At 60.6% G+C, this 57,671-nt stretch carries 41 protein-coding genes, 6 tRNA genes and 5 pseudogenes (1 of these 52 running past the window's edge); 16 read left to right on the forward strand and 36 right to left on the reverse strand.

What is annotated here, in order from left to right:
• Positions 1-97 (forward strand): annotated as a pseudogene (locus CAG46_RS24445) (GreA/GreB family elongation factor); the annotation flags it as partial.
• Positions 98-220: 123 nt separating this feature from the next.
• Here the strand turns inward: CAG46_RS24445 and gdhA are convergent.
• From gdhA to CAG46_RS24490, 11 genes and pseudogenes are all read right to left on the reverse strand, one after another.
• Positions 221-1,561 (reverse strand): NADP-specific glutamate dehydrogenase, encoded by a 1,341-nt coding sequence (gene gdhA / locus CAG46_RS24450; RefSeq protein WP_015268894.1) that lies wholly within the window; start codon positions 1,559-1,561, stop codon positions 221-223.
• 316 nt (positions 1,562-1,877) lie between these two features.
• A complete protein-coding gene (ettA, locus tag CAG46_RS24455) occupies positions 1,878-3,545 on the reverse strand; it encodes an energy-dependent translational throttle protein EttA (protein ID WP_015268893.1) in 1,668 nt (555 codons plus the stop codon).
• An 832-nt stretch (positions 3,546-4,377) separates the two neighbouring features.
• Positions 4,378-4,632: a MafI family immunity protein gene (locus tag CAG46_RS24460; protein WP_075043697.1), complete on the reverse strand. Its 255-nt coding sequence runs from the start codon at positions 4,630-4,632 to the stop codon at positions 4,378-4,380.
• A gap of 57 nt (positions 4,633-4,689) precedes the next feature.
• Entirely contained in the window at positions 4,690-5,241 is a 552-nt protein-coding gene (locus CAG46_RS24465) for a hypothetical protein (protein ID WP_085618659.1), read from the reverse strand.
• Entirely contained in the window at positions 5,241-5,408 is a 168-nt protein-coding gene (locus CAG46_RS28795) for a hypothetical protein (protein ID WP_158090807.1), read from the reverse strand. The genes CAG46_RS24465 and CAG46_RS28795 overlap by 1 nt, the downstream gene beginning before the upstream one ends.
• Positions 5,409-5,552: 144 nt before the next feature.
• Positions 5,553-5,765, reverse strand: coding sequence for a hypothetical protein (locus tag CAG46_RS28610; protein WP_143493505.1), 213 nt, complete (start codon positions 5,763-5,765; stop codon positions 5,553-5,555).
• 275 nt (positions 5,766-6,040) lie between these two features.
• Positions 6,041-6,370: a hypothetical protein gene (locus CAG46_RS24470; protein ID WP_085618661.1), complete on the reverse strand. Its 330-nt coding sequence runs from the start codon at positions 6,368-6,370 to the stop codon at positions 6,041-6,043.
• Positions 6,370-6,684 (reverse strand): DNA/RNA non-specific endonuclease, encoded by a 315-nt coding sequence (locus tag CAG46_RS24475; RefSeq protein ID WP_080958505.1) that lies wholly within the window; start codon positions 6,682-6,684, stop codon positions 6,370-6,372. Before CAG46_RS24475 ends, CAG46_RS24470 begins: the two co-directional genes overlap by 1 nt.
• Positions 6,617-7,233, reverse strand: a pseudogene (locus tag CAG46_RS24480) (IS5 family transposase); the annotation flags it as partial. The pseudogene CAG46_RS24480 and the gene CAG46_RS24475, both read right to left, overlap by 68 nt.
• A complete protein-coding gene (locus CAG46_RS24485) occupies positions 7,211-7,516 on the reverse strand; it encodes a phage integrase N-terminal SAM-like domain-containing protein (RefSeq protein WP_256575138.1) in 306 nt (101 codons plus the stop codon). The gene CAG46_RS24485 and the pseudogene CAG46_RS24480, both read right to left, overlap by 23 nt.
• A gap of 100 nt (positions 7,517-7,616) precedes the next feature.
• Positions 7,617-8,447 carry a hypothetical protein gene (locus CAG46_RS24490; protein WP_046616159.1) on the reverse strand — a complete coding sequence of 277 codons (831 nt, stop codon included), beginning with the start codon at positions 8,445-8,447 and terminating at the stop codon, positions 7,617-7,619.
• Between CAG46_RS24490 and CAG46_RS24495 the strand changes: the two genes are divergently transcribed.
• Positions 8,431-8,718: a helix-turn-helix domain-containing protein gene (locus tag CAG46_RS24495; RefSeq protein WP_200900017.1), complete on the forward strand. Its 288-nt coding sequence runs from the start codon at positions 8,431-8,433 to the stop codon at positions 8,716-8,718. The two genes, CAG46_RS24490 and CAG46_RS24495, sit on opposite strands and share 17 nt — an antisense overlap.
• A gap of 49 nt (positions 8,719-8,767) precedes the next feature.
• Here the strand turns inward: CAG46_RS24495 and CAG46_RS24500 are convergent, their stop codons facing one another.
• From CAG46_RS24500 to CAG46_RS24525, 6 genes are all read right to left on the reverse strand, one after another.
• A complete protein-coding gene (locus tag CAG46_RS24500; protein WP_046616161.1) occupies positions 8,768-9,229 on the reverse strand; it encodes an SMI1/KNR4 family protein in 462 nt (153 codons plus the stop codon).
• Positions 9,230-9,231: 2 nt separating this feature from the next.
• Positions 9,232-9,462 (reverse strand): HNH/ENDO VII family nuclease, encoded by a 231-nt coding sequence (locus tag CAG46_RS24505; RefSeq protein WP_256575139.1) that lies wholly within the window; start codon positions 9,460-9,462, stop codon positions 9,232-9,234.
• 196 nt (positions 9,463-9,658) lie between these two features.
• Positions 9,659-10,033, reverse strand: coding sequence for a barstar family protein (locus CAG46_RS24510; protein ID WP_025337627.1), 375 nt, complete (start codon positions 10,031-10,033; stop codon positions 9,659-9,661).
• Positions 10,034-10,047: 14 nt separating this feature from the next.
• Positions 10,048-23,118: a hemagglutinin repeat-containing protein gene (locus tag CAG46_RS24515; protein ID WP_085618664.1), complete on the reverse strand. Its 13,071-nt coding sequence runs from the start codon at positions 23,116-23,118 to the stop codon at positions 10,048-10,050.
• 23 nt (positions 23,119-23,141) lie between these two features.
• Positions 23,142-24,872, reverse strand: a complete 1,731-nt coding sequence (locus tag CAG46_RS24520; RefSeq protein ID WP_046616162.1) for a ShlB/FhaC/HecB family hemolysin secretion/activation protein — start codon at positions 24,870-24,872, stop codon at positions 23,142-23,144.
• A gap of 210 nt (positions 24,873-25,082) precedes the next feature.
• Positions 25,083-25,490, reverse strand: coding sequence for a hypothetical protein (locus CAG46_RS24525; RefSeq protein ID WP_085618666.1), 408 nt, complete (start codon positions 25,488-25,490; stop codon positions 25,083-25,085).
• Between the two features lie 248 nt (positions 25,491-25,738).
• Here CAG46_RS24525 and CAG46_RS24530 point away from each other — a divergent pair, with 248 nt between their 5' ends.
• From CAG46_RS24530 to CAG46_RS24540, 3 genes are all read left to right on the forward strand, one after another.
• Complete coding sequence (locus CAG46_RS24530; RefSeq protein WP_085618668.1) at positions 25,739-29,569, forward strand: bifunctional diguanylate cyclase/phosphodiesterase; 3,831 nt, start codon at positions 25,739-25,741, stop codon at positions 29,567-29,569.
• Positions 29,570-29,911: 342 nt separating this feature from the next.
• On the forward strand, positions 29,912-31,165 hold the full coding sequence (gene glyA, locus CAG46_RS24535; RefSeq protein ID WP_025337620.1) for a serine hydroxymethyltransferase: 1,254 nt from the start codon (positions 29,912-29,914) through the stop codon (positions 31,163-31,165).
• Positions 31,166-31,443: 278 nt separating this feature from the next.
• Entirely contained in the window at positions 31,444-32,397 is a 954-nt protein-coding gene (locus CAG46_RS24540) for an arsenic resistance protein (protein WP_085618670.1), read from the forward strand.
• Between the two features lie 261 nt (positions 32,398-32,658).
• On the opposite strand, the gene CAG46_RS24545 is transcribed toward CAG46_RS24540, so the two are convergent.
• Positions 32,659-33,588 carry a malate dehydrogenase gene (locus tag CAG46_RS24545; RefSeq protein ID WP_085618672.1) on the reverse strand — a complete coding sequence of 310 codons (930 nt, stop codon included), beginning with the start codon at positions 33,586-33,588 and terminating at the stop codon, positions 32,659-32,661.
• A 252-nt stretch (positions 33,589-33,840) separates the two neighbouring features.
• On the opposite strand from CAG46_RS24545, the gene CAG46_RS24550 reads away from it, so the two are divergent.
• Positions 33,841-34,350 (forward strand): ferritin-like domain-containing protein, encoded by a 510-nt coding sequence (locus CAG46_RS24550; protein WP_085618674.1) that lies wholly within the window; start codon positions 33,841-33,843, stop codon positions 34,348-34,350.
• Positions 34,351-34,391: 41 nt separating this feature from the next.
• Here CAG46_RS24550 and CAG46_RS24555 read toward each other — a convergent pair whose 3' ends face one another.
• The 4 genes and pseudogenes from CAG46_RS24555 to CAG46_RS29405 form a co-directional block, all read right to left on the reverse strand.
• Positions 34,392-35,267: a manganese catalase family protein gene (locus CAG46_RS24555; RefSeq protein WP_085618676.1), complete on the reverse strand. Its 876-nt coding sequence runs from the start codon at positions 35,265-35,267 to the stop codon at positions 34,392-34,394.
• 58 nt (positions 35,268-35,325) lie between these two features.
• A pseudogene (locus CAG46_RS29205) lies at positions 35,326-35,418 on the reverse strand (general stress protein); the annotation flags it as partial.
• Positions 35,419-35,565 (reverse strand): annotated as a pseudogene (locus CAG46_RS29400) (general stress protein); the annotation flags it as partial.
• A pseudogene (locus CAG46_RS29405) lies at positions 35,560-35,679 on the reverse strand (KGG domain-containing protein); the annotation flags it as partial. The pseudogenes CAG46_RS29400 and CAG46_RS29405, both read right to left, overlap by 6 nt.
• 302 nt (positions 35,680-35,981) lie before the next feature.
• Here CAG46_RS29405 and CAG46_RS28800 point away from each other — a divergent pair.
• Both CAG46_RS28800 and CAG46_RS24565 read left to right on the forward strand, forming a co-directional pair.
• Positions 35,982-36,143, forward strand: coding sequence for a hypothetical protein (locus CAG46_RS28800; protein WP_158090808.1), 162 nt, complete (start codon positions 35,982-35,984; stop codon positions 36,141-36,143).
• Positions 36,140-36,391 carry a hypothetical protein gene (locus CAG46_RS24565; RefSeq protein WP_085618681.1) on the forward strand — a complete coding sequence of 84 codons (252 nt, stop codon included), beginning with the start codon at positions 36,140-36,142 and terminating at the stop codon, positions 36,389-36,391. The genes CAG46_RS28800 and CAG46_RS24565 overlap by 4 nt, the downstream gene beginning before the upstream one ends.
• 235 nt (positions 36,392-36,626) lie before the next feature.
• Here the strand turns inward: CAG46_RS24565 and CAG46_RS24570 are convergent, their stop codons facing one another.
• The 5 genes from CAG46_RS24570 to CAG46_RS24590 form a co-directional block, all read right to left on the reverse strand.
• The gene (locus CAG46_RS24570) at positions 36,627-36,854 is read right to left on the reverse strand and encodes a hypothetical protein (protein ID WP_015268870.1); all 228 of its coding nucleotides are present in this window, start codon (positions 36,852-36,854) and stop codon (positions 36,627-36,629) included.
• 896 nt (positions 36,855-37,750) lie between these two features.
• Complete coding sequence (gene rdrB / locus CAG46_RS24575; protein WP_085618683.1) at positions 37,751-40,435, reverse strand: antiviral RADAR system adenosine deaminase RdrB; 2,685 nt, start codon at positions 40,433-40,435, stop codon at positions 37,751-37,753.
• Positions 40,435-43,065, reverse strand: a complete 2,631-nt coding sequence (gene rdrA / locus CAG46_RS24580; protein ID WP_143493507.1) for an antiviral RADAR system adenosine triphosphatase RdrA — start codon at positions 43,063-43,065, stop codon at positions 40,435-40,437. The genes rdrB and rdrA overlap by 1 nt, the downstream gene beginning before the upstream one ends.
• A gap of 968 nt (positions 43,066-44,033) precedes the next feature.
• Positions 44,034-44,109 (reverse strand) — tRNA-Thr (locus tag CAG46_RS24585).
• A gap of 71 nt (positions 44,110-44,180) precedes the next feature.
• Positions 44,181-44,591 carry a pilin gene (locus CAG46_RS24590; RefSeq protein ID WP_085618687.1) on the reverse strand — a complete coding sequence of 137 codons (411 nt, stop codon included), beginning with the start codon at positions 44,589-44,591 and terminating at the stop codon, positions 44,181-44,183.
• A 216-nt stretch (positions 44,592-44,807) separates the two neighbouring features.
• Between CAG46_RS24590 and CAG46_RS24595 the strand changes: the two genes are divergently transcribed.
• From CAG46_RS24595 to yacG, 4 genes are read left to right on the forward strand one after another with little or no spacing between them, the layout of a single operon-like run.
• Positions 44,808-46,016, forward strand: coding sequence for a type II secretion system F family protein (locus tag CAG46_RS24595; protein ID WP_085618689.1), 1,209 nt, complete (start codon positions 44,808-44,810; stop codon positions 46,014-46,016).
• 2 nt (positions 46,017-46,018) lie between these two features.
• Complete coding sequence (locus CAG46_RS24600; protein WP_085618691.1) at positions 46,019-46,885, forward strand: A24 family peptidase; 867 nt, start codon at positions 46,019-46,021, stop codon at positions 46,883-46,885.
• Complete coding sequence (gene coaE / locus CAG46_RS24605) at positions 46,885-47,508, forward strand: dephospho-CoA kinase (RefSeq protein WP_075043664.1); 624 nt, start codon at positions 46,885-46,887, stop codon at positions 47,506-47,508. Before CAG46_RS24600 ends, coaE begins: the two co-directional genes overlap by 1 nt.
• On the forward strand, positions 47,505-47,705 hold the full coding sequence (yacG, locus tag CAG46_RS24610) for a DNA gyrase inhibitor YacG (RefSeq protein WP_003260624.1): 201 nt from the start codon (positions 47,505-47,507) through the stop codon (positions 47,703-47,705). Before coaE ends, yacG begins: the two co-directional genes overlap by 4 nt.
• Positions 47,706-47,841: 136 nt before the next feature.
• Here yacG and CAG46_RS24615 read toward each other — a convergent pair whose 3' ends face one another.
• On the reverse strand, positions 47,842-48,549 hold the full coding sequence (locus CAG46_RS24615) for an energy-coupling factor ABC transporter permease (protein WP_085618693.1): 708 nt from the start codon (positions 48,547-48,549) through the stop codon (positions 47,842-47,844).
• 133 nt (positions 48,550-48,682) lie between these two features.
• On the opposite strand from CAG46_RS24615, the gene CAG46_RS24620 reads away from it, so the two are divergent.
• From CAG46_RS24620 to CAG46_RS24630, 3 genes are all read left to right on the forward strand, one after another.
• A complete protein-coding gene (locus tag CAG46_RS24620) occupies positions 48,683-49,312 on the forward strand; it encodes a DUF1780 domain-containing protein (protein WP_013970766.1) in 630 nt (209 codons plus the stop codon).
• A 133-nt stretch (positions 49,313-49,445) separates the two neighbouring features.
• Positions 49,446-49,619 carry a DUF3094 family protein gene (locus CAG46_RS24625; protein ID WP_013970765.1) on the forward strand — a complete coding sequence of 58 codons (174 nt, stop codon included), beginning with the start codon at positions 49,446-49,448 and terminating at the stop codon, positions 49,617-49,619.
• Between the two features lie 84 nt (positions 49,620-49,703).
• Complete coding sequence (locus tag CAG46_RS24630; protein WP_025337608.1) at positions 49,704-50,999, forward strand: NAD(P)/FAD-dependent oxidoreductase; 1,296 nt, start codon at positions 49,704-49,706, stop codon at positions 50,997-50,999.
• A 177-nt stretch (positions 51,000-51,176) separates the two neighbouring features.
• Here the strand turns inward: CAG46_RS24630 and CAG46_RS24635 are convergent.
• The 8 genes from CAG46_RS24635 to rluD all read right to left on the reverse strand — a co-directional run bounded on the left by CAG46_RS24635 (position 51,177) and on the right by rluD (position 56,532).
• Positions 51,177-51,252: transfer RNA gene (locus CAG46_RS24635), tRNA-Lys, on the reverse strand.
• Between the two features lie 5 nt (positions 51,253-51,257).
• Positions 51,258-51,334, reverse strand: a tRNA-Pro gene (locus tag CAG46_RS24640).
• Between the two features lie 47 nt (positions 51,335-51,381).
• Positions 51,382-51,457 (reverse strand) — tRNA-Lys (locus tag CAG46_RS24645).
• A gap of 6 nt (positions 51,458-51,463) precedes the next feature.
• A tRNA-Pro gene (locus tag CAG46_RS24650) sits at positions 51,464-51,540 on the reverse strand.
• A 4-nt stretch (positions 51,541-51,544) separates the two neighbouring features.
• Positions 51,545-51,620, reverse strand: a tRNA-Asn gene (locus tag CAG46_RS24655).
• 397 nt (positions 51,621-52,017) lie between these two features.
• Entirely contained in the window at positions 52,018-54,582 is a 2,565-nt protein-coding gene (gene clpB / locus CAG46_RS24660; RefSeq protein WP_025337607.1) for an ATP-dependent chaperone ClpB, read from the reverse strand.
• Between the two features lie 250 nt (positions 54,583-54,832).
• Positions 54,833-55,573, reverse strand: coding sequence for a peptidoglycan editing factor PgeF (gene pgeF / locus CAG46_RS24670; RefSeq protein ID WP_085618697.1), 741 nt, complete (start codon positions 55,571-55,573; stop codon positions 54,833-54,835).
• On the reverse strand, positions 55,570-56,532 hold the full coding sequence (rluD, locus tag CAG46_RS24675; RefSeq protein ID WP_025337605.1) for a 23S rRNA pseudouridine(1911/1915/1917) synthase RluD: 963 nt from the start codon (positions 56,530-56,532) through the stop codon (positions 55,570-55,572). The genes pgeF and rluD overlap by 4 nt, the downstream gene beginning before the upstream one ends.
• A gap of 147 nt (positions 56,533-56,679) precedes the next feature.
• Here rluD and CAG46_RS24680 point away from each other — a divergent pair, with 147 nt between their 5' ends.
• Positions 56,680-57,671 carry the 5' portion of an outer membrane protein assembly factor BamD gene (locus CAG46_RS24680; RefSeq protein ID WP_025337604.1) on the forward strand. Its footprint extends 28 nt past the window's final position, so only the first 992 of its 1,020 coding nucleotides appear in the window; it begins with the start codon at positions 56,680-56,682; the stop codon falls past the right edge of the window.

A 57,671-nucleotide genomic window follows, 5' to 3' on the forward strand; every position in this document is an offset into this window, starting at 1 on the left:
GGCTTTGCTCGGGGCGGGGCCTGGGGATGAGGTGGTCTGGCGGCGGCCGGTGGGGGAGCAGGTGATCGAAGTGGTTGAGATTTTGGGTGAAGGTTGAGGGACCTGGGGGCTGCTTTGCAGCCCATCGCGACACAAGGCCGCTCCCACAGGAGTACGCATTTCCCTGTGGGAGCGGCCTTGTGTCGCGAAAGGGCCGCAAAGCGGCCCCAACGGCCTCGAATCAAACCACGCCCTGCGCCAGCATCGCATCAGCCACTTTCACGAAGCCTGCGATGTTCGCACCTTTGACGTAGTTGATGCTGCCATCCGCCTCTTCACCGTAATGCACGCAAGCATGGTGAATCGACTGCATGATGTTGTGCAGCTTGCTGTCCACCTCACCGGCAGTCCACAGCAGGCGCATGGCGTTCTGCGACATCTCCAGGCCCGACACGGCCACGCCGCCGGCGTTGGAGGCCTTGCCCGGGGCGTACAGGATGCCCGCTTCCAGGAAGATATCCACAGCCTCCAGGGTGGTCGGCATGTTGGCGCCTTCGGCCACGCAGATGCAGCCATTGCGCAGCAAGGTGCGGGCGTCTTCGGCGTCCAGCTCGTTCTGCGTGGCACACGGCAGGGCGATGTCGCACGGCAGGCTCCACGGGGTCTGGCCCTTGCGGAACTCCAGGCCGAACTGCGCGGCCAGTTCGCTGATGCGGCCACGCTTGACGTTCTTCAGCTCCATCACCGCATCCCACTGGGCATCGGTCAGGCCGGCTTCGGCGTACAGCGTGCCTTCGGAGTCGGACAGCGAAATCACCTTGCCGCCCAGGTCCATGACCTTGCGCGCAGCATACTGGGCCACGTTACCCGAACCGGAAATCGCCACGCGGCAGCCATCGATACGCTTGTCCTGGCGCTTGAGCATTTCCTCGGCGAAGTACACGCAGCCGTAGCCGGTGGCTTCCGGGCGGATCAGGCTGCCGCCGTAAGTCATGCCCTTGCCGGTCAGCACCGAAGTGAACTGGTTGGCCAGGCGCTTGTACTGGCCGAACATGAAGCCGATTTCGCGGGCACCCACGCCGATGTCACCGGCCGGGACGTCCAGGTCAGCGCCAATGTGGCGGTACAGCTCGCTCATGAACGCCTGGCAGAAGCGCATGACTTCGGCATCGCTCTTGCCTTTGGGGTCGAAGTCCGAGCCGCCTTTGCCGCCGCCCATGGGCAGCGAAGTGAGGGAGTTCTTGAACACCTGCTCGAAGGCCAGGAACTTGAGCACGCCCAGGTTTACCGACGGGTGGAAGCGCAGGCCGCCCTTGTACGGGCCGATGGCGCTGCTCATCTGGATGCGGTAGCCGCGGTTGACCTGCACCTTGCCCTGGTCATCGACCCAGGACACGCGGAACAGCACGGCGCGCTCGGGCTCGACCATGCGCTCCAGAATGCCGGCCTGCAGGTAATGCGGGTTGGCCTCGAGGAATGGCCACAGGCTGCGCAGCACTTCTTCCACAGCCTGGTGGAATTCAGGTTGGGCCGGGTCGCGTTGCTTCAGGCGCGCGAGGAAATTGTCGACAGATTCGATCATGGTAGACATCTCACCAAGAGGATTGGACTTATTGGTTTTTTTCAGGAATGTACCAAGAAGCAATCGCACCGGAATAGGGCGGAATGTCGTTTTTTTGAAATTATTTGGTGCGTTTTCTATAACTGTATACAAATTCGCTATCAGTGTTGGCCTCTTCGCGGGTAAACCCGCTCCCACAAAGGAGCTGCGCAAGCCCGAGAGCTATGGGCATCCCTGTGGGAGCGGGCATGCCCGCGAATGAAGTCAGCACCACTTTCCAGTCAGGCACAAAAATGGGGCCTCAAAGGGCCCCATTCTTGTGCATCAAAACACCGGCTTACTGGGCCAGCTTCTTGTGCCGTACACGGTGCGGCTGGGCAGCAGCATCGCCCAGGCGCTTCTTGCGGTCAGCTTCGTACTCGGTGTAGTTGCCCTCGAAGAACACCACGTTCGAGTCGTCTTCGTACGCCAGGATGTGGGTAGCCACACGGTCCAGGAACCAACGGTCGTGGGAAATCACGATCGCCGCGCCCGGGAAGTCCAGCAGGGCTTCTTCCAGCGAACGCAGGGTTTCGACGTCGAGGTCGTTGGACGGTTCGTCGAGCAGCAGGACGTTACCGCCCTCTTTCAGGGTCAGGGCCAGGTGCAGACGGCCACGCTCACCACCGGACAGGTCCTTGACGAACTTCTGCTGGTCGCCACCCTTGAAGTTGAAGCGGCCCACATAGGTACGCGACGGGATCTCGTAGTTGCCGATGCGGATCATGTCGGAGCCGTCGGAAACCTGCTGGAACACGGTCTTGCCGCCGTCCAGGTCCTCGCGGCTCTGGTCGACGCAGGCCAGCTGCACGGTTTCACCGATCTCGATGCTGCCCGAGTCCGGCTGTTCCTTGCCCATCAGCATGCGGAACAGGGTCGACTTACCGGCACCGTTACCACCGATCACACCGACGATGGCGCCTTTAGGCATGGAGAACGACAGGTTGTCGATCAGCACGCGGTCGCCGTAGCCCTTGGTGACGTTCTTGAACTCGATGACCTTGTCGCCCAGGCGCGGGCCGGCCGGGATGTAGATCTCGTTGGTTTCGCTGCGCTTCTGGAATTCCTGCGACTGCATTTCTTCAAAGCGCTGCAGACGGGCCTTGGACTTGGACTGGCGGGCCTTGGCGCCTTTGCGCACCCATTCCAGTTCCTCTTTCATGGCCTTCTCGTGGGCGCTCTGCTGCTTGGATTCCTGCGCCAGGCGCTCGGACTTGGCTTCCAGCCAGCCCGAGTAGTTGCCTTCGTACGGGATGCCGGCGCCGCGGTCCAGTTCCAGGATCCAGCCAGCGACGTTGTCGAGGAAGTAACGGTCGTGGGTAATGGCTACCACGGTGCCCGGGAAGTCGTGCAGGAAGCGCTCCAGCCAGGCCACCGAGTCGGCGTCCAGGTGGTTGGTCGGTTCGTCCAGCAGCAGCATGTCGGGGGCCGACAGCAGCAAGCGGCACAGGGCCACGCGGCGCTTCTCACCACCGGACAGGTGCTCGATGCGTGCGTCCCAGGCCGGCAGGCGCAGGGCGTCGGCGGCAACGTCCAGCTGGCGCTCAAGGTTGTGGCCGTCAGCGGCCTGCAGGATGGCTTCCAGCTTGGCCTGCTCGGCGGCCAGCTTGTCGAAGTCGGCATCCGGTTCGGCGTAGGCAGCATAGACCTCGTCCAGGCGCGCCTGGGCGTCCTTGATCACGCTGACCGCTTCCTCGACCACTTCGCGCACCGACTTGTTCGGGTCCAGTTGCGGTTCCTGCGGCAGGTAGCCAACGTTGATGTCGGGCATCGGACGGGCTTCGCCGTCGAATTCCTTGTCGACGCCCGCCATGATCCGCAGCAGGGTCGATTTACCGGCGCCGTTCAGGCCGAGCACGCCGATCTTGGCGCCCGGGAAGAACGACAGGGAAATGTTCTTGAGAATTTCCCGCTTCGGCGGCACGACCTTGCTCAGCCGATGCATGGTGTAGACGTATTGAGCCATTCTGGATACCCCAGTCTAAAGGTTAAGAAATACCGGGCAGCCCACGTGAATTTGACCGGGCTGCCATTGCCAAAAAATTCGTTGTCTGGCGTCGCGCTGTTAATTTGGGCTGCAAAAACGCGTAAACAGCCTTCTCGCCATGAAAATGATCCGTTGCGCAGCTGGCGAGGATTGGCCGGGGGTCTGGATGCCGTCGCTGGGTGGTGCAACGCAGTGAAGCAGCCTTTTCCGCCCTACCTCATGTTCTCGCTTCAAAAAATCGACCTCGCCATGACGCTCAGAGCCGGCAGGCTGCTCGCTCCTGTGGCGCCTGCGCCAGTCGTCGCCGCTGCCAAGCTGGCTATCATCTCAACTACGTGCGACACGCTCAACTGTTCGCCTGCTGGGTGGCAGAAAGGTAGTCATGTTCATCATTGGACAAAGGGAGGCTGAGCAAAGCGGAGTACGCCCCTCTGATATAGACCAAGACGGGGCTTGGCCTGCGGACTGAGCATCACCAGCGAAAAACGTGAATTTTTCATTGCCGTGGGCGAGCGAATTGCCCGCCTGCGCAAAGAACACGACATCACCCACACTCTGTTGCGCAGATGCTCGATGCCCTGATCGCTCAAGCCAGGCCTCCCTTCCTTCGCTGCTGGCTTTGGTCGAGGCCGGTGCCTGGATGAATATGAACTTAATCTAATTACTATATACAAATTCAATGCCAAACTTCATTTCATGACCAATTAAATTAATCTCGTCACGCCATCAACAACGCAGTTATAAACACAGGTCTTTCCGCCAATAGAGGCAACCTCACCTGCGTCTTTTGCACCAACCGACCCCTAGGTTTTTATTTCTTCAATCCCACCAAGTGCTTAAACGGTCCCTCATCTAAATCAAACCCTAGATCTGTGATAAGTCTAACTGCCTCCTGGTACTCGTCGTCCGTAATAGAAATATCAAATTCACAAATGTGATCGCATAGTATCTCAAAGGCTAGGCCTTCCTCATTGTACGCGACATAGTCCAAAGCCCCTTGGAGCAGGCCAGCTTCCAATCGGCCGTCGAATTTCTTCCCGAATTCAATAATACGATCTGCAAACATAAAATTTACCTCATTGATTAGCCGCGACGCTTCAGCGTGTAGCGCTCAAGAAAAAATCTATTTTGCAAGTTTGGCTTTCAAGACTGCCCGATCAATCATGCCATCAGTAATGCAGGGTACAAAACCAAGCCTGTCTCCCATCTCAAAGCTCTTCTTGTAACCGTTCAATCGTTCAACGTCACCAGCTATTGCCAATGCAGCTAAGTGCCGAAGGGGCATCGCGCCTTTACTGTCAGTCGGCAGACTTCTATAAACCATCAGGCCGGACTCAATATTTTGAGAGCGTGCCCAAGACATGGCTTTCTCAGACATCCTGAGAACATCATCACTAGAAAATTCAGGCAACTTCTCCGGAGGCTCATTACTAACTATTACCGGCGAATATCCGCTCCCCTCCCCCCACACAAACGCAACAGTTTCCGAGAATTCTTTGGTCGAAACCGATGGCATAAGTGACACCCGAAAATGATCCGAGCGCTTCTTCACAGACGGGATTACTTGAACTTTAACCCCATCAACATCTGTCACGCAAAAATAATCCCCGACTTCATCCTTGCTACAAACCCAGCCCTGCTCCGTCAAAATTGAAGCCACATCTTTTTCCTTCATCACTTAGCACCAGGAAAATTCATTATCTCAATAGGGATACCGTTAGGATAACCTTGATCCTTTAGTGGTACGCCTGGCGTGAGGCCAAAACTTTCGGAAACTTTCCCTCTTGGAATTGAAGCCCCATCTTTTATTTGAGGGAAAAATTCTAACTGACGAATACTCAAGTCCGCGCCACCTGTCTTAACCTCAATAATTCTCAAGGTCCCATCAGGTGCTTCGGCCACGATATCTGGCCTACAACGACCAGTTCCGCAGGAGCTACCGAATGACATTTCCTTTTCGCTGACTCTGAACCCTTGAGACGAAAGTTAATCCTTTATGTCATCCACCATATTCAAGTGATTATCATAGTGATCTTTGATGGTGACCTTCGGATCTGTTGCAGTACCTTTTGCACCGCTGGTAGCTTTGCCTAGTATCACCACCGCCGCTAACTTGACTACATCATCCCGCGTAGCACCTTTATCGACAAGATTAATGATTCCTGGCACATCCACCGGCGCCAAGGTCGAGCCGAGCAAGCCGTCCTGACGTGCCCGTTCATTGATTGCCTCTGCTGATCTGGCTGGGCCTGCGAAACATGACGGCGAACTGGGGCTCAGCGGCGCAGGATTGGAAAAGTGCGATGAATCAAATTCGCGATTTGTACGGAGATCGGTTCATCAGGCCGACCCAGTGAAAATCAGGGCCTGCCAGACGGCAGGCCGTTACCGGCTCGCACACAAAAAGGCTGACACTTCCCAAAAGCACACCACATTCAGCCTAAGCCTCTACATCTAAACTTGCCACTTAATTCTCAAGGATAAATAAAGTCGATGCAAATTTTAAATTTAATCAAGTCCAAGGCCACCTCACAGCCACTCCACGCTGGCAGTCCTCCTGTCAGTTTATTCTCAACATACCAACGACGCAACTCTATTAAAAGATCTAAAATATCTGTATTGACTCGCCCGCCTGCCGTAAACCAGGCAACGTTACCTTGTACATCAATGTAGTCATACTCATACTCACAGCTATCTAGCTCCTGGGATAGTTGTGCACGCATAATAACTTTACAGGCTCCATCGGGAGCAATCTCAAACAGAATACCCCCAATGTCATTGTAGATATCATCATCACTACGCATCAATTTCCACCCGGTGAATTTTTAAATACAATTTCTTTTGGACGAGCAATACCTATTGAATACTGCACATTAAAGCTTTCTGGCCGAACACTATTGCCAGAATAAATAGTCTCAATCTTTACGTTAACTTGCTTTCCCTCCTTGAGTGCGGACGCCCATGTATCCCCCATAGATTTCCAAGTACCTTTATTCAAGCTCCCATTCATGGGAAGGAGGTTCAACCTCTCCCCAGGTCCGTTGAATATACTAGGCTCCGTACGAAAAGAGATGTCGCAAACACCGCATGGAACAAGCCAGTGAGACCATGGCGGCATAGCTTTTCGCGAGCTTGTCGAAGCGTGTGACGATGCGGCGATTCTCTTTCAGCCAGCCAAAAATGCGTTCAATGATGTTGCGCTGTCAGTATTTGGGCCCATCAAACAGTCTGGGTAAGCCAGGCTTGGGTTTGCGCTTCATAGAGCGCATCGGGATGACGGGTTGCATACGGTACTGGTCGCAGTATCGGCGCAGCGTTTCGGCGTCGTAGCCCTTGTCGGCGAGCAACCATTTGCAGCGCTTGCGCGGGCGGCCAGGTTGGTTTGATGGAATGCTGACTTCGTCCAGCAGTGGTTGTGCGTAGCTGATGTCACTGGCTTGACCGCCAGAGAGGAGGAAGCGCAACGGTGTCCCGTTGGCGTCGCAGAGCATGTGAATCTTAGTTGTCAGGCCACCGCGACTGCGGCCTAGAGCGTGATCGGCAGGTTCGTCAGGCCCCCTTTTTTCCGAGCGCCAGATGAGGCTCGGGTTGCACGTACTGCGGTTGAGTCGATCATCCAGGTTTGCAGATCAATCAAGCCTTGCTCATTCAATCTCAGGTGAAGCCGGGTTGTACAAGATGCGATTGGTCTTGGTCAGCCACTTGAACCAGACCCGAATCGGCGTGATGCGCACCGTTTGGCTGCGGGTCGACAGCGGTTCGCCATCGGCTTTTCGATACAAAAAAAGATGACGCTGATAGCGCTCTAAAATGGGTCGGGTGATTTCCTGGGGCCGGGTAAAACCGCGTTCGTCACACCAATGGATAAACGCAATCAACAGGCTTTCGCGGTTGCCCACGGTGCGCTCGGAATAACCACGCTCACGCTGGTATTGCAGAAACTGTTTCATCTGAAAATACAGGCTGCCGGGATCGCCTAGTGGGCCAATGATTTGTTCCGAAACACGCTGTTTTTTGCTCTCGTCTTTTTTTCGGCATAACCACCTCGACTTAGACGGCGCTGGACAACGCGGAGTGGTTGTTTTGTGGATGCTGGATCAGTGGTTTTTCGTTCAGACCGACCGCTTCGGCCTCAACGCCAGAAATGGCGTGGCTTTGCGCATGGTTGAGGGTGTCCGACTGAGTACCGACCATGGCCCGACCTGAGTCCGATCGTTTTTCTGAATCCCCCGACCGAGCGGATGTGTTGTCGAGTTGGTCGGCATCGATCAGGCCCATCAAATGCGGTTGATGACCGCTTTTGCCGTCATACGTGAGGGTGTATTCATGCGCTAACCCCTTGCGGTGCGGCAGCAGGTATTCCAGTTCGGTCAGTCGGCCCAAATGGATTTTTAACTGGGTATTCCCCCAACCGGTGGCCTCGCGCACGTCCTTGCGACCAAACCGAAACTCATTCTTTTTAAGCCCCTGCGCCTGGCTTCGGGCTTCGACCCAGCCCTGCAATAACTCCAGCAAACGCCGCGTTTGCGGCGGCAGTTCGTCCAGGGTGCGCCCAAGAATGTCGTGGGCCAGCCGATTGGCCAACACGATGTCGCCCTTCGTGACCTCGATGTAAGCCAACGACTTGCCTCGGTGCTCAATGTGTTTGACCGGGCGTTGATGCTGATGCAGCAAGGCAATGCAGCGAATCAGCGTCAGGTATTTCATGTGGTCGCGCCGGGTACGGGTTTTGTCCGAAAGAAAGGTCAATTGATCGGCGAACGCCACGGTTTTGATCAGCCGCTGGGCATTCTGATGCAGGCGCGTAATCGCCTGTTTTACGGCGTCGGCCAGCAGCCAAACCCAACTGGCTGAACGGCTGGGCGTGTCCCAGCAGACCATCCAAGCCTATGAGTCCGGCAAGCGGCGTATCCAGGTAGCGGCGTTGCCGGAGCTGGCCAGGCTGCTTTCGACCACATTCGAAGAGCTGTTTGGTCAGCAGAAGGAAACCACTGTGCGTAAACGTGGGCCTGCTCCAAAATGGCAACAGCAACTGGAAGCCATCGAGCAGCTATCTAAAAGCCAACAGAAATTCGTTGCGCAGATGCTCGATGCCCTGATCGCTCAGGCCACGACCAAAGCAAGCAGCGAAGGAAAGGAGATTTTGCAGTAAGCAGATAAAACAACACCGGCGCATGGCGGGTACAGAATGAGGACACCAATCAAATATGAGCAGAAATTCGTTTATATAAAAACTCATAAAAATCTGAAGCGTAATTAACATCTTCACCAGACGGAAGTCGAAGATTCACGGGACACTCACCATCTTTAAATTTTGAATAGTCAAAGAAAAAGACTTCCCCCATATCAGTTTCGCTAATCACAAGCTTTTTGCCATCTACCAGATTATTTTTTATGCCCACAATATGCTGATAGACAATATCCCCTCCATTGATACCCTCAAAGTCCACGCCATAGATACTGTAAATTTCTTCAGTACCAATCTCGCCACCCGCATACGTCTTTAAAAACCACTTGTACGACCCTGGCAGTTCAAGCCCTAGCTGCTGCTCGGCCTTCTCAATCCAGTCATCACCCACGCAATCGGCCTGGCTACCAAAGCACACGATATCAGGATGCAGTGATACTAAATCCTCAATTTGATGCGTCGTAACTTGGCTCATTCTCAATTCCTAAAGCCTGCAGATCGTTGCCTCCAGCATTGCACCTCCCACTTATCAAAAGCTGCCCTATCAACACCAGAAGGAATTGTATTAGGGTTAATGTGAATAGTTGCGCTATTGGCTTGGTGAAAACTTTGCGTCTTTTCTGCAATAGGCCCTGACTGTGTTTGCGTCATATGGTGCAGGTTCACCGACTTGCCATCTACACCTATGGGCGCTCGACCAGAGGCCATACCCTCAACATTACTACCTGTTATGACTTTGCCACCTTCACGCCAACCAGTTTGCAAACTAGGATCAAATAAATCATTCCGCTGATAGACCTTATTCCCACTAAACTGAATAGGATCTTTTGACCAAAAATTACGTTACTGAGTAAAAACAGAGCCCGCCTCTGTAGCGTTCCCTATTCCTTTTGCACCACTTGAATTAGCTCATTAAAAGTGCCTCCACGGCACTTCGGTCAGTCGACCGGAAGAAAACCTCCAATTGATGCGCCTCATCTCGCCCCCAGTCAAGAGCCGCGTCGCGCAACACCTCCAGATAAACCTTCAGGTCATCTACTGGCACGTTTGGAGTAACTTCATGCACAAGAACCACCTTGCGGCATGGAATCCATTCAAGATCTCTCAAACAGTCGTAGAGTGCATCCCAATTGAATCCAAAATACCCTGGAAGCCATAGCTGGTAATATAGCGCGCTCAGCAGCTCTTCCGAGAGAGAAATTTTCGGATCAATACGGACATAAAAGACTTCCGCAGCGTCGAATGAAGGCGTGAGATCGGAGTACTTGAATGGCAGCATTTCCACTCCTTGTTTTATTTATTGACTGGGATAAATGTTTTGTAATGATCTGCAGTGTAGTACATCTCACCACCCTTCCCAACAACTATCCGCTGAGGCCCTGGCCCTGAAACACCTGGGGTAGGATGTACGTACTCTGTATAGTAGCCAGCAGGTTTTTGCGGCAAATCCCCGCCACGATTCTGAAATATAGACCCATCGTTTCGATGAGGGAACGAACCACCTGATTTTATCCGCTCTATGGTCGGGCCGAGATCAACAGTGCCTTGTAAAACATTTCCGGTCTTTTGATCAACGACCTTCACTCCATCAATAAAGCGGGTGGGGTCTTTTGCACCGCTGGTAGCTTTGCCTAGTATCACTACCGCCGCTAATTTTACTACATCATCCCGCGTAGCACCTTTATCGACAAGGCTAATAATCCCTGGCACATCCACCGGCGCCAAGGTCGAGCCGAGCAAGCCGTCCTGACGTGCCCGTTCATTGATTGCCTCTTCAGTTAACCCTTGCCGTCTCCATTCCGCAATCAGCTCACTCGCTCTGATCGCGTTCACATACGGATTCGCAACAACGCCCATTGGCGACCAATCGCTGCCCGACAGCGCGTAGACATCAAGGAAGCTCGCGTCCGCGTCGCTCTTCTGCGCGTCCACTACCCCCCTCATCATCGCAAGGGCGTAATCCGTTACCAGAAGGTCATATTCCGCTTTGCTCAGCCTGCCGCTCTGGTACAGCTCAACCAGCTTTTCCCCAGCCTGCTTCTCCTGCTGCCGGTACTCATCACGAATACCAACCTCGCAGCCGCCATTTCCACCACAGGCTTTATACCGCTCGTGCAACTCATCAATACTGCCAATACCGGCGGCCTTGAGCTTCTCATACAACGCCCGGCTGGCGGCATCCAGCCGTTCAACGCCGTATTTGTTCGCCAGCAGGTTGTTTTCAACCGCGTTACGGCCCGCACCGGCACCCGCGACAGCCCCAGCGCTATTACCTTCCACCAGACCACCCGAAAGCCCGGCCGCTAGCGTCGACAGCGCCGAAACGGTCTGTTTCTGCTCTTCACTGAGCGAGTTGCTGTCGCTGGTGCCATACAACTGCTGAGTGATCAGGCGGGCAACCAGTTCGCCGCCGGCCGCACCCGCTGCCCCGGCTGCCGCCGAGTTGCCCTGCGCTTGGGCGACAACGGCACCCAACACTGCGTGGGCCATGACGTTGAGTGCAGCATTGTCACCAGTGGATTTCTTGATCACCTGCGCGAGGTACGGTGCCGATGCGCCTGCCAACGCAGAACCGATATCACCACCCGCCAACCCTTGCAGTGCCGCTGTCACGGCCTGGGTCACGCGCTGGTAATCACCACTGGTGCCGTACTTACCCATGATTCGCTGGTAAGCCTCGGTGGCGACCAGTTGTTCCTGGTAAGCCTTCACCGCCTCCTTGCTTGCCCCTTCACCCGGCGCCACGATGCCGTGTGCTTCAAGTTCCGCACGCGCCTCCTGGTCAGCCTTCAGTTGCCCCTGGGTGCGGACGATGTCCGATACCTGTGTGCCGATTTCGCCAATAAGCTGCACCTGCTGCAGGCGCCGCTGTTCCTTCTCCTTGTCGAAGATCGGGCTGATGCTGTCGTTGGCATGCTCGACGTCGTGACTGAGGCTGGTCACATCCTGCTGCTGCCGGCCCGGGTCTCGGATTTCCAGCGCGCCTTCGGAAATGGCCGAAGATGTGGTGCCGCTGGCGCTGCCGCTGTGGTTGTAGGCGATCAACGTGCCGCTTGGCATGTTGCTGGTGAAGGTGTCAGCACCACCGTTGCCACCGCTGATGCTGGCGCTGGCCAACTGGCTCTTGAACTCGGCCTTGTTGGCGATATCGCTCCAGCCCAGGGTGCCGGTGCTCAGGCGGTTCTTGTCGGCGTCGGCAGTACTGGCAATGACGCTGCCGTCAAGCTGGGTGTGCTTGCCCACATCGACCTGATAACCGCCCTTGCCGGCGAACAGACCGGTCTGCTCCTGCACGCTCTGGTAGTTGGAGTCGAGCTTGGTCTTGCTGACGCTGAGACTGCCGCTTGCCCCGCCAGCACCGATGATGGTGACGCTCAACCCACCGCTGACATTGGCCTGTTTGGACTTGTAGTTGTCGGTGTCCTGCAGGCTTTGCAGCGTCAGGTCGCGCCCTACGTCGGCGGTGATTTTCGCGGCGTTGACCTGGGCCCCTTTGAGCGCCGTGTCCCGCCCGCTGAGCAGGGTCGCCTCATTGCCGGCGTCCAGTGTGGTTTCGGTCCAGGTCGTGCCGTTGCCTTTCTCGTTGCCGGCACCCTTGTTGGCATTGGCGAAGATGCTGAGACCGGCACCTTCGGAACCTACACCAATGCTGGCGCCGATGGCGCCGCCACTGCTGCTGTTCTTGCCATCGAGCTTTTGCGTATTGGCAGCAGCCTCAAGCTGGATGTCGCGTTCGGCGGACAACAGCAGGTCATTGCCGGCCTTGAGTTGACTGCCTTGTACCCGGATATCCCCGCCGCTGCCGGCCCCGTTGCCGGTGGCCACAATGCTCAGGTCGTTGCCACTGGTCAGGCTGCTGCCCTGGCCGACGGTCTGTTCCTGGGTCTGCCGCGAGCTCGACTTCTGCCCGCCCAGCGATAAGGCGATACCTACGAACTGGCCAGCATTATCCGCCGTCATGCCACCGCTCTGCTGGGCAGCCTGCCAGGCCTGAACACCGGTCAGCCCGGCCTTGATACCTTGGAGTGCAGAAAGCCGGCTGTCCTCTTCCCGGGTCGCTTGCTTGGTAGTCTGGTAAGCGGTGTCGATGGCACTGCCAACCGTACCGGACAGCGCCAGGGTCAAGCCGCTGCTCTTGCTCTTGGACGTCTGCTCGCTGGTGTTGTGGTTTTCAGCAGCAACGATCTCGACGTTCTGCCCGACCAGGGTGATGACCTTGCCGGCGACAACCTCCGACCCCTTGATACCCAGGTCCTTGCCCGCCTCGATGGTGACATTGCCCAGCACGCTGCCAATGGTGCTGGCCCTGGCGTTCTCACTGGTGCTGGTCGAGGTTTTTTCCAGGCTGGTCGAGCCCAACGTGAAGCCGATGCCTCCACTGCTGAGCAGGCCCGATTTCTTCTTCGAGCTCGAGTGGCTTTGCTCGAACGTTTCGGTCGCGCTATCGATCTGCACGTTACGGCCCGCCAGCAGGCTGGTGTCGTTGGTCGACACGATGCTGCTGCCCGACACGCCGATATCCTGCCCGGCGCGAACGACCACCGTGTCACCACTGACCGACGAGCCCTGCTGAGTGATGGCCTTCGAACTGTCGATCCGGGTCTTCTGGCTGCTGGATAGCCCGGAGTGGCTGGTCTTGGACTTGCGGTAGTAGCTGTAGTCGCTGTTCTCCTCAGCGACCAGCTGTACATCGCCACCGGCATAAAGGTAGGCCTCATCACCCGCCGTCACGCGGCTGGCGCTCAGTGCTAGGTCGTCGCCAGCCTTCAATGCCACATTGCCGCCAGCCACCACGGTGCTGCCCACCTGCTGGACATGGTCCTCCTGGCTGGTGACTTTCCGGGTCTTGCTCGCCGAGTGCTGCTCGTTGGCGGCCGCTGCCAGCTGCAGATCACCCGTCGCCGCCATGGCCACATCCCGCTTGGCCTCGATCGCACTGGCCACCGCGCTGATATCGCGCCCGGCGCTGACGCTCAGGTCACGCCCGGCCTGCACGCTCGAGCCGTTCTGGGTCACGCTGCTGTCGGTGTGGCGCACGCCGCGGTCGTTTACCACCACTTGCTCGACCGAGGTCAGCTTCACATCGCGGCCGGCCTTCAGGCTGGTGTCGGCAGCGCTGCTGAGCACGCCGCCGTTGTTGCTCAGGTCGCGCCCGGCGTTGATCGCCAGGTTGTTCGCGGCTTCCACCCGGGCGGCGTTATCGACAAAGTCGCGCTGCTGGGCGTAGCTGCCGTTGCTGCTCTGGTGTGAAGTCAAAGTGCGTTCGTTGATCACGTCACGCACGGCGGCGAGGCTGACGTCGCGCCCGGCGATGATGCCGCCGGCCTTGTTCACCAGATCGTTGCCAGCCAGCAGGTCGAGGCGGTTGCCAGCCTCGACCAGGCCGCTGTTCACCATGTTGTTGCCGGCCTTGGCCGACAGGTTGTTGCTGGCGCGCAGGGTGCCGACGTTGTCAAGGTTCTGGCCGGCGATCAGGTTGACGTCGTTGCCGGCGATCAGAGCGCCGTTGGGGGCCAGACGGTTGTTGCCGTGCGCCAGATAAAGCACTGGCACCAGCACCTGCTCGCCATTCACCTCGGCGGTTTCCAGCCAGACGATGTCATGGGTCAGCGCCGCCACCTGTTCGGAGGTGAGGCTCACGCCCACTGCCAGGTTGAGCTGTTGCTTGCTCTGGATGGCATTGTCCATCAGGTACTTGAACAGCTGTTCGTCACTGTTCTGGCCATCGATAAAGCGTTGCCCGGTGCGGGCGACCACGGCCTGCTGGATCAGCTTCTGCTCGTAGAAGCCATCGCCCAGGCGCTTGGCACTTTCATCCGGGTCGTAGCCAAGGTTCGCCAGCAGGTAGTCGGAGCTCATGAACTGCTTCAGGTCGGTGAGCACCGGGTTGGTTTCGATCAGATACTTGTGCGGGTTGCTGCGCACGCTGCTGTCGGGCAGCCCTTGCACGCGCTCGATGGTGAGCGGGCCTTGGCCGTTGAGCGTGGAGGCCTGGCTGATGCGGTCGTCCACCGCCGAGCGGCCGGGCAGCGCGGGGCTACCGGCGTTCCCGGGCAGGCTGGTGTCGACGGCGCTGGCACTACCGGCGACGTTCGCCTGGGTGCGGTCGGCCGTATTCAGCGTGGTGCTGCTGCCTGCCGCTTGGTCGGCACCGCGGATGCTGACCGTGCGCCCCTGGGCCAGCGGCAAGGGTTGCTGGCGCTGCGCGACGCTCAGGCTGGCGCCGCCCATGCTCCAGCTTTGCGGGCCGCTGGCGGTCGTGCTGCCGGCCTCGCTGCTCAGGCGGAACAAGCCGTTCTGCCCAGTGGGCAGGCTGAAGCCGGGCAGCGCCAGCGGGTTGACCTGTTGTTGGGCGAGGTCCGGCGGCAGCTGCTGGTTGAGTGTGATGCGGGTGGAGAACGCCGTACCGGGTGCGGTGGTATCGGTACGCGCGCCGCTACCGATGTAGGCGTAACCCGGGCGCACGACGCTGTTGTCGATGCCGTTGCCGGCGGTGATGTTCACCGCGCCATTGGCCTGCATGATGGCGGCATAGCTTTGGTCGCCTGCCGCCAGTTTGCGGGTGCTGCCAAGGCTCACCAGCTCCGCTTCGGTCATGCCGATGAACCTGGCCAGGTCAGCTTGCAAGCCACCCAGGTTGGCAGGGTCGTAACCAGCGCTCTCGTACCAGTACTTGCTGGTGATCGAGCTGGCCAGCTGGTACCAGGCCCCGGCGTTGCGGGTACGTTCGGAACGGAAGATGCGGGTGGTTTCGGTCTCGCCGGTTTCCACACCGCTGTTGATCAGGTTGTCGACGCTGGCCACCAGGTTACCGGCAGCGGCGATGGTGCTGCTGCTGTTGAGCAGGTCGCCGCCCCGGATGGTCAGGTTGCCGCCGGTGGTGATGCTGGAGGCGGCACTGGCGTCGGTCACCTCGAACTTGTCACGCTGGACGATCTCCCAGACGTGGTTGCGTTTGCCGCCGCAGTCGCCGGCGTTGTAGCCCTCGATGCAGGCCACCTCGCCAACGCGGGCGGTGTAGAGGCCCTTGTTGTCGGTCTGCAGCACCGCCCGCACGTTCTGAATGGTGCTCGCTGCCAGGCTCATCGACAGGTCGCTCTGCAGCGAGCCGGAACGGTTCACGATGCTGTTGGCCAAGCCGCCCTGGCCATCCCGGTCGATGGTCAGGGCGCCCAGGCTGTAGACGTCGGCATAGCTGTTGGTCAGGCTGGCGACCCGCAGGCCCATATCCCTGCCGCTGAAAATCAGGCCCTGGTCGCTGTTGACCAGGGCGCCGGTAGTCACGCTCAGCGCTTCGCCGGCACCCAGCGTGCCTTGGTTGTTGACGCCGCCTGCCACGAGGGAAAGGCCGGTAGCAGACGTCAGGCGGCCGGCATTGTTCAACTGCCCGACTACCGAGAGGCTGGTGGTGCCACCGCTGGCGATGCTGCCGGTGTTGCTCAGGTTGACCTGTGCGGCGCTCAGGCCAAGGTCGCCACGGCTGCTCAGGCGGCCGTTGCCGGCGTAGGTGCCAGCCAGATCGAGGCTGAGGCTGCCGTCACTGGCGATCAGGCCGTCGTTGCTCCAGTCGCTGCCGCTGCCGACCAGCGCTTCGCTGGCCAGCAACTGGCCGTTGGCGGTCTGGCTGAAGTTGCCGACATTGAGCGTCAGGCGCCCGGCCTGGATAACGTTGCTGTTGCTCCAGCTGTCAGCGTTGAGGGTGAGGCCGCCCCGGGTGACGATACTACCGCCGGCGCCCGTGACATTGGCTGTGCTGATGTCGAAATTGCCGCTGCCCACGTGCAGCAGGCTGCCGCCAGCGTTGAGGAAACTGCCAACGCCGAGGCTGAGGTCGCTGTTGGCGGTTTCCAGCGTGCCGTTGCGGTTGTCGAACGGGCCGCCGATCTGCAGGCGGGTGGCGCCGCTTGTGCCCAAGGCACGCAACTGGCCGGTCTGGTTGTCGAGGCTGGCCGCCTTGATGGCCAGGGTACTGTCGCTTTCAATGATGCCCAGGCGGTTGTTCAGCGCACCGCTGAGGCCCAGGTCGATGCGTTGGCCGGCGATCTGGCCATCGTTGTCGCCGCTGTTGTCGAAGTTGCCACCTGTGACCTTGACCAGCCCTTGGGCATAAAGGCCGCCGTTGCGGTTGTCGAAATCGGCGGTGCTGACCAAGGCATCACCAGCTTGTGCAGCAATTCGCCCGCCATAGTTGTCGATGCCACCCAGTACCTTGAGGTCGAGGGCCTGGGCCTGCGTGACGCCACCCTGGCGGTTGTTGTTCAGGTCATAACCGTTGTTCAGCACACCGCGCAGGTCGGCGACCAACTTGCCTTGCAGGCTGGAAAGCACGCCGCCACGGTTGTCCAGGTTGCCGGCCGTGACGTCGAGGTTGCCAGCGTCGGCCAGGATACGGCCACTCTGGTTGTCGACATCACCGGTCACCAGTTGCAAGGCACCCTGGCTCTGCAAAGTGCCCTTGGTGTTGCCAAAGCTGGCGGCACGCACATCGGCGCCGCCGTTCTGGCTGTAGATCAGGCCGTCGGCGCTGTTGAGCAGCTGGCCGTCAACGGCCAGGGTCAGTTGCTGGCTAGCCGCCACGGTACCGCGATTGCGGTTGTCCAGGCTGCTGGCGAACAGGCTCAGCAGGCCCTGACTGGCGATCTGGCCACCCTGGTTGTCGATTTGCGTGGCATTGTCGATGCGCAGGGGGCCGGCGCTGGCAAGCTTGCCGTTCTTGTTGGCAAGGGCGCCGAGCAGCTTGAGGGTGACGGCCGCATTGCCAATCAGGCTGCCGGCGCTGTTGTCCAGGCTACCGGCATTCACATCGAGTGCCTGACGGGCGCTGATGCTGCCGGCGCCGTTGCCCAGCGCCATGGCGTTGAGGGCCAGCGCCGCGCCGCTGTCGATCAGGCCACCCTGGCCGTTGTTCAGCAGCCCGCTGATGGTCAGGCGCTGCGCGCCGCCACTGGACAGGATGCCGGCACCACTGTTGTCGAGGTTCGCCGCTGCCACGTTCAGGGTTTGCTGGCTGACCAGCGCACCACCAGCGCTGTTCTGCAGGTCGCCGCTGACTGCGGCGTCCAACGCGCCATCGCGGCTGGACAGGGTGCCCTGGTTGCGGTTGTCGAGGCTGCCCAGATTTACGCCCAGGCCCCGCCAGCCCGAGACCAGTCCGCCCTGGTTCAGCAGGCGCTGGGCGGTGACATTCAGCTGGCCGCTGCTGATCAGCTTGCCAGCGCTGTTGTCCAGGGCACGGCCGGCCAGGGCAAGGTCCTGCCGCGAGGAAATTTCACCGCCGCGGTTGCTCAGGTCGCGCAGGCGGTCGAGGGCCAGCGGGCCATCGGTGGTGATCAGGCCACCATCGTTGTTCAGGTCGCCAGTGGCACTGCCGAAATCGATGCGAATGGCGTTGCCCAACAGCGAGCCTGCCTGGTTGTCGACAGCGCGGGCTGCAATGTCCAGCAGGCCAGCGGCGTTGATCAGGCCTTGCTGGCTGTTGTTCAGGCTGTCGGCCAACTGCAGGTCGAGGCCACCACGGCTGGTCAGCGTGCCACCGGTATTGTCCAGGCTTGCAGCACGGGTATGCAGGGTTTCGGCAGCGACCAGGCCTTTGATGTTTTGCAAGGCCTGGTCGATACGCAGGGTCAGCGCCTGATTGCTCAGCACCTTGCCGCTGCTGTTGTCCAGGCTGCGAGCAGCCAGGGTGAAGGTCTGGGCCGAGGAGATCTCGCCGCCCTGGTTGTTCACCCCATCGAGGTTCTTCAGTACCAGCATCGGGGCGTTGATCAGCCCGTGGCGGTTATCCAGCTGGCCATGGTTGAGGTCCAGGGTCAATGCGCTGTTGCTGAACAGCTGTCCACCTTGCTGGTCAAGGCCGCTGGCGTTGACCAACAGGGCGCCGTCGCTGGCAATTCGGCCGCCATCGCGGTTGCTCATCTGGCCGGTGATCAGGCCCAGGCTGGCGCCGCTTTCGATCCGGCCTTTGCGGCTGTTGTCGAGACTGTCGGCGTCGATGCTGGCCGGTCCCTTGGCGCTGATGGTTCCCTGGTCGGTGTTGGTGACCTGGCCCGCGCTCAGTTGCAGCGCTGCATCGGTGACCAATTCCCCGCCCTGGTTGAGGACGTTGCCGGTGTGCTTGAGGGTCATCGCCCCCGCGCTGGAAACACTGCCGCCGCGGTTGTCGAGTGCGTTGCTCGCCAGGCCCAAGCTACCTTCGGCACTGATCAGGCCCTGACGGTTGTCGAGTGCGCCTTGTAGCGTGGCATCGATGGCGTGCTGGCTGAGCAGCAGGCCGCCGACGTTGTCCAGGCTGTTACCGGTCAAGCCCAGGCCGGCCTTGCCCGAGAGCATGCCTTTGCTACGGTTGATCACCTCGGCGACGGCGACTTGCAGGTTGCCGTCGGCCAGCACCTTGCCGCCGTCACTGTTGTCCAGGCGGGTACCGCCGAGGATGACGTCCGCCTTGCTCGACAGCTCCCCGGCGCGGTTGTCTACCACCGCCACCTGCAAGTCCAGGCCCTGGCTCGAACCGATCAGGCCACCCTGGCGGTTGTCGAGCTGGTCACCGGACAGTTTCAGGTACCCAGAGGCAACCAGCACACCGGCCTGGTTATCGAGGGTGCCAATTCGCGCTTGCAACTCGCCCGCAGCGGAAACCTGCCCCTGCTGGTTCAGCAGGCTGCCGGCCTGCATGTGCAGGCGATCATCTGCGATCAGCGTACCACCCTGATTGCGCAGTTCGCCGTCGACGGCCAGGTCCAGGCCGGCGCGGCTGCTGATCAAGCCCAGGCTGTTGTCCAGGCTGGCGCTGCGCAGGTTCAGGCCATTGGCCGCTACCAGGCCCTTGAGGTTGTTAAGTGCCTGGTCGATGCGCAGGGTCAGGCCTTGCTGGCCGATCAGCCGGCCGTTGCTGTTGTCCAGGCTGCGTGCTGCCAGGGTGAATGCTTGGGCACTGGAGATTTCGCCTTGCTGGTTATCCACCTTGGCAAGGTTGTTAAGCACCAGCAGCGGCGCGTTGATCAGCCCCTGTCGGTTGCGCAGCTGGCCGTGGTTCAGGTCGAGGGTCAGCGCAGTTTTGCTGAACAGTTGGCCACCGTCCTGAGCGAGGCCGGTGACGCTGGCGACCAGCGCCTTTTCACTGGCGATGCGGCTGCCCTGGCCGTTATTGAGCTGGCCGGCCTCAAGGTCGAGGCGGTCGCCACTGACCAGTTGCGCGCCCTCGCCGTTGTCGAAGGTGCCGGTAACGACCTTGGCCGCGCCCTTGCTGCTGAGCAAGCCGGCCTGGCCGTTGTCGAGGCTTTGGCTGGTCAGCGCCAGACCGGCGTCGGTAGTGATCGAGCCGTTGCGGTTGAGCAGCGTGCCGGCGCTGGTCAGCGAAAGGCCGGCAGCGCTGGAGAGCTTGCCGCTGCTGTTGTCCAGCTTGCCGACGGTAACGCCCAGGCGCCCTTCGGCACTGATCAGTCCCTGCTGGTTGGTTAACCCGCCAACCAGGCCAACGTCCAGGTCGCCACCACTGACCAGACGCCCTTGGCCGTTGTCCAGCTGCTGGCCGCTTAGGGTCAGCGGCCCGGTGGCCGACAGCAGGCCCAGGTTGCGGTTGAGCACCTCGGTCATCTGCAGTTGCAGGGCGCTGCCGGCCAGGACCTTGCCGCTGTCGCTGTTGTCCAGGCGGGTGCCTTGCATGGCCAACGCCTTGGTGGTGGAGATTTCTCCGCCACGGTTGTCGATTTCGGCAACATTCAGCCGTAACGCGCTGGTGCCACCGATCAAGCCTTTGGCGCGGTTGTCCAGGTAGCTGCCGGCCAGCAACAGGTCGCCCTGGGCAACCAGCTCGCCACCTTGGTTGATCATTTGCCCGAACTGGGCCAGCAGTGTGCGCTGGCTGGAAATACGACCGCCGCTATTGTCCAGGCTGCCGGCTTGCAGGCGCACCGGCCCGGCGGCGCTTAGCAGGCCACCACGGTTGTCCAGTTGCAAACCCTTGTAGCTGAGTGCGGCCAGGCTGTTCAGCAGCCCTTGCTGGCGGTTGTCCAGTTGCTCGACATTCAGGCTCGCCTGCTGGCCGGCGCGCAGTTTGCCGGCACGGTTGTCGAGTTTGGCCGCGCGCAGGTCGATGTTGCCTTTGGCGCTGATCTCGCCTTGCTGGTTGTCCAGCAAGCGGGTGACCTCGGCGCTCAGGCCCGCGTCGCTGACCAGGTTGCCGGCCTCGCGGTTGTCCAGGCTGGCGGCCTGCAGGTGGACGCCCCCGGCCGATCCGAGCAGGCCTCGGCGATTGTCCAGGGCGTCGCCCAGCGCTACCTGCAAGGCCGCATCGCCGGTGACCTGGCCACCGCGGTTGTCGAGGCTGCCACCTTTGAGGGTGGTGGTACCGACGCTGGAAATCTCGCCTGACTGGTTGTTGCTGTTACCGGTCACTTGCAGCGCCAGGTCGGCACGGCTGGTCAGGGTACCCGCATGGTTATCCAGGCTGGCGGCACGCACATTGATGCCGTTAGCGGAAACCAGCCCGCCGTCGTTGTTCAGTGCCTGGTCCAGATGCAGGCTCAGGTTCTGGTTGCCGAGCAGCTTGCCAAGGCTGTTGTCGAGACTGCGCGCCACCAGCGCAAACGCTTGGGCGCTGGAGATTTCGCCCTTGTGGTTATCCACCGTGTCGAGGTTGTTCAGGGTCAGGCTTGGCGCATTGATCAGGCCACCCTGATTGTTCAGGTGGCCTTTGTTCAGGTTCAGGCTCAGCTCGCTGACGCTGGTCAGGCTGCCGCCGTTGTGCTGGTCGAGGCCCGTGACACTGGCGCTTAGTGCCTGGTTGCTGGCAATGCGCCCGCTGTCGCTATTGTTTACCTGGCCAGCGTTGAGGTTCAGGGTCTGCAGACTGGTCAGCTGGCCACCACGGTTATCCACCGCGCCGCTGGCCGTCAGAGCCAGGTGTTGGCCCGCGCGCACGCTGCCGGCGGCGTTGTCCAGCTGGCCAACCTTGGCGTTCACGCTGGCGCCGTCGATCAGCCCGCCTTGGGCATTGTTCAGGCGTGAGGCTGTGAGGTCCGCCTGGCCGCTGCTGAGCAGCCTGCCGGCGTTGCGATTGTCGAGGGTATCGGCGCTTGCGCTGAGGCGAGACCGGGCGCCGAGCGTACCGCCCTGGTTGTTCAGGCTTTGCTGCGCCGTGACGCTGAGATCGCGGCTGGCCACCACGGTGTTGCCATGGTTATCGATGTGCCTGGCGTTCAGGCGTGCGTCGCCGGTGGTATTGCGGCTGTTGTCGGCGTTGACGCCCGCTTCGATGATGCCTTGGTTGCTCAGCCGCCCTGCGCTGTCCAGGCTGATGCGTTGACCGGCAGCGAGCGACTGGCGATTGTTCAGGTCGCCCTGGGTGCGCACTTTCAGTTCGTTGCCGGCATATACCCCGCCCTGGGCATCGAGCTGGCTGGCCGTGATCGCCACCGAGCCCTTGGCTGCGGTGGCCTCGGCCATGCGCAGCTGGCCGTTGGCATCTAGTTGGATATCGCCGCCGCTGGCAATCAGCTTGCCGTCGAGCTTCACCCCCACGCCGGCTTCGGTACCTACCAGCTTGATGGTGTTGGCGTACATGCCGCCCAGTGCCGAGGAATCGATGGCCAACTGCGGCGCCTGGGCCGAGTCGGCGGCACGTGCGGTGGCGGCCAGGCTCTGCGCATCTACGTCGTTGCTGCCGGCGACCACCGCCAGCTGGCGGGCCTGGATCTGGGCGTTGATTCTGGCGCTGCGGGTGATGATCTCGAACTGGTCGATGTTGCTGGCATTGAGCCCGGCGCCTTCGATGGCGACACTGCCTTGCTCCACCTGATAGCGCTGCAGTTGCCCATTTTCGACTACCGGCTTGCCGGTCGTCAGCGTGGCCCTGGGCGTATTGATGAAGCCGCAGCCGTTGCAGGTTACGCCATAGGGGTTGGCGACAATGACATGCGCCGACTGCCCGGCCACCTCGGTGTAACCCTTGAGCTGGCTCGGGTTGCCACCATTGACCTCGTTGAGGATGGTGCTGGCCGCACGGCCGCCCAGGTTGCTGTTGCCGAGAACGATGCCGCCCAGCTGGGTGGCCTGGGTGCGGCCGGTGGCGTTGTTGAGGATTACGCCTTGCTGGCCGACGTTGTAGTCACTGAACTTGTTGTGCGACAGCCCAGCGCCGCTGGGTGCAGCGATATTGACAATGGGCACGCCGTTGCCTGCCTGCCCGAGGCTGGTGCCACTGCCGTTGACCACGATGCCGTCGGCCATGGCCACCAGCGGCTGCCAGAACATCATGTTGGCCAGCATGAAAGCCAGCCCACGCTTGGACAGGCCCCAGAAGGTGCGGCGTGTTTGCAGGGCAGCCGAAGGCTGACGGGCCAGGAAGGCGAATTGACGAACGTCCATGTCGGTACTCGGGAAAAGCGCTGTTAAAGGAAGATGTCCAGGCGGAAGTAAACCGGTGCCTCGCGTGCTTCGATTGCGGCGGGCCGCTCGAGGGAGTGGGCAAAGGTCACGCTGGCGGACAGGTGCTTGCCGCGAGCGAACAGCTCGACCGCATCGCTGGACAGCCGGCCACTTTGCCCGCTGTTGTAGCGATCATGGCGAATCGCGCCGACGTCGTAGGCCAGCCCCAGGCCATATTCGGCCAGCACGGGTTGCAGCCAGTCCCAGGCCACCGGCCGGCTCCAGCGCACATCGTTGCGCCAGTAATAGCCACTGTCTCCGTTCAGGCTCTGGTCCTTGTAGCCACGGATCGAGGACTGGCTGCCCAGGCTCATGCGTTGCGAGCTGAACAGCAGGTCTTCACTGCGCTGGCCAGTGACCAGGCTGCTGAACACCAGCGACTCACCCCACAGCTTGAACGGCTGCAGGTAGCTGACCGTAGCGGTGTACTTGCGGTACCGAGCGTTGGGCAGGCGCTTGCCGGTGCTGCTGCGCTGGTCTTCGCCCTGGGCATCGAAGGCACCGATGCCGTTCTGCATGCCCAGGTCGACGTTCACGAACGCATTGCCGACCCGCCGCCCGTGGTTGATGCCGAACTGCGCTTCACTCAAGCGGTTGCTGCTGGTGTCCAGCTTGCTGTCTTCGATGAAGTTGTTGGTGCGCAAGTAGCTCAGGCCGGTGTTGAGCGAAGTCTTGCTCATTGCATCGCGGTGTATCACCCGTTCCAGCCGCAGCTGGTGGTTCTGGCTGTCACCGTCCTGCTTGAAATTGAAGCCTGAAGCCTCGCCCAGCGAACGGTACTCGCTCTGGCTGTAGCTGTAGCTGAGGTTCCACCAGCCGAATGGCAGGTTGTAGTAGAGCATGGCGCTGCGCGAGGTCTTCTGGTGGTCGCTGATGGCATCGTGGCTGCCACGCAAAACCAGTTGGTCGGCCAAGCCAAGCGGGCTGTCCCATTCCAGGCTGCTGCCCCATTGCTGCTCGCCGGTGCTGCGCTGGCCATCGTTGCTTCGCGACAGGCCCACGCGCCATGGCTTTTGTGGGGCGTTGCGCACCACCACTTCGCTGCCGCCCACCGCCTTGCCGGGGGTCAGTTCCATTTGTGCCTGGTTCGATGGCAGGCGGTTGAGCTGATCGACCATCTGTTCGATCTGGCGCAGGTTCAGCAGCTCGCCGGTGCCGCCCGGAAAGCTCATGGCCAGCTCACGAGGGGAAAGCTTGCTGCCTTCTGCCGGCTTCAGGCCTTCGAGACGGCCCTCCACCACGATGACCTTCAGGCGGCCGTTGGACAGGTCCTGCTGGGGCAGGTAGGCACGGCTGGTGACCAGGCCTTTCTGAATATAAAGATCGGTAACGCTCTTGAGCAGCGCGTTCAGCTGCGTGACACCAAGGCACTGGCCAAGATAGGGTTTGAGCAGGCGCTCGCGTTCCGACGTGGAGAGCGCATCAGCACCCTCCAGCACGATATCGCTGATCGGAAAACAGCGGCTGTCATCGGGTTTGACCGGCGCGACCGGCTCGGCGCCCCGGCCAGGTAGCTCCTGCAACTGTTCCAGACGCCGCTGCTGCTCTTCAAGCAGGCGGTTCTGACGGTCACGAATCAGCTCCTGGTCGCCGGGTGTCCCCATCGGCGCAGCGGAGGCAACATTTGCCAAAGTGGCAAGAAACGCGCATGCAAGCCAGCCCATGCCGCGCTGACCCAGGGAGGGGAAAAACATGTTCGATCCTTCGAAATAGAGCGGTAGAGCGAAAAGCCGACGAGTTTATTCGGGCATTCCCATGGCATCAATAAGCCATCGACGCACGGTAGGGTAAGCAAGGGTTGAAGGTGGAGGCAGGATCGATTGAATGATTGGGAAACTCATGACCTGTGCCGGCCTCTTCGCGGCTGAAGCCCCACACAGGGACCGCACAGGTCTTGAGATGACTCAGACGTGACGCTGCCTGGCCTTGCCGCGCGGCAACCGGCAGCGCTCGCCCTGCTCGGCCAGGCGCGCGGCCCAGGCCGATTTCACGCTGAAGCCACCGTTACGGGCAGGCTGCTGTTCGACCACCTGGGCCGGTTTGGCCGCCGCAGGCGCAGTACCGACGACCTTGGCGGCGGGCTTGCTGGCCGCAGCCACAGCCACCACCGGCTCAGCTGCCGCCTTGGCGGTCTTGCGCAGTTCAGCCAGCGAAGGGCTCTTGCTCTTGGCGACAGCTGCCGCCTCGGGTTTGCTCAGCGAACGCTGGCAAGACTTGCAGGATACGTCCTCGGTCACGGCAGTGCTGACAAGGGTCTGACTGCTGCGCCCGCAGGCGGAATCGAGGCCATTGGAGGAAAAGTGAGTAACCAAAACCGAACATCTCCGATGCGTTGTCATTTGAAGCGGGCGCTATTCTCGCACAGGTTGCAGGGGCTTGCCGAACCACCGGGCAGGCACCACCGGTCACATTGGCTGGCACTTTGCCATAATCCTAGGCATGCTAGCTCGTTTCGGGTGTCCGGCCTTATAGTGCGCCACCGCTGTCTGGCAACCAGACACCGGCACACACCGTGCATGATCCATCCCTGCCATCGCCAGCCCAATCGCAGGATCAACGCTTGACCAATCTTACTCATCCGTCGTCATTGCGTTCCGCGCCACAGGCGCCCGTCGCCTCGCTGCGCGGGTCGATCAAGGGTGCGCTGGCGCTGCTGGCCCTGATCCTGCTGGGCCTGCTGCTGTGGCAGCTGTTCGCCCAGTTCAACCATACCCAGGCCGACCTGCGCAAACAGAGCCTGGATGCCACCGCCGAACTGGCCGACCACCTGAGCCTGAACATGGCGTTCAAGGCCCAGCAGGCCGTGAATGTGGTGCAGCCTTACGTCAAGGCGCCGACGCCCTCGGCCCTGCCCAGCCTGCTGGGCACCCTGCGCGAGCGCCTGCCGGCCCTGCAGAGCATGGCCTGGCTAGACGCTACCGGGCAGGTGCAGGCCGACAGCCTGGCCGGCAGCCCCGACCGCCATTTGCTTGACGAGCTGCTCAGGCTGAACCAGGGCAGCCCGTACTTCTTCACCAATTCGGCCGACAACCGCACCCTCTACCTGTTGCTACGCCAGGCCACCGAACAGGGCCGCGGCTACTGGCTGCTGCGCCTTTCGCCGGACTATTACCGCACCCTCACCCTCCATCTGGATGGTGCCGGCCACCCGCTGTGGCTGCTGGAAAACAGCCGCAACGGCGAGGTACTGCAAAGCCATGCGCCAGCCGACACCAGCAACGAGCCGCTGCAAAGCGTGATGCTGGCCTTCATCGACAACAGTACCTGGCAGTTGCGCGGCCTGTTCGACGCCAAGCTGGCCCAGCAGAAGCTGCTGCCGGCGCTGCTCGGCAAATGCCTGCTGGTGCTGTTCTGCGCCCTGCTGCCGGTGTTGGCCCTGATCAACATGCGCCGCCGCCAACGGGCGCTGCAGGAAGACCGCCGGCGCTACCAGGAAATCTTCGAAGGCACCGGCGTGGCCTTGTGCGTGCTCGACCTGTCCAGCCTGCCCGGCCAACTCGACCGCTACCACCTGCGCAACCGTGCCGCGCTCAAGCACAGCCTGGCCCTGGACCCCAACCTGCGCCGCTCGCTGCTGCTGGAGCTGAAGATCACCGAGATCAACCAGGTGGCCCGCCAGTTGTTGAACATCGACAGCCACGAAGGTGCCTGGCAGCGCCTGATCGACGGCACTGGCGATGGCCGCGACAGCATCGGCATGCAACTGATCGACGCGCTGATCGAGCAGCGCCCGCTGCTGGAGCTGGAAGTGCGCCTGCCGGCGCCACTGGGTGGCGAGCTGCACCTGTGGCTGATGGCCCGCCTGCCGCAGCAGCGCCGCGATTACCAGGCAGTCATCCTCAGCATAAGCGACATCACCAGCCGCAAGCAGGTGGAGCTGTCGTTGCTGGAGCGCGAAAGCTTCTGGTCGGACGTGGTGCGAACCGTGCCCGACCAGCTGTACGTGCAGGACGTGCTCAGCCAGCGAATGATTTTCAGCAACCGCCACCTCGGCCAGACGCTGGGCTACGACCGTACCGAGCTGGCGCAGATGGGCGACCGCTTCTGGGAGCTGCTGCTGCACCCCGAGGACGCCGCGCACTACCAGGCGCTGCGCCAGCAACAGCGCGACAGCGGCCATGACCAGCCGCTGCACTGCCAGCTGCGCTTCCGCCACCGTGATGGCGGCTGGCGCTGCTACGACATCCGCGAACAAGTGCTGACCCGCGACGCCGATGGCCTGGTGACGCGCATCATCGGCGTGGGCAAGGACGTGACGGTGCAGATCGAGGCCAGCCAGTCGCTGCGCGACAGCGAACAGCGCTACCGCATGCTCGCCGAAAGCATCAGCGACGTGATCTTCTCCACCGACAGGCTGCTCCAGCTCAACTACGTAAGCCCCTCGGTGCAGGCCGTGCTGGGCTACCAGGCCGACTGGATCTTCGCCAACGGCTGGCAGTCGATCGTCGCCAACCCGTCCCAGCTCACCGGTATCTACAGCCTGATGGAGCGCGTCAGCAAGGCCATGGGCGACCCGGCCCAGCTGGCCCAGCTACGCAGCCAGCTGCCCACCCAACTGTTCCTGTTCGACTGCCTGCGCGCCGATGGCCGCAAGATCCCCATCGAACTGCGCCTGGTGCTGGTGTGGGACGATGAAGAACGCTTCGAAGGCGTGCTCGGGGTGGGCCGCGACATCAGCCAGCAACGCCGCGCCGAAAAAGACCTGCGCATGGCCGCGACGGTATTCGAGCACTCCACCTCGGCCATCCTCATCACCGACCCGGCCGGCTATATCGTCCAGGCCAACGAAGCGTTCAGCCGCGTCAGTGGCTACGCCGTCAGCGAGGTGCTCGACCAGTTGCCGGGCATGCTTACCGTCGATGAGCAGCAGGAAGGCCACCTGCGCTACGTGGTCAAGCAGCTTTACCAGCGCGGCAGCTGGGAGGGCGAGGTGTGGCTCAAGCGCCGCGACGGCGACCACTATCCGGCCTGGGTCGGCATTACCGCGGTGCTGGACGACGAAGGCGACCTGGCCAGCTACGTGTGCTTCTTCACCGACATCAGCGAGCGCAAGGCCAGCGAACAGCGCATCCACCGCCTGGCCTACTACGACGCCCTCACCCACCTGCCCAACCGCACGTTGTTCCAGGACCGCCTGTACAACGCCCTGCAGCAGGCCGAGCGGCAAAAGGCCTGGGTGGTGCTGATGTTCCTCGACCTGGACCGCTTCAAGCCGATCAACGACTCCCTCGGCCACGCTGCCGGCGACCGCATGCTCAAGGACATGGCCCAGCGCCTGCTGGCCTGCGTGGACAACGACGACACCGTGGCGCGCATGGGCGGCGACGAGTTCACCCTGCTGCTGCAACCGCGCGCTACCCGCGAGATGGCACTCAACCGCGCCATCCACGTGGCCGAGAACATCCTCGGCAGCCTGGTGCGGCCGTTCGTGCTGGAAAACCGCGAGTTCTTCGTTACCGCCAGTATCGGCATCGCCCTCAGCCCGCAGGACGGCAGCGAGCTGAGCCAGCTGATGAAAAACGCCGACACCGCCATGTACCACGCCAAGGAGCGCGGCAAGAACAACTTCCAGTTCTACCAGGCGGAGATGAACGCCAGTGCCCTGGAACGCCTGGAGCTGGAGAGCGACCTGCGCCATGCCATGGAGCAGAACGAGTTCATCCTCTACTACCAGCCGCAGTTCAGCGGCGACGGCAAGCGCCTGACCGGCGCCGAAGCCCTGCTGCGCTGGCGCCACCCGACCCGCGGCCTGGTGCCGCCGGGCGATTTCATCCCGGTGATCGAAGAACTGGGCCTGGTGGTGGATGTGGGCGACTGGGTGCTGCGCGAGGCCAGCCGCCAGCTCAAGGCCTGGCACAAGGCCAAGGTGCGCGTGCCCAAGGTGTCGGTGAACATCTCGGCACGGCAGTTCTCCGACGGCCAGCTGGGCACGCGCATCGCCACCATTCTGGAAGAAACCGGCCTGCCACCGGCGTGCCTGGAGCTGGAGCTGACCGAAAGCATCCTGATGCGCGAAGTGAACGAAGCCATGCAGATTCTCGCCAGCCTGAAAAACCTCGGCCTGAGCATCGCGGTGGACGACTTCGGCACCGGCTACTCGTCGCTGAACTACCTCAAGCAGTTCCCGATCGACGTGTTGAAGATCGACCGCACCTTCGTCGACGGCCTGCCTGAAGGCGAGCAGGATGCGCAGATTGCCCGGGCGATCATCGCCATGGCCCACAGCCTCAACCTGGCGGTGATCGCCGAAGGGGTGGAAACACACGAGCAGCTGGAGTTCCTGCGCGAGCATGGTTGCGACGAGGTGCAGGGCTACCTGTTCGGGCGGCCGATGCCGGCGCATCAGTTCGAGGCGCAGTTCGCCAACGAGAAGCTGTTCATGTTCCATTGACCCCGACGCCTCCTGGCGTGCGCGGACTCTTGTAGGAGCGGCCTTGCGTCGCGAAAGGACCGCAACGCGGTCCCGACAATTTCGGCGGCAACGCTGCAATCGTGGGGCCGCTGCGCGCCCCTTTCGCGACACAAGGCCGCTCCTACAGGGACCGCGCCCGGCCTGAGAAGCGCACCTGTAAAAACGGACCTTCGAGTCAACTCCAGTTCCCGCCCAGCCCAGACACGGCGCGGGATGCAACATGAAGCCCATTGGTCCGCGACTTGATGCCACTTCATATGCCAGCCGCGAATCAATCGGTTAGAATGCCCCCCCAATTCACCCCGATCCTTGAGGACCGCCATGTTCAGCCGTGATTTGACCATTGCCAAGTACGACGCCGAGCTCTTCGAAGCCATGCAGCAAGAAGCTCTGCGCCAGGAAGAGCATATCGAGCTGATCGCTTCGGAAAACTACACCAGCCCGGCAGTCATGGAGGCCCAGGGCTCGGTCCTGACCAACAAGTACGCCGAAGGCTACCCGGGCAAGCGCTACTACGGTGGTTGCGAGTATGTCGACGTCGTCGAGCAGCTGGCCATCGACCGTGCCAAGGAACTGTTCGGCGCCGACTACGCCAACGTCCAGCCGCACGCCGGCTCCCAGGCCAACGCCGCCGTCTACCTGGCCCTGCTGTCGGCCGGTGACACCATCCTGGGCATGAGCCTGGCCCACGGTGGCCACCTGACCCACGGTGCTTCGGTAAGCTCCTCGGGCAAGCTGTACAACGCCATCCAGTACGGCATCGACGGCAACGGCCTGATCGACTACGACGAAGTCGAGCGCCTGGCTGTCGAGCACAAGCCGAAGATGATCGTTGCCGGCTTCTCGGCCTACTCGCAGGTTCTGGACTTCGCCCGCTTCCGCGCCATCGCCGACAAGGTCGGTGCCTACCTGTTCGTCGACATGGCCCACGTTGCCGGCCTGGTTGCCGCTGGCGTGTACCCGAACCCAGTTCCGTTCGCCGACGTGGTCACCACCACCACCCACAAGACCCTGCGCGGCCCGCGCGGCGGCCTGATCCTCGCTCGCAAGAACGAAGAGATCGAGAAGAAGCTGAACTCCGCCGTCTTCCCTGGCGCCCAGGGTGGCCCGCTGGAGCACGTCATCGCTGCCAAGGCCATCTGCTTCAAGGAAGCCCTGCAGCCTGAGTTCAAGGCTTACCAGCAGCAGGTCGTGAAGAACGCCCAGGCCATGGCCAGCGTGTTCATCGAGCGTGGTTTCGACGTGGTTTCCGGTGGCACCCAGAACCACCTGTTCCTGCTGTCGCTGATCAAGCAGGAAATCTCCGGCAAGGACGCTGACGCCGCCCTGGGCAAAGCCTTCATCACCGTCAACAAGAACTCGGTACCGAACGACCCACGTTCCCCGTTCGTCACCTCGGGCCTGCGTTTCGGCACCCCAGCCGTTACCACCCGTGGTTTCAAGGAAGCCGAGTGCCGCGAGCTGGCTGGCTGGATCTGCGACATCCTGGCAGACCTGAACAACGAAGCGGTGATCGACGCCGTGCGTGAGAAGGTCAAGGCCATCTGCAAGAAGCTGCCGGTTTACGGCAACTGATTGGCGATTGCCTGACAGGAAAAAGCCCGGCCTAGTGCCGGGCTTTTTCGTTTGACTCAGGCGGCATGACTTGAAGTCGATGCGGTCAATGTGGGAGCGGCCTTGTGTCGCGAAAGGGGCGCGCAGCGGCCCCACGATTGCAACTTCACCATCGAGATCGCCGGGACCGCTTTGCGGTCCTTTCGCGACACAAGGCCGCTCCCACAAAAAACCGCGCCCCCTACTGGCAGCAGGTATTACCCTGTGCCTCCTCCATACCACCGAGCACAGGCCGTACCTTGACCAGAGAGCAACTCGAAACCCACCAGGTCCCGATCTACTTCGTCGCCGTGCTCGCCGCCGTCACGTTCGGCCTGCTGACCAGCGACGCTGCGCAGCTCCTGGAAGCGCTGGTCACCCCCGCTATCGCCGCGCTGATGTACGCGATGTTCCTGCAGATCCCCTTCCTCGACCTGCGCCAAGGCCTGAGCAACCGCCGCTTCATCAGCGCCTTGCTGCTGGCCAACTTCATCTTCGTGCCGCTGCTGGTATGGGCCATCACCCGTGGGCTGGTGGCACACCCGGCGATACTCGTCGGCGCCTTGCTGGTGCTGCTGACACCGTGCATCGACTACGTGGTGGTGTTCACCCACATCGGCAAAGGCGACTCCCGCCTGACACTGGCCGCCACCCCCGTGCTGCTGTTGGTGCAGCTGGCGCTGCTGCCGCTCTACCTGGCCCTAATGCTGGGTGAGAGCAGCAATGTGGCCATCTCCATCACCCCGTTCCTGGAAGCCTTCGTGCTGCTGATCGTACTGCCTATGGCGCTTGCCGTGCTCACCAGCGCCGGCGCCCGTCGCTCGCGCACGGTCTCGATCTGGAACGACGCCTGGGCGTGGATGCCGGTACCCGCCATGGCCCTGGTGCTGGTGGTAGTGATCGCCTCGCAGATTGCCGTGGTGCTGCGTGATTTCGACCGTTTGCTGCCGGTGATTCCGGTGTACATCGGCTTCATGCTGTTGGCGCCGGTGCTCGGGTTCGTTGCATCGCGCTTGCTGCGCTTGCCAGTGACCGAGACACGCGCGGTAACTTTCAGCGCCGCCACGCGCAACTCGCTGGTGGTGCTGCCATTGGCGCTGGCGTTGCCGGAAGACATGCGCGGGCTGGCCGCCGCTGCGGTGATTACCCAGACGCTGGTGGAGCTAGTGTGTGAACTGGTTTACGTAAGGGCAGTGCCGCTGTTCGTACGCTGATCCGCCAGCGCACGCCAGAGCAACAGTCTGTGCTGCCTGCGCTGGCCTCATCGCCGGCAAGCCAGCTCCCACAGGTGCAGCGCAAGTCCCCAGGCCTGCGATGAACCTGTGGGAGCGGGCGAGCCCGCGAAGGGCTGCGGAGCAGCCCCTCGATATCTGCGGCAGCGCTAACATCCGGGGGGCCGCGTCGCGGCCCTTTCGCGACACAAGGCCGCTCCTACAACCGACCGCGTCACCCCGCCCCAAGGCGCTCGGCCTCGCTTACAAGGCCTTCATCTCAGCGATATCCCGCGCCACCTGATCTGCAGAATGGTCGAACATCAGCTGCTCCTGCGCATCCAGCGGCAACTCGATCACCCGCGCCAGCCCCTCCCCTGCCAGCACACAGGGCACACCCATGGCGATATCCGTGCGCCCGTACTCGCCTTCCAGAATCGCCACCGCCGGCAAGATGCGGTTTCGCCCATTGGCGATCGCATCCACCATCTGCGCAATCGCCACGCCCGGCGCATCGCAGGCGCTGCCCAGCTTCTTCAGCCCCAGGATCTCGCCACCACCCTTGCGGGTGCGTTCGACGATCTGCTCGATCTGCTCGCTGGAAAGGAAGTGCGACAGCGGCACCGAGCCGATCTGGCAATAGCGCATCAGCGGCACCATGCTATCGCCATGCCCGCCCAGGACCAGCGCCGTGATATCCCGGGCAGAAAACCCGGTCTGCTCGGCGATGAAACACTTCATGCGCGCGGTATCCAGCACCCCTGCCTGGCCGAACACCTTGCTGCGCCCCTGCCCGCTTAGGCTCCAGGCGCGATAGGTCAGCACATCGACCGGGTTCGACACCACCAGCACCGTCGCCGTTGGCGCATGCTGTTTGATGTCCGCCATGATGCTATCGATAATCGGCAGGTTGATGCTCAGCACGTCCTGACGCGACTGCCCCGGCTTGCGCGGCACGCCTGCGGTAATGACCACCAGCTCAGACCCGCCCAGCATGTCAGCCTTGGCCCCGCCGTGAACCCGGGTGTCGGAACCCGACTCGACTGCCGCCTGCCACACATCCAGCGCCTTGCCCTGGGCCAACTCACCCTGCACATCCATCAACACCAGCTCACGGCACAACTCTTCCCGGGCGATGATCTGCGCCGCCGCCTCGCCGACCATGCCGGCACCCACGATTGTCAGTTTGTTCACGTGACACCTCCCAGCGGCGCGCGCCACCAGGAACACGCCTGCAATACACAGAAGTATTGCCCGCTGAGGCGAAAAGGCCACTCGAAGGTTGATGCGAGCCCTCGCCGGTGCAGCACCCGGCCGACCAGATACGTACTTCTTCGCGGATGTCCTCGGCCTCGCCTTCGCTTGTCCCGTTCGTCGGTCCAGCCGACCGTGACAGCGGTGAGGGTTCTCTGAACAGGTACCCATCACTGGAAACGAGGACTGATCATGGCAACTCCAAGGGACAACCTGCTCGACTGGCTGCGTGATGCCCATGCAATGGAGCAGCAAGCGGAAAGCATGCTCAAAGGCCAGGCTGAGCGCCTGGAGCACTACCCGGAACTCAAGGGCCGTATCGTCAGGCATATCGAAGAGACTCAAGGCCAACAGCGCGTGCTGGTGGAGTGCATCGAGCGCTTGGGCGGCAGCACATCGACCTTGAAGGACCTGGCCGGCAAACTCATGGCGTTCGGGCAGGCAGTGGGCGGGATGGCCATGAGCGATGAAGTAGTAAAAGGCGCCATGGCAGGGTACGTGTTCGAGAACATGGAAATCGCGTCTTACACGGTGCTGATCGAGGCGGCCGAGGCGGCCGGGGACAGCGCCACTGCACAGGCATGTCGTTCGATTCTGAAGGAAGAAGTCGCCATGGCCGAATGGCTGAAGGAGCATCTGCCGGAGGTCACCCGGGCGTTCCTGGCCCGCTCGGCCGACCCTGACGCCACAGCCAAGCGCTAAGTGTGCTGCCCGCGACGGATCAACTCCGGCGCGGGCATTTCTCATTGCTGTCCGCTGTTGACCTTGCCCAGCTCCGCTCCAGTCAGCGGTTGCGCCTCCGGGTTCGACTGAGTGCGAAGCTTCATTGCCTCGACCACCGACGCACTGTGCTCGTCCAGCTGGATGCTGGCAGAGCCATCGCCGCCGTCTACCGCCGGTTGAGGCTCGTCGACATAAATCCAGTCCTGCCCCTGGTTCCACGCCCCACGCATTTCACCGCCCTGGGACAGGTTGAAATAGGTGCGGTTGAGCTCTGGGTCACCTTGCAACTTACCTTGCGGGAAGTTTGGCTGGATGGCGTGCAATGCCTTCTCGAACGACATCTGGTGGGCGATTTCGCGGCTCATCAGGAAGCCCAGCGCCTCCTTGATGCCTGGGTCGTCGGTGACGTTGATCAGCCGTTCGTAGACGATCTTGGCCCGCGCCTCGGCGGCAATGTTCGAACGCAGGTCGGCAGTCGGTTCGCCAATGGTATCAATGTAGGCAGCGTTCCAAGGTACGCCGGCGGAATTGACCAGCGGCGCCCCGGCCCCATACAGCAGGCTGGTGACATGTGAATCGTTGCCGGCACCGGTCAGCGAGCGGTAGAGCTCGCCCTCGGCCTCCACGCCTTCAGCAAGGTTGCCCTTGGCTCCTATGTTGAGCATCACCACGATCGATCCGATGATCTCCAGGTGGCTGAGTTCCTCGGTCGCAATGTCGTAGAGCATGTCCTTGCGGCCAGGGTCATCCTCACTGACCGCTTGGGTGAAATAGCGCATGGCGGCAGCCAGCTCGCCCTGCGGGCCACCGAACTGCTCCAGCAACAGGTTGGCCAGGCCCGGATCAGGCTGTGCCACGCGTACGGTGTATTGCAATCGCTTGTTGTGCATGAACATAAGCAGGTCCTCAGGCATGCAGGGGCAGCGCGGCTGCCCCTGCGTTTTTCACGGATGACTAGCGGTTGTCGTCACTCTTGCGACCACCGCCGTGGCTATGTTGGCCACCGACCCGTCCGGCCTCCGAGGCCTTTTCCCGGTCATTGGCGAAGTTGCCCCCGGACTCCTGACCGCCCTTGCGGCCAGCTTCGGACGCCCGCTCAGGGTCGTTCTTGAAATTGCCACCCGACGCCTGGCCACCCTTGTGGCCTGCTTCCGATGCGCGCTCTGGATCGTTCTTGAAGTTACCCCCTGACATCTGGCCGCCTTTCTGCCCGGCCTCCGATGCCTTTTCGCGATCGTTGGCAAAGTTGCCTGAATTGGTATTGGCGTTGCCACCTTGGTTACCACGGTTGTCCTGATTGCTAGCCATGATTGAAACCTCATGTCGGTAGTTACACAGGAAGGTCTGTGTTCATCAGTGACAGAGCCCAAGCGGCGCGTCTTGCAACGAATTCTGAAAGAGCTGACGAAATGCCCTAATGGAAGTGGCCCCTACTTCTTGCGAAAACGATCATGGTGGCGAGGTATACAAATTGCGTTTATCAGCGGCGCTCAAAGCTTTGTCCAAAAAACAATCGCCCGCCTTTGGGGCGAAACACTGTTTGATTCGCAGCCAGCCATCTATCCGGCTGAACGGATGCGGCTCGATCGGGATCAACCTAACTGAGTCACTTGTCCCAGTTCCGCCAAGAGGGCATTCGCATGGTCAACTACCTGTACTTGATCCACTGCATCCTCGACCGGCCCGGTACCTGCGAGCTGCGCAGTTACCAGGGAGACTTGTACTGCGAAGTGTCATCGCTCGCTGATGTGCAGGCGCAGTTCTCGGCATGAATGCGTTCAGCGAGGAGATAGCCCTGGGACAGCGCCGGCTCGAAGCGATCAATCGCTGGTTTCTGCTCTACGACGACGTCGAGCAAAGACGAAACTGCCCTAGCACTCACCATGAGGAATTGTTGCGCTTGGCCGATGAGATGGACCGCCTTGGATTGGTAGACTGGCGCGAGTGGCGGGACCTGCGGCGGCTGGCCGATCGAGGCTTTCTGAGAGCGATTGCTGGCTCTGACTATCACGGCGTTTAGTGCTGGCCGGCTGTGGTGGATAAGGAAAGAACCGCCACAAGGCGGGTTTCAGGAGGGCGTGCCATTTGCCCCAGCGCCTTCCCACTGCCGCATGCAAAGCCGATGCCCCAGGATTTCACCGCCCCTGTAGGAGCTGGCTTGCCCGCAATGGGCTGCGCAGCAGCCCCATAGCGGCCTTGAGCAGAGGGCCAGCCACAAGGGTAATATCCGGCCCGCCGCTCACCAATGATCCTGCCTAACTAACAGGGTCCTGCCCGTTTCGCTCCATCACCTTCCCACACTGCTCACTGGCCAAACGGCTGATGATCCGGATCGCCTGATGGATACCGGCGGTGTTGCGAAAACTCAGGTGTGGGTTGTGTTCGCACTCCAGCATTTCGTCGTGCTGGACCAGGGCTTCGCCTAGCAGTTCGAGGGTCCAGGCGTAGCTTTGGATGGTGGATAGGCGTTCTTGGTCAGTCATGTCGTGCCTCCTTTGTTGCAGAGACAGAGCGAGATTGACTGGAGGTGAGATCCCTGAGGGCTGTCGAGGAACGACGGTGGAGAACGAATGCGAGGATCTGTAACGGATTTTCGGTGGTCATGCATGAGTTCCTTTCGTGATGGAACTGCCACCGCTCGCGGCCAAGCAAGTTAAGGTGGCAGCAGTACGCGGGTTGGCCGACCGGGACGAAAGGAGCCCGGCACACCCGAAGGTGTCCCGCGCACCACCGCCATGACGCGACATCGCGGGCACAAAAAAAGCGCCTGCGATGAAGACTGGGCGCTGATGCGCCTTTCGATTCCGACCGGCCAAGGTCGCATCACCGATGCTTCGGCGACAAGAGGACTTTATTCCCGAGAGGCTGTTTTCGCAAGTTTCAGAGAGCAGGAAAGGGCTATGCGCTTCGTAGGAATATGGCCATCAGAGGCCTTTAGCAGAGGGCCAGCCGCAAACGATGAGATCTGGCCTACCGTTCATCCATTTGCGAGATGCCGTGGCTAACTGCGACACTGGAAACGGTTGCTCCAGGTTGCATGCACTCCTGATGACCTGAGCCGTGAGCGGTTTCGGGTTTAAAAATCTCGCCAAAACGCCCCGAAAATACTGGGCGAAAGCCAAATGGCACCCACCCATTATCTTGAAACTCGTGCAGCCGGAAGTGAAAAGCACTAATCATTCACTCGGTCGAGATGCTGGGCTTAAGTCAGCTTGCCCAGCCAAACTCAAAATTAGGAATAAGCAAAAGGCACCGTACAAGGCGGGTATTTTGGGAGGGGCCGAATGCAGAACACCTGCATCGTGCCAACAAGATCTGGTGCCGAGCAGGACTCGTACATAGCTAATAGAAGTTTCAGCCACTCCAAAACTATGTCTGGCTAAAACCCAATGCCATCATTCTCCTTTTCGAATACAGCGACATGATTTCTATGGAATTGTTCAACTCCATAGCGCCTTAATTTATCCAACCACTCCTCCGCCACTGTCCTAGCCACCCCTAGCGCGATGGCAGCCTCGCGCAACAGTGAAAACTCAGTTCTCAAGGTAGTAGGCATAATTCCCGGATCATCGGTATTGATCAAGACCCTAATTGCCCCACGCCGCAAACCAAATCTGTTATACCTTCCGCCAGCTTCTAGCACTGACTCATCTGGCGGATTCCAACGAAATATCGGGTGCTCGCCATGGCTCTCAAGTCGAGCTATATATACGTTGGATGTAGGATTGGTCTCGATGATTAGTCCCATCTGGTCATATTGATCCAGCAGGTAATCCTGCAAGGCATGCATGAATTCTAATTCCGGGACAGTATCTACGTCATCAATAACTTCACGCGTCCGGTTGACATGCTCTCCATATAGCGCCTGCCCATCCCACTCATCACCTATTCTTATTATCACCAATGGAAGCTTGCTCGATGACGCCAAATGTTGGTGGCGGTAACGGTAAATACGCGCCGCTGTATCTGACAGCCTGCTTATCATTACGGCATCTGGCACTGCGCTCCGTTCCCGCTCGCTTCTGGGCTCATCATCGTGTAGTTTTTGCCAAAGATGGTGACAGTTACGGCGTAGGCACCAGGCGCGATAAAGCTCCGAAGGAGGCACCGACTCTAGACGAGCCAGTGGCCTCCTTTCGTCTGCCTGGTAATTTCTATCCAGTTCAGGTGGCTCAAGCCAAAGTGTGAAGGGGAAGATACGCGCAATACGACGCTCAATGATAGGCAGCACCTGCTGTGCCAGCGGCAAACGGCCACTAAGAGTCGTGGCGTAGTGCCAAAGCCAAACCAGATTATCCAGATGCTCATCTAGAGGGAGCATCATCTCGCCCTGCCGCTCAACCCACTGTGCAGGTTCAATCCCGAGAGCTAGGGCATGCCCTAGTCGGTCGCCATCGCGCATTTCACAAAAGCGTACCGTTTCGTCGACATGACGCATACCAGATAAGGGATGTGCGTAGTCCTCGCCTGCGTGGATGCTCAGATGAAACCCCCTGCTGGCGTGCTCGCCGTCAGGACGCGACACAAAACCCCGACGCAACCAGCGCAACATAGGCGCAAACCACTCTATACGTAGGTCATTTTCGTCACCAGCCACGTCTAATCCCCGAAACCAGCGTGCGGGCTGGAAACGGAAATTTTGATTTAGACGGCCTCCCAGAAACTCTGGTTGGTTCCAGCCCGCCTGCCGAGACAAACTAGCAAGCAATTCATCAGCTATTTTCCAGTGCTTTTCCGAATCTGCTCTCGGTTCTTTACCGAAAGCCCGCTTTTGCCCTTGAGAGCGAGAGAAATGGCCACAGAACTGCCAGCGCTCCAACGACTGCAGGTACGGCCCAATAGCCCCCTCAATGCTGACCTCATGCTCACCAAAAATATAAGGTGGCGTGGCTCCATGCTGCTTGCTCTGTCTGGTAACTGCAGCGGAAAGCTTGGCTACGGTCTTCGGGGAAAATGTCCCCGGCATCGCTTTCACCTCCGCCACATCCCCCTTTGCCATCAGTAGCCGGCGCACATTTTCATTCAAGTCAGGCTGCACGCCGCGCCTCAAAGGGGCCTGAAAATAGTGTTCAACGAAACGAGTCAAGCCTTGGCCATCCATGATCAGCCGTCGACGCAATTCATTGAGCGTCTGGAGCCAGCACAGAACGGCAACACGCCACTGCGGAGCGAAATCGGCGTCACGATACAAGCTGCAGAGGTATAGCTGCAGCCAGAGCCAGCGGTTGGCACAACCACGAATCATGGCCTGGGCAAATTGGCTGCATACCCATAAGGGAGACCCTACTGGCGCCGAAGTCTGGCTTGCTGCCAGCAGCGTCCAATCTGGCAGCCTCTCTTTGTTCGCCATCGGGTCATTCAGTAGCGTTGAAATCTCCACCGGCCAACGCTCCCGATGTGGGAATTCCAACAAAAGTATCAGTAGCTGTCGCATACGCTTCAGCTGCCTGACCCAATCGGACTGTTTGTTTCTTGCCCAGCTTAAACCTTCAGGTTTCAGCAAACAGTCACCCAGAACAAGACTATCGGCGGCAATCCCTCCCAGGTGGACATGGCCTTCGGCATGCGGCAAAGCTAGGTTGGGTGGAGGTGCAAAGAAAGGTGCCTGCGCCGATACGACGCGGCATATGTCTCTCCCCTGTGTGGGTGAACTCTCTCTCACCCAGCCACTCAGATGCCATGCCACCAGTAGCGTCGGGTCCAGCTCCGCCGCTATTCGCGCATAGGCTTGGACCTCGGTCTCGCGATAGCAAATTAGGTCACCATTGCGGAGCATCAGTTGGCCGAACAAGCCGTCAAGCCAGGGCAACTCTGGCCCGACAAACAGCCTCGCATCACACATTCTGTCCATAAGTCGGCGTACATCGTTCAGGCGATAACGGCCGGGATAGCGCGTGTCCAGCGTGTCCACTAGCAGCTGATAGCAGTCATTTTGCAATCCATGCCATCGGTCTTGTGCTATGCCCTGCTGTGGAGTGACCAACTCAGTCCACAATCGTACCGCGAGCCGCTCGCTTCCATAGAAGCGGCCGGTGGCATGTTCGGTAAGAGAACGGTTCAACATCAGCCTTGATTATCCTGCATGTCTTGGTGCACCTTCTCCAATGACCTCAGCTCATTGGCATTAGGATATTGCTGAGCCATTTCAGCGATGACCTTCCGGCGTTCTTCCTCCGTACTTTCACGCAACACTTTATCTAGAAATTTCTGAGTCAAGCGTTCTGGTGGCTCGACACCCAACTGACGACACAGCCATTCTTTTGCGCTAATTTTCTTGAATTCTTTGGGCCACGAAATTTCTAAAATCTCATCTAGCCAGAGTCTGACTGGATGATCTGCAAGGAAATAACTTGCTGTGCGGGTGCTGGCACCATATTCGCGCTTAGCAATCGAATCGGGAGTATCTTGACCTCGCTGACCTTTGGTTGGAGCAAAGGGCAACACATTCACCTTAAAATGGTCATTTTGTTCAAAGTTGTGCGGTGAATTTAGATTGACGGTAGCAACCACATCCGGCAGGCCAAATAACCGCCCCTTTTCAAAGCTGCCAAAAGCCGACCAAGTGGCGTAAAACACCATACCCACCTTATCCAGTGCAGTACTGATGTCCTTCATGCCGTTTGGCACATTCTTAAATCCGGCGATCTGGCTGAAAACCTTGTTGAACACCTTGTAAACCAGCCACGGCGAGAACCGTACCTGATCCAGTTGATGGCGAGCGCGCCATTCCGCAATTTCTTTTTGTAACTGTTCGAGTTGTGGATTCAATCCCTCCAACACGTCATCCAATCCGCTCTCTATAGGTTCATCATCCTCATCGAAGCCTAAGCTGAGGGTTTTAGTAGGAGCCAAGGCACTAGTGGAATGGAACGGTGCGTCCTGTACAATATTTTGAAGGATCTGCAAGCTAACCGGTCCGACAAGACTAGTAATCAGCAACTCAAAAACACGACCAATATTCAGCATCATGCTGCGCTTGGCATTTGTATAATAGTTATGCTGGGTCAGCAGTGACAGTAAAAACCTGGCTTTACTTTTCACCTCGCCATCTGCCTGGACGCCGGAGATCACTTCCCAATACTTCCAATCCTTTGCCGAATTTATACCGACCTCAGGCACTGGATAAGAAAGCAAAGCTTTGTGAGAGTCTAGCCTGGACAGCCAACTATAAGGCAACTTATCACTCAAGTGTGCTTTCCATTCAGAAAAGTCTATCAGCTTGACAAACTGCTCCAACCCAGTCGCATCATGCTGCAGCGGTTGAAAGAGTGGAGTGTCAAAAATACTACCCCTGCGCTCCTCTTCGCCACTATTCGCCAACCACTGCCAGTACTGATAGGCTTGCAGTACCAAATATACGGCTCCAGCCTGCGGCTCGTATTGGAAATAATCACTCAGGGTACGTTCCCAACTGACAGTCGCCGTTTGATCTAATGCGCCGAGTAGAAGACCTGCCTGTTCACGAGGCTGCTCTGCAAATATTCTGTATGCCGGGCCGAACTCCCTTTTCTTTTCCCTATTCAGTCTTTGGTGCTCGGCATGAAATTCTTTAATCACATCTGGATGGACAGTTGGCATCTGCCAAACACGCATTACCTGCAAAGGGTTCTCTGCCGAGCGGATAGCTTGTGGCAGGACTTGTATAAGGTCTGAGCAGCTATTTACAAGCTGGGTCAAAGCTCGCACCGACGGGATGGGCAGAGTCAGATCGCTGCCTTCGCGGCCATTGACAGGTCCAGTCAGGAAGATGTTCAACCAAGCATGAAAATTGGGCAGAGAAATGATGGCTGGTGAGCCTAAAGAGATTTCCCGATCATTCAGGTACTTACTCACCGGAGGCATAACCAGCCGGCGTGGCAATGGTAGCACCTTGCGCTGGTACTCGTTGGCAAGTTCAATGGCAATACTGTATGCCTGTTCAATGTTATGGCTTGAGTCTTCGGTTAAACGACCGTGGAAATCACGCCAGGTCACTTCACGGTACAGTCCGCGATCGCCACTGACTATTGGCAACACATAAGGAGTGGTCAGGTAGCGACGAACTATCTCTAAATTTTCAAAGGCACGATTGAGTGATGTATCAACATCATCAATCGGCAGTACCAACAGCTTTTTCCCCAGTAAATTTAGTACCGCCCTGAAAAAATCCTGAACCCGATCGGCCAAATGCTTGTTCCCAAAAAGCGCGCGCAACTTATCCATTCCGCGCTCTTCTTTTTGCACATCTATACATTCCAGTGCATGAGCAAGCTTGTCCAACGTTTGATTCAACTGCTTGTAACCTTCAGGATTAACGCTTTGAGACCTCTTTACGTCATCATCCGAAATTACCGCCGCCACTATTATATGTAGAAAAAGCGACTCATGCTCTTCCAGCAAAGTCGGATCAACTGGATCAAGGATATGGATATCCTTTAAGACACTCTCATGTGCACTTTTAAGATACTTACGCAAATTTACCAACACTGAGGTCTTGCCAGTGCCACGCTCGCCATCAATAGATACCGCGTTATGGCTACGAACCTCATTAACCCTCGCACTGTCCCTTTGATCACTGGCTGTATGCAGGGCCTTAGTGATGAAACCTGCTAGGCCCTGGTATACAGCCAACGGAAGCAGAGTTTCATCATCTAGATTGGCGGTTTCGGGGGCGTTGAGCGGAATGTATCGAGCTATTTGTGTAGGTGTGGACATTTCTTGTCTTATGTCTGCCAGGAGGTTAACAGAGCCGCTAGTAGCCCAGGGCCACTGCAGATAGCACGAACACTATCACAGCTGGGTTTTATAAGTGATGTATTCTCTGTTGGCGCATTTTAAAGGCAGGAGAAAGCGCGCAACACTACGCAACCCGCAGTCGCGGAGGTAGTCGATAGCTCTCCTCAGAGGGCCTCCTCGACGGAATCATCGAAGGCCATGACTAGCGAAATGCTAGCGGTGCCGGGGGAAAGTTGCCGGCTCGAAGTCCTGATTGTTCTAATGTCCCGCTCGGGATAGACATTGGTGCGATAACCTCCCCCGATGTCCCACACCGTACCCCGCCTTCACCCAGGCACTTGCACCCGATGCCTACCTGTCGGAGAGCAGGAGCGGCACGCCGCAAGGTGTCCCCCAACCCCTTAGCGGAGCGCGCCCATAAATCGCAGCCCGGCGGGGGGCTGCTCTAGGATAAGCAAAGTATCCTTTGCCGGAGCGGTCATTCCATGCGGACGCGCCTCAACTAAATCCACCACAGCAGCGGTTATCGCGCTTGCATCAATGGTGCGAGCCAAGCTTACCTGCCAACTGGCGTTGAGTTCACACAAAATTTCAGTGCGGGATAGTTGCCGAAGTTGGCCAGTCCCTCCCTACCGTCCGGTCGCTTTAGTTTCCATCCGTCGGATCTTTCTGCCGTTCTTTTTGACCTGCAGGAACAGGTCCTGGCCATCTCACAGGATGTTGTCCTTGTCCTGCGGCTTGATGGCACCGCATTTGAGGTCTGACAGGGGCGTATCGGTGCGTGCCATAGGTATACGTTTTCTCGACGAACCGGCATACCCTGACGTATACCTCAAGTCGGCAGATGCCTAGAGACAGAGCGAGAGAGATAGAAACAAGAAAGCACGCACTAGGCGGGCTTTTGAGGGGGTTCATGCAACGGCTTTGCACTGCATGAATCAATTGACTGGTGCCGGAGACAGGAATCGAACCTGCGACCTTCGCGTTACGAGTGCGCTGCTCTACCGACTGAGCTACACCGGCGTGTAGCGCAACGTACCACTGCTCGCACCCGTTACGCAAACCCCTGTTTCCGCTAGTTTATTGCCGCACCTTCAAGGCGCCTTGCACCCCTTCGGCGCCAGGTCTTCCTCGATGTTGGTCGTACACGCCCACCCAGTAGCCGAACGCGTCAGGGTCAGTGCCTTGCCGAGCACAGTAGCCGGCGCATCCACCAGCGTGCAAACGATGCTCCCGGTGCCATCCGCCGCCTTGCCGCTAGCCGTGATCGCACAGTGCGACGTCGCTGGCTGGCCACCCAGCGCGGCCACATCCGCCACATCCTTCCCGTCATTCAACCGCAGGTCCATCGCCGTCTTCAGCGCGCTGATCTCCAGCAACCCGGCCGCGGCCTTGGAGCGTGACTGGTGGTTGGTGTACATCGGTAAGGCGATGGTCGCCAGAATGCCGATGATCGCGACGACGATCATCAGTTCGATCAGGGTGATACCGCGTTGCCCTTTCATGAACGTTTTCCTTTTTGATACGCGTACTCGTTGAGGTCAGGCTCGACCCCGGCTGGCAGCGGCGCAGTAGGCCTGAACAGACACCTTTTGTCACCCCTGCCCGCTCGGGCGTCGTCTTCGCTGAACTACTCTAGTGAGCATCTCGGACGCACGCCCTTGCATGGGCGCGGCAAGCTGTTTCCAGGCTTGTCGCACGGGCAGAAAAAGGACCTTTGCATGACCCAATCCACACTCCTCTACACCTGGCACGGCACCGACGCCAACGGCGCGCCGGTCAGCGGGCAAACGTCCGGGCGCAGCCCGGCTTATGTGCGTGCCGGGCTTATTCGCCAGGGCATCAAGGTCGCCAGTTTGCGGCCTGCCGGTGGGCTGACGTTCAGTTTGCCGAAACGGCGGGCAAAGGCCGACCCGGCGGGGTTCAGCCGGCAGTTGGCGACCCTGCTCAAGGCTGGGGTGCCGCTGCTGCAGGCGTTCGAGGTGATGGGGCGCAGTGGCTGTGATGCGGCGCAGGCGGCATTGCTGGATAGATTGAAACAGGATGTGGCCTCGGGCCTGGGGCTGGCAGATGCGTTGCAGCGCCACCCGGGCTGGTTCGATGCGCTGTACTGCAACCTGGTGCGGGTGGGGGAGCAGTCCGGCACGCTCGACCGGCAGCTGGAACAGCTGGCAGGCATGCTGGAGCAGCGTCGGGTGCTGCACAAGAAGGTGCGCAAGGCGATGATCTACCCGTTGCTGCTGTTGCTGACTGGGCTGGGGGTGTCGGCGATCCTGTTGCTGGAGGTGATTCCGAAATTCGAGAGTATGTTCTCGGGCATGGGCGTGGCGTTGCCGGCATTTACCCAATGGGTGATCGACTTGTCCACAGGGCTGAGCCGCTTTGCGCCGCTGTTGCTGGTGATGGGCGTGGTACTGGGTTTTGCCATGCGCCAGCTCTACCGGCAGCACGCGCCAGCGCGCCTGTGGATATCTCGCCGGGTGCTGGGTTTGCCGGTGTTCGGCACGCTGCTGGGGCAGGCGGCGCTGGCGCGGTTTGCGCGCAGCCTGGCAACGTCCTACTCCGCCGGGGTGCCGTTGCTGGATGCGCTGGGCACGGTGGCCAGGGTCAGTGGCGGCGACCTGCATGAACAGGCGGTGTTGCGGCTGCGCCAGGGCATGGCCAATGGGCAGGGGCTGCACCAGGCGATGGCCGCTGAGCCGCTGTTTCCGCCGCTGCTGGTGCAACTGACGGCTATCGGGGAATCCAGTGGCACGCTGGACCAGATGCTGGAAAAAGCCGCCAGCCATTACGAGGAACAGGTCAGCCAGGCGCTGGACCAGTTGACCAGCCTGCTGGAGCCGGCCATCGTGCTGGTCCTGGGCCTGCTGGTGGGCGGCCTGGTGGTGGCGATGTACCTGCCGATCTTCCAGTTGGGTAGCTTGATCTGAACATGACTTCATGGACTTTGCTGGCTGAGCAGCCGGCGTACTTTCTCACCCTGACCACGGTGCTCGGCCTGCTGGTGGGCAGTTTTCTCAATGTGCTGGTGTACCGCCTGCCGATCATGCTGGAGCGGCAATGGCAGCGTGAGGCGCAGGAAATGCTGGAATTGCCGATCACGCCGCACGAGCGTTTCGACCTGTGGCTACCCGCCTCGCGCTGCCCGCATTGCGCGCATCGAATTCGCGCGTGGGAGAACATTCCGGTCATCAGCTACCTGGCCTTGCGCGGGCGTTGTTCCGCCTGCAAAACCCGCATCAGCCCGCGCTACCCATTGGTGGAGTTAGCCAGCGCGCTGCTGTCGCTGGTGGTGGCCTGGCGCTTTGGTGCTTCGCCCGAGGCCCTGCTGGCGCTGCCGCTGACCTGGTGCCTGCTGGCCCTGAGCCTGATCGATGCCGAGCACCAGTTGCTGCCGGATGCGCTGGTGCTGCCGATGCTGTGGCTGGGGCTGATCGTCAACGCCTTCGGCCTCTATGTCCCGCTGACCAGCGCGCTGTGGGGCGCGGTGGCCGGGTACCTCAGCCTTTGGACGGTGTATTGGCTGTTCAAGCTGGTCACTGGCAAGGAAGGCATGGGCTATGGCGACTTCAAGCTGATGGCGCTGATCGGGGCCTGGGGTGGCTGGCAGGTGTTGCCATTGACCTTGCTGTTGTCGTCGGTGGTCGGGGCGCTGGCTGGGCTGTGCCTGCTGCGTCTGCGCCGGCATGCCATGAGTACGGCGATCCCGTTCGGCCCCTATCTGGCTATTGCGGGGTGGATTGCCGTGCTCTGGGGTGATGAAATATACGCTTCATACACACAACTGCTTGGATTCTGATGACCACTGCGGCCTTTACCCCCTGGATTCTCGGCCTGACCGGCGGCATTGGTAGCGGCAAGAGCGCCGCTGCCGAGCGTTTCGTCGAGCTTGGCGTGCACCTGGTCGATGCCGACCAGGCGGCGCGTTGGGTTGTCGAGCCTGGCCGCCCGGCCTTGGCCAGCATCGTCGAGCGCTTCGGCGCCGGCGTGCTGCAGGCGGACGGCCAACTCGATCGTGCAGCCCTGCGCCAGCTGATCTTCGCCGACCCGGCGCAGCGCAAATGGCTGGAGCAATTGCTGCACCCGCTGATCGGGCAGGAGATTTTCAGCTACCTGGCCAAGGCGGAGTCGCCGTATGCGGTGTATGTGTCGCCGCTGCTGATCGAGTCGGGCCAGTACCAGAAGACCCAGCGGGTGCTGGTGATCGATGCGCCGCAGGAGCTGCAGGTGGCGCGTACCCTGGCGCGTGACAACACCAGCGCCGAGCAGGTGCAGGCCATTCTCAAGGCCCAGCTGGCCCGCGAGGAGCGCCTGCGCCATGCCGATGATGTGGTGGTCAATGACGGCGACCTGGCCGCGCTGCATCAGCAGATTGACCGCCTGCACCACTTTTACCTGACTTTACGAGGAGGCCAGCCATGAGCCAGCCATTGACCGTCGATTGCCCGACCTGTGGCGCACCTGTGGAATGGAACGAGAAAAGTCCGTTCCGGCCATTCTGTTCGGACCGTTGCAAGCTGATCGACCTGGGCGCCTGGGCGGCGGAGGAGCACAAGATTCCGGGGGCGGAAGAGTCCGAGGATGAGCTGTACTCGGGGGACCTGGAGCCGCGGCATTGATCCGATAGCCAAGTTGTCCTTCAGGGCCCTTTCGCGGGTGAACCCGCTCCCACAAGGACCTCACTGTTCTTAAGGCTGTTGCAATACCTGTGGGAGCGGGTTCACCCGCGAAAGGGCCAGTACAGCCACCAGAGAATCAACGATCATCCTCCTTCCACGGCGCCTGCAGATACCGCGTGCGGTTGAAGGTTTCCAGCCACTCCGGGCAAAACACCACCAGCGCACTGATCACCGTGCCGTTGATGAACGCTTCGGGGAACATCATCAGCCACAAGTAGCCGACAAAATCGCTGAGCCACTCCGGCATGGCGAAGCGCCCGTCCAGCCACAACAGCCCCAACGCAGCCGACAGGCAGGCCAGCACGGTCAGTGCCGCCGGGAAGAACCCCGAACAGAAGATATACACAAACAGGTTCCGCGGCTGGGCACGCTCGACCCCTATCGCGCACGCCTCGGCTATCAGCACCGGCAGGCCAACCAGCAACAAGCCATTCACCCCCAGCGCCGCCAGGTCCTGGCGCCCCAGCGCCAGCAAGCCGAGCTGGGCCATGAACCCGCCCAGCACCGCCAGTGGCCAGTCCAGCAACAGCGTGACCGCCGTCATGCCAATAAAGTGGTACGACACCCCGGTATCGAAATCGCGCCGCACCAACCACAAGGCAAACAGGCAGAACACCGTGCCAAACAGCAAATGCTGGCGGCGCCGGTCAGTGAACAGCTCAACCCAGCGCACCTGGCTGACCGCCCAGATCAGCAACGGCACATATCCCAGCCAGCCAAGCGTAAGGGTGGTGCCGGACAACACCTGCGCGCTGATCACCTGACGAATGCCCCTTGCAGCCATGTGGATAAAGCCGAGTCTACACCCATTCTCGGTTTCATCTGGCAGGGGTAGCGCAACCGTGCGCCGGTACCGGGCTGATTCCTGCGCACAAACAGCATCTTATCGTCATCGATTAGCGGCTAAGCTTGTCTGCATGGATGACTCAGACTACCTGCGCCTGCTTACCATCCAGGCGGAACAAGCCAATGCCTTTCTCTCCAACGCCCGCAAGTGGGAGCGGGAGCGTTGGGTGTGCCAACGCCTGTTGCAGGGGCTGAACATCCCCTACCGCAGCGAGGACTTCACCCCGGCCGGGCAAGAACCGCCAGACGTACTGTTCCGCGACGCGGCGTTCGAGGTGTTTTTCGTGCTCGACGAGGGCCGCCGGCTCAACGATGAATGGCGCGAAGAACTGCAGCGCCGGCGCAGTGCATTCTCCCTGGCGCAGCTGGTACGCCGCGAAGCGCGCCCGCGGCGCATCAGTGCCACCGAGCTGCTGGGGCGGCTGGCGCCGACCTTGCGCAAGAAGGCGCACAACTACCGGGAACGCGGGCTGGAGCTGAACGAGCTGGACATCATTGCCTTCGCCAGCCTCAAGCGCGAAGTGCTCGACCTCAACACTCACTTCCCGCCGCCCACCGAATACCTGCGCCAAGGCTGGCGCTCGCTGTCGCTGGTCGGCCCGACCTTTGCCCGGGTGCTGTTCGCCCACCCCGACGCGCCGGACTTCCTGCGCGGCAACCTGGGCCGCAGCATTGTGTTCGACGTGGGCATCAGTCTTTGATCCAGTGCAGCGAATGTTTGCGATGGCGTACACTCGGCGCCAGATATAGAAAGCATTATCATTTGTTTCAAGCGCTTGCGTGAACGCTGTAGCGTTTACGCAGTCACAAACGTCTACCTGACGAGGCCCTACCATGACCAGCCGCCTGAATCCGGAAGATCAGCGTCGTGTCGATGAGTATCTGCGAGCCCCCCAGCACCAAGTCGAGCGCAGGCCCTTCCGGCCGTGGCTGCTCCTTGTGCTGGTGGTGGCCGTGACCATCGGGTTGGGTCTCATCAGCCGCCTGCTCAGTGGACTGGTGCTATGAGCTGCTTCGCGCTCGCCCTCCCCTCGTGCAGTTTGCGGCCGGCCCCCGGGGCCACGAATTCCGTAAACCTTATGAGATATCCCCATGACTCATCGCATCGTGATTGTCGGCGGCGGCGCCGGCGGCCTGGAACTGGCGACCCGCCTGGGTAAAAGCCTGGGCAAGCGCAAGCAGGCCGAGATCACCCTGGTCGACGCCAACCTCACGCACATCTGGAAGCCCCTGCTGCACGAAGTGGCCGCCGGCTCGCTGAACTCCTCGGAAGACGAACTGAACTACGTGGCCCAGGCCAAGTGGAACCACTTCAACTTCCAGCTGGGGCGCATGAGCGGCCTGGACCGTGAAGGCAAACAGATTCAACTGGCCGCCACCCTCGACGAAGAGGGCCGCGAGCTGCTGCCTGCGCGCACCCTGGGCTACGACACCCTGGTCATTGCCGTGGGTTCCAACACCAACGACTTCGGCACCCTGGGCGCGGCGCAGCACTGCCTGTTCCTCGACACCCGCAAGCAGGCCGAGCGTTTCCACCAGCAGTTGCTCAACCACTACCTGCGTGCCCATGCCGGTGATGTGGCGAGCGAGAAAATCAGCGTGGCCATCGTCGGCGCCGGTGCCACCGGTGTGGAACTGGCCGCCGAGCTGCATCACGCTGCCCACGAACTGGCGGCCTATGGCCTGGACCGCATCCAGCCCAAGGACATGCACATCACCATTATCGAGGCGGGCCCGCGCGTGTTGCCGGCACTGCCAGAGCGTATCAGCGTGCCGGTGCACAAGACCCTGGAAAAGCTCGGGGTGAAGGTGATGACCAACGCTGCCGTCAGTGAAGTGACCGAGGATGGCCTGAAAACCAAGGACGGTGAAGTGATCCAGGCCAGCCTGAAGGTGTGGGCGGCCGGTATCCGTGCGCCGGGTTTCCTCAAGGACATCGATGGCCTGGAAACCAACCGTATCAACCAGCTGGTGGTGCGCCCTACCCTGCAGACCACGCGCGACGACAATATCTTTGCCTTCGGTGACTGCGCCGCCTGCCCGCAACCGGGTAGCGACCGCAACGTGCCGCCACGTGCCCAGGCGGCGCATCAGCAGGCTTCGATGCTGGCGCAGAGTTTGAAGGCGCGGCTGGAGAACAAGGCGCTGCCGACCTATGAGTACAAGGACTACGGTTCGCTGGTGTCGCTGTCGCGCTTCTCGGCGGTGGGCAACCTGATGGGTAACCTGATGGGCAGCGTGAAGCTGGAGGGCTGGTTGGCGCGGATGTTCTACGTGTCGCTGTACCGGATGCACCAGATGGCGTTGTACGGGTTCTTCCGTACGGCGTTGATGATGCTGGGTAGCAAGATTGGCCGGGGTACCGAGCCGCGCCTGAAACTGCACTGACAGACACCAGCATGCCCTGTGGGAGCGGGTTTACCCGCGAATGCGATGGTGAACCTGCTGCCGCATTCGCGGGTGAACCCGCTCCCACACAGGGCTGTGTAGGCCCAAGAGCGCATTCTTGTTGGATAAATTCAACGCAAAAAAAAGGGCATCTCATGCGAGATGCCCTTTTTTTCATGGTGGGTCGTGTAGGATTCGAACCTACGACCAATTGGTTAAAAGCCAACTGCTCTACCAACTGAGCTAACGACCCGGAAATGGTCGGGGTGAGGGGATTCGAACTCCTGACATCCTGCTCCCAAAGCAGGCGCGCTACCGGACTGCGCTACACCCCGTGATACTTAAAGAAAAAGGGCATCTCGCTTGAGATGCCCTTTTTACATGGTGGGTCGTGTAGGATTCGAACCTACGACCAATTGGTTAAAAGCCAACTGCTCTACCAACTGAGCTAACGACCCGGAAAATGGTCGGGGTGAGGGGATTCGAACTCCTGACATCCTGCTCCCAAAGCAGGCGCGCTACCGGACTGCGCTACACCCCGAGATTGGCTCCGCGACCTGGACTCGAACCAGGGACCCAATGATTAACAGTCATTTGCTCTACCGACTGAGCTATCGCGGAACTGAACTTCGGTACATCTTTACAACTTCGAAGCTTGTGTTAGCTTCGGTCTCTTTGGCTACCCGCTTTCGCGTTGCAGCTGCTGAGGCCGGCTATTCTACATTCTTCGTTTTGCTTGTCAACCACTTTTTTTCATTCAACTTACTGATTTGTAAGTTGTTTTGCGGTCACCGATGTTGCTGGTGATTCGCTTAGTGCCTGACAACGCGGCGTATATTAGGGGCACTCGTTTTTAGATGCAAGCAAAAATTTCAAAAATTTCAGCTAGTTATCCGGGAAGCCGGAAAGGCCCGGATTTGCTGGGGCTGTACCGGCCTCTTCGCGGGTTAACCCGCTCCCACAGGTACTGCACAGGCAAAAAAAAGCCCCGCAGATGCGGGGCTCATGGTGAAACAGATCAACCGAAGACGATTTCGTCGCCCTCCACCTTGGCGGTAATCGCCGTCCCCGGCATGAACTTGCCTGCCAGGATCAACTGCGCCAACGGGTTTTCGATCCAGCGCTGGATGGCCCGCTTCAGCGGCCGTGCGCCATACACCGGGTCGTAACCCACGGCAATCAGCTTGTCCAACGCCTCCGGGCTCAAGCTCAGCGATAGTTCGCGCTCCAGCAGGCGGCTGCGCAGGCGGCCCAGCTGGATTTCGGTAATGCCGGCAATCTGCTCGCGGCCCAATGGCTCGAACACCACCACTTCGTCGATACGGTTGATGAACTCCGGACGGAAGTGCGAACCCACCGCATCCATCACCGCCGCACGCTGTGCCTCGCGGTCACCCACCAGTTCCTGGATCTGCGCCGAGCCCAGGTTGGAGGTCATCACGATCACGGTGTTGCGGAAGTCCACGGTGCGCCCGTGGCTGTCGGTCAGGCGGCCGTCTTCCAGCACCTGCAGCAGCACGTTGAACACATCCGGGTGGGCCTTCTCCACCTCGTCCAGCAGCACCACCGAGTATGGCTTGCGCCGTACCGCCTCGGTCAGGTAACCGCCCTCTTCATACCCTACATAGCCTGGTGGGGCACCGATCAGGCGAGCCACGGAATGCTTCTCCATGAACTCGGACATGTCGATGCGCACCATCGCCTCTTCGGTGTCGAACAGGAACTCGGCCAGCGCCTTGCACAGCTCGGTCTTGCCCACCCCGGTCGGGCCAAGGAACAGGAACGAGCCACTCGGCCGGTTCGGGTCGGACAGCCCGGCACGCGAACGGCGCACTGCGTTGGCCACCGCGGTTACCGCCTCGCCCTGGCCGATCACGCGCTGGTGCAGCAGCTCTTCCATCTTCAGCAGCTTTTCACGCTCGCCTTCGAGCATCTTGGCCACCGGGATACCGGTCCACTTCGACACCACTTCGGCAATTTCTTCCTCGGTGACCTTGTTGCGCAGCAACTGGTTTTCGGTCTTGCCGTGCTGGTCGACCATCTGCAGGCTGCGCTCCAGGTCCGGGATCACCCCGTACTGCAGCTCGGCCATGCGGCTCAGGTCGCCTTTGCGACGGGCGGTTTCCAGCTCCTGGCGTGCCTGCTCGATCTTTTGCTGGATCTGCGCCGAGCCCTGCACCTCGGCCTTCTCGGAGGCCCAGATTTCTTCCAGGTCGGCGTACTCACGCTCCAACCGGTCGATTTCCTCGGTCAGTTTCTCCAGGCGTTTTTTCGCCGCTTCGTCTTCTTCCTTCTTCAGCGCCTGCGATTCCACCTTCAGCTGGATCAGGCGACGGTCGAGGCGGTCGAGCACTTCCGGCTTGGAGTCGATCTCCATGCGGATGCGGCTGGCCGCTTCGTCGATCAGGTCGATCGCCTTGTCCGGCAGCTGGCGGTCGGTGATGTAACGATGGCTGAGCTTGGCCGCAGCAATGATGGCGCCGTCGGTGATGGCCACCTTGTGGTGCACTTCATAGCGCTCCTTCAGGCCACGCAGGATGGCGATGGTGTCTTCCTCGCTCGGCTCCTCGACCAGCACCTTCTGGAAGCGGCGCTCCAGGGCCGCGTCCTTCTCGATGAACTGGCGGTACTCGTTCAGCGTGGTGGCGCCAACGCAGTGCAATTCGCCACGGGCCAGGGCTGGCTTGAGCATGTTGCCGGCATCCATGGCGCCCTCGCCTTTGCCGGCGCCGACCATGGTGTGCAGCTCGTCGATGAACAGGATGATCTGGCCTTCCTGCTTGGACAGCTCGTTCAGCAGGCCTTTGAGGCGCTCTTCGAACTCGCCGCGGTACTTGGCACCGGCAATCAGCGCGCCCATGTCCAGCGCCAGCAGGCGCTTGCCCTTGAGGCCGTCGGGCACTTCACCATTGATGATGCGCTGGGCCAGGCCTTCGGCGATGGCGGTCTTGCCTACGCCAGGCTCACCGATCAGCACCGGGTTGTTCTTGGTACGGCGTTGCAGTACCTGTACGGTACGGCGGATTTCGTCGTCACGGCCGATCACCGGGTCCAGCTTGCCTTCTTCGGCACGCTTGGTCAGGTCGACGGTGTACTTGTCCAGCGCCTGGCGCGATTCCTCGGCGTTGGCGTCGTTGACGGCCGCGCCGCCGCGCAGGTTGTTGATGGCATTTTCCAGGGCCTTCTTGGTCACGCCCTGGCTCAACAACAGCTTGCCGAGCTTGCTGTTCTCGTCCATGGCGGCCAGCAGCACCAGCTCGCTGGAAATGAACTGGTCGCCCTTCTGCTGGGCCAGGCGGTCGGCCTGGTTGAGCAGGCGCGCCAGGTCCTGCGACATGTTCACGTCGCCGGTGGGGTTCTGGATTTTCGGCAGCTGGTCGAGTTCTTTCACCAGCGCCTGACGCAGGCTGTTGATGTCGAAGCCTACCTGCATCAGCAGCGGCTTGATCGAACCGCCCTGCTGCTCGAGCAGTGCCTGCAACAGGTGCACGGGCTCGATGGCAGGGTGGTCCATGCCAACGGCCAGGGATTGGGCATCGGATATTGCAAGCTGCAGCTTGCTGGTCAAACGGTCTATTCGCATGGGGTACCTTCCTTTAAAGGGCAGGTCGGAGCGATGGACAGCGCCTGTTTATGAAGAAACCTGCCTGAGATGACCTTATAGATAAGGCTGATTCTGGAAGATTCAAGCGTAGCGGGGTTGACCGGGGTCAACCTGTTGGATTAGTGCTGGGCCATTCGCGGGCATGCCCGCTCCCACAGGGAATCCGCAACCTTTCAAACCTGTGGTGTACCTGTGGGAGCGGGCGTGCCCGCGAAGAGGCCGGCGCAGGCTAGCGAGGTTCCAGCCACACCAGGGAAGCAAACCGCCCACCTTGCGGGGTACGGCGATAGGAGAAGAACCGCTCATCGCTGACCGTGCACAAGCCACCGCCATGAACGGCAGTCACCCCACGCGCCGCCAAACGAATACGCGCCAGCTCATAGATGTCGGCCATCAACTTGCCCGGCCGGGCACCATCGACAAAGGCCCTGGCCGCTTCCGGGTGCACCGCCGTAAAGGCATCACGCACCTCCAGCCCCACTTCGAACGCCTGCGGGCCAATCGCCGGCCCCAACCACACCAGCACCTCTTCGGGCGGCAGTGCCAGGCGATCCAAGGTGGCCTCCAGCACACCACCGGCAAGCCCGCGCCAGCCAGCATGCGCCGCGGCCACGCGGGTACCGGCCCGGTCGCAGAACAGCGCAGGCAGGCAATCGGCAGTCATCACGGTGCAGGCAATGCCAGGCTGTTCGGTCCAGCTGGCGTCGGCCTCGGCCACCACGGCCGGGTCGGCATCCGCCACCACCAGCCCATGCACCTGCTTGAGCCAGGCCGGCTGGATGGCGAATTCGTCGCTCAGGCGACGACGGTTCTCGGCCACCGCGGCAGGGTCGTCCCCTACATGGTCGCCAAGGTTGAAGGTTTCATAGGGCGGCAGGCTGATGCCGCCCAGGCGGGTGGTGACACAGGCGCGCACCGAGGCCGGGGCCGGCCAGTCGGGGAACAGCAGCGACTGCGTCAGGCCACTCATCCGACAAAGCTCTCGCGGTCCTGGTTCAGCAGCGACAGCAACCAGACGAAGTCATCCGGCAGCGGCGATTCCCATTTCATGACTTCACCGGTAATCGGGTGGGCCAATGCCAGAAAGCGCGCATGCAGTGCCTGGCGCGGGAAGGTTTTCACCGCCTCGACCATGGTCGGGCTGGCTGCTGGCGGAATGCGGAAGCGCCCGCCGTAGGTCTGGTCGCCGACCAACGGGAAGCCAACGTGAGCCATGTGCACGCGAATCTGGTGGGTACGGCCGGTTTCCAGCTTGACCCGCACGTGGGTGTGCGAGCGGAAGCGCTTGAGCACACGGTAATGGCTGACCGCCGGCTTGCCGCCATCGGTGACCGCCATGCGCTGGCGCATGCCGCCGTGGCGGCCGATCGGGGCATCGATCTTGCCGCCGGCAGTGACGACGCCAATCACGATGCACTCGTAGATACGGCTGACCTTGCGCGCCTGCATCTGCTCGACCAGCCGGGTCTGCGCCTGCAAGGTCTTGGCCACCACCATCAGGCCGGTGGTGTCCTTGTCCAGGCGGTGGACGATACCGGCGCGCGGTACGTTGACGATGTCAGGCACGTGGTGCAGCAGTGCATTGAGCAAAGTCCCGCTGGCATGCCCGGCGGCCGGGTGCACAACCAGCCCGGCAGGCTTGTTGATCACCATGATATGGTCGTCTTCGTAGACGATATCCAGCTCGATATCTTCGGCGACCCACTCGCCCTGGGCCTCTTGCTCGGCCTCCAGGACAAGTTGCGAGCCGCCATAGACGAGGTCTCGAGGGCGCACCACGGCACCATCGACCGTCAGGCGGCCTTCTTTGATCCACGAAGTCAGCCGGGAACGCGAGTACTCGGCGAACAATTGGGCGGCGACCTGGTCGAGGCGTTGACCGCCCAGTTCGGACGGGACCTCTGCGCTAAGTTGAATGATCTCGGACATGCTCGATTCGGCGGGCGCACAGCCTTTGGTTTCGGCTGCGAGCTTGTGGTTAAATACGACTTCTTTTGTCCCGGGGTTGGCCGGGGCGCTCATCATAACAGGACGGCACCGCCCAAGACAGCGGCCGTCAAAGGGACGCAAGCCGCCATGCAAGTGAAACACCTGCTGCTGATCGCCATCCTCGGGCTCACCGCGGCCTGTTCCTCCAATAAAGAAGTGATTGACGAGAACCTCAGCGAGGCCGAGCTGTATCAGCAGGCGCAAGCTGACCTGGACAACTCCAGCTACACCAGCGCCGTGAACAAGCTCAAGGCCCTGGAGTCGCGCTACCCGTTCGGCCGCTATGCCGACCAGGCGCAGCTCGAGCTGATCTACGCCAACTACAAGAACTCCGAGCCTGAGGCTGCCAAGTCGGCTGCCGAGCGCTTCATCCGCCTGCACCCGCAGCACCCGAACGTCGACTATGCCTACTACCTCAAGGGCCTGACCTCGTTCGACCAGGACCGTGGCCTGGTGGCGCGCTTCCTGCCGCTGGACATGACCAAGCGTGACCCGGGTGCTGCCCGCGACTCGTACAACGAGTTCGCCCAGCTGACCAGCCGCTTCCCCAACAGCCGCTACGCGCCCGACGCCAAGCAGCGCATGATCTACCTGCGCAACCTGCTGGCCTCGTACGAAATCCACGTGGCCGACTACTACCTGAGCCGCCAGGCCTATGTAGCCGCCGCCAACCGTGGCCGCTACGTGGTGGAGAACTTCCAGGAAACCCCATCGGTCGGCGACGGCCTGGCGGTGATGGTCGAGGCGTACCAGAAGATGCACCTGGACGAACTGGCCGCCACCAGCCTGGAAACCCTCAAGCTCAACTACCCGGACCACCCGAGCCTGGCAGATGGCGAGTTCCAGCCAAAGCAGACCGAGTCTGACGGCCGCGGCTGGTTGTCCAAGGCGACCCTGGGCCTGATCGAAACCGAAACCCCGCTGCCGCCGGGTGAAACCCGCGCCAACCAGGACGTGGTCAAGCAGTTCCAGGACGCACGTGACGAGATGCCACGCGAGTTGCTGCCAACTGACGAGAACGGTGACCCGATCGTGCCGGAAGGGCCGAAGGAAGCCGAGAAAGACCGCTCCTGGTTCAG

Source organism: Pseudomonas sp. B23(2017), assembly GCF_002113725.1.
Taxonomy (GTDB): Bacteria; Pseudomonadota; Gammaproteobacteria; order Pseudomonadales; family Pseudomonadaceae; genus Aquipseudomonas; species Aquipseudomonas putida_Z.

Coding starts and splice junctions, on each gene's coding strand:
- gdhA (WP_015268894.1), bottom strand. CDS start 1,561: ATGATCGAATCTGTCGACAATTTCCTCGCGCGCCTGAAGCAACGCGAC.
- ettA (WP_015268893.1), bottom strand. CDS start 3,545: ATGGCTCAATACGTCTACACCATGCATCGGCTGAGCAAGGTCGTGCCG.
- CAG46_RS24460 (WP_075043697.1), bottom strand. CDS start 4,632: ATGTTTGCAGATCGTATTATTGAATTCGGGAAGAAATTCGACGGCCGA.
- CAG46_RS24465 (WP_085618659.1), bottom strand. CDS start 5,241: ATGAAGGAAAAAGATGTGGCTTCAATTTTGACGGAGCAGGGCTGGGTT.
- CAG46_RS24470 (WP_085618661.1), bottom strand. CDS start 6,370: ATGCGTAGTGATGATGATATCTACAATGACATTGGGGGTATTCTGTTT.
- CAG46_RS24475 (WP_080958505.1), bottom strand. CDS start 6,684: ATGCCGCCATGGTCTCACTGGCTTGTTCCATGCGGTGTTTGCGACATC.
- CAG46_RS24485 (WP_256575138.1), bottom strand. CDS start 7,516: ATGAAACAGTTTCTGCAATACCAGCGTGAGCGTGGTTATTCCGAGCGC.
- CAG46_RS24490 (WP_046616159.1), bottom strand. CDS start 8,447: ATGGTCTGCTGGGACACGCCCAGCCGTTCAGCCAGTTGGGTTTGGCTG.
- CAG46_RS24500 (WP_046616161.1), bottom strand. CDS start 9,229: ATGAGCCAAGTTACGACGCATCAAATTGAGGATTTAGTATCACTGCAT.
- CAG46_RS24505 (WP_256575139.1), bottom strand. CDS start 9,462: ATGGCCTCTGGTCGAGCGCCCATAGGTGTAGATGGCAAGTCGGTGAAC.
- CAG46_RS24510 (WP_025337627.1), bottom strand. CDS start 10,033: ATGCTGCCATTCAAGTACTCCGATCTCACGCCTTCATTCGACGCTGCG.
- CAG46_RS24515 (WP_085618664.1), bottom strand. CDS start 23,118: ATGGACGTTCGTCAATTCGCCTTCCTGGCCCGTCAGCCTTCGGCTGCC.
- CAG46_RS24520 (WP_046616162.1), bottom strand. CDS start 24,872: ATGTTTTTCCCCTCCCTGGGTCAGCGCGGCATGGGCTGGCTTGCATGC.
- glyA (WP_025337620.1), top strand. CDS start 29,912: ATGTTCAGCCGTGATTTGACCATTGCCAAGTACGACGCCGAGCTCTTC.
- CAG46_RS24550 (WP_085618674.1), top strand. CDS start 33,841: ATGGCAACTCCAAGGGACAACCTGCTCGACTGGCTGCGTGATGCCCAT.
- CAG46_RS24555 (WP_085618676.1), bottom strand. CDS start 35,267: ATGTTCATGCACAACAAGCGATTGCAATACACCGTACGCGTGGCACAG.
- CAG46_RS24565 (WP_085618681.1), top strand. CDS start 36,140: ATGAATGCGTTCAGCGAGGAGATAGCCCTGGGACAGCGCCGGCTCGAA.
- CAG46_RS24570 (WP_015268870.1), bottom strand. CDS start 36,854: ATGACTGACCAAGAACGCCTATCCACCATCCAAAGCTACGCCTGGACC.
- rdrB (WP_085618683.1), bottom strand. CDS start 40,435: ATGTTGAACCGTTCTCTTACCGAACATGCCACCGGCCGCTTCTATGGA.
- rdrA (WP_143493507.1), bottom strand. CDS start 43,065: ATGTCCACACCTACACAAATAGCTCGATACATTCCGCTCAACGCCCCC.
- CAG46_RS24590 (WP_085618687.1), bottom strand. CDS start 44,591: ATGAAAGGGCAACGCGGTATCACCCTGATCGAACTGATGATCGTCGTC.
- CAG46_RS24595 (WP_085618689.1), top strand. CDS start 44,808: ATGACCCAATCCACACTCCTCTACACCTGGCACGGCACCGACGCCAAC.
- CAG46_RS24600 (WP_085618691.1), top strand. CDS start 46,019: ATGACTTCATGGACTTTGCTGGCTGAGCAGCCGGCGTACTTTCTCACC.
- coaE (WP_075043664.1), top strand. CDS start 46,885: ATGACCACTGCGGCCTTTACCCCCTGGATTCTCGGCCTGACCGGCGGC.
- yacG (WP_003260624.1), top strand. CDS start 47,505: ATGAGCCAGCCATTGACCGTCGATTGCCCGACCTGTGGCGCACCTGTG.
- CAG46_RS24615 (WP_085618693.1), bottom strand. CDS start 48,549: ATGGCTGCAAGGGGCATTCGTCAGGTGATCAGCGCGCAGGTGTTGTCC.
- CAG46_RS24620 (WP_013970766.1), top strand. CDS start 48,683: ATGGATGACTCAGACTACCTGCGCCTGCTTACCATCCAGGCGGAACAA.
- CAG46_RS24625 (WP_013970765.1), top strand. CDS start 49,446: ATGACCAGCCGCCTGAATCCGGAAGATCAGCGTCGTGTCGATGAGTAT.
- CAG46_RS24630 (WP_025337608.1), top strand. CDS start 49,704: ATGACTCATCGCATCGTGATTGTCGGCGGCGGCGCCGGCGGCCTGGAA.
- clpB (WP_025337607.1), bottom strand. CDS start 54,582: ATGCGAATAGACCGTTTGACCAGCAAGCTGCAGCTTGCAATATCCGAT.
- pgeF (WP_085618697.1), bottom strand. CDS start 55,573: ATGAGTGGCCTGACGCAGTCGCTGCTGTTCCCCGACTGGCCGGCCCCG.
- rluD (WP_025337605.1), bottom strand. CDS start 56,532: ATGTCCGAGATCATTCAACTTAGCGCAGAGGTCCCGTCCGAACTGGGC.